General features: G+C 58.5%; 44 protein-coding genes and 1 tRNA gene (1 of these 45 only partly in view). 29 read left to right on the forward strand and 16 right to left on the reverse strand.

The window, feature by feature from the left end:
• The 3 genes in view from EII23_RS04600 to EII23_RS04610 are tightly spaced (at most 20 nt apart) and all read right to left on the reverse strand, a layout consistent with a single transcriptional unit that may run on beyond the window.
• Positions 1 to 198, reverse strand: the beginning of a protein-coding gene (locus EII23_RS04600) for a glycoside hydrolase family 57 protein (protein WP_124792213.1). Its footprint begins 1,107 nt before the window's first position; 198 of the gene's 1,305 nt are visible here — the first part of the coding sequence; the start codon lies at positions 196 to 198; its stop codon lies beyond the left edge, outside the window.
• A complete protein-coding gene (locus EII23_RS04605) occupies positions 198 to 1,532 on the reverse strand; it encodes a glycosyltransferase family 4 protein (RefSeq protein ID WP_124792256.1) in 1,335 nt (444 codons plus the stop codon). The genes EII23_RS04600 and EII23_RS04605 overlap by 1 nt, the downstream gene beginning before the upstream one ends.
• Before the next feature lie 20 nt (positions 1,533 to 1,552).
• Entirely contained in the window at positions 1,553 to 3,715 is a 2,163-nt protein-coding gene (locus EII23_RS04610) for an amylo-alpha-1,6-glucosidase (RefSeq protein WP_124792214.1), read from the reverse strand.
• Positions 3,716 to 4,040: 325 nt separating this feature from the next.
• On the opposite strand from EII23_RS04610, the gene EII23_RS04615 reads away from it, so the two are divergent.
• The 6 genes from EII23_RS04615 (at position 4,041) to EII23_RS04640 (ending at position 9,159) form a co-directional block, all read left to right on the forward strand.
• Positions 4,041 to 5,162, forward strand: coding sequence for a branched-chain amino acid ABC transporter substrate-binding protein (locus EII23_RS04615; RefSeq protein WP_124792215.1), 1,122 nt, complete (start codon positions 4,041 to 4,043; stop codon positions 5,160 to 5,162).
• A 116-nt stretch (positions 5,163 to 5,278) separates the two neighbouring features.
• Complete coding sequence (locus EII23_RS04620; protein WP_124792216.1) at positions 5,279 to 6,184, forward strand: branched-chain amino acid ABC transporter permease; 906 nt, start codon at positions 5,279 to 5,281, stop codon at positions 6,182 to 6,184.
• Positions 6,181 to 7,167, forward strand: a complete 987-nt coding sequence (locus EII23_RS04625) for a branched-chain amino acid ABC transporter permease (protein ID WP_124792217.1) — start codon at positions 6,181 to 6,183, stop codon at positions 7,165 to 7,167. Before EII23_RS04620 ends, EII23_RS04625 begins: the two co-directional genes overlap by 4 nt.
• Positions 7,164 to 7,934, forward strand: a complete 771-nt coding sequence (locus EII23_RS04630) for an ABC transporter ATP-binding protein (RefSeq protein WP_124792218.1) — start codon at positions 7,164 to 7,166, stop codon at positions 7,932 to 7,934. The genes EII23_RS04625 and EII23_RS04630 overlap by 4 nt, the downstream gene beginning before the upstream one ends.
• 2 nt (positions 7,935 to 7,936) lie before the next feature.
• A complete protein-coding gene (locus EII23_RS04635) occupies positions 7,937 to 8,647 on the forward strand; it encodes an ABC transporter ATP-binding protein (RefSeq protein ID WP_124792219.1) in 711 nt (236 codons plus the stop codon).
• Positions 8,648 to 8,676: 29 nt separating this feature from the next.
• Positions 8,677 to 9,159, forward strand: a complete 483-nt coding sequence (locus tag EII23_RS04640) for a pyridoxamine 5'-phosphate oxidase family protein (RefSeq protein ID WP_124792220.1) — start codon at positions 8,677 to 8,679, stop codon at positions 9,157 to 9,159.
• Positions 9,160 to 9,257: 98 nt separating this feature from the next.
• On the opposite strand, the gene EII23_RS04645 is transcribed toward EII23_RS04640, so the two are convergent.
• The 3 genes from EII23_RS04645 to EII23_RS04655 all read right to left on the reverse strand — a co-directional run bounded on the left by EII23_RS04645 (position 9,258) and on the right by EII23_RS04655 (position 12,115).
• Entirely contained in the window at positions 9,258 to 11,192 is a 1,935-nt protein-coding gene (locus EII23_RS04645; protein WP_221620363.1) for a cation-translocating P-type ATPase, read from the reverse strand.
• An 8-nt stretch (positions 11,193 to 11,200) separates the two neighbouring features.
• Positions 11,201 to 11,476 (reverse strand): metal-sensing transcriptional repressor, encoded by a 276-nt coding sequence (locus tag EII23_RS04650; RefSeq protein WP_124792221.1) that lies wholly within the window; start codon positions 11,474 to 11,476, stop codon positions 11,201 to 11,203.
• A 219-nt stretch (positions 11,477 to 11,695) separates the two neighbouring features.
• The gene (locus EII23_RS04655) at positions 11,696 to 12,115 is read right to left on the reverse strand and encodes a rhodanese-like domain-containing protein (RefSeq protein ID WP_124792222.1); all 420 of its coding nucleotides are present in this window, start codon (positions 12,113 to 12,115) and stop codon (positions 11,696 to 11,698) included.
• Positions 12,116 to 12,394: 279 nt separating this feature from the next.
• Here EII23_RS04655 and EII23_RS04660 point away from each other — a divergent pair, with 279 nt between their 5' ends.
• The 12 genes from EII23_RS04660 (at position 12,395) to EII23_RS04720 (ending at position 21,769) form a co-directional block, all read left to right on the forward strand.
• Positions 12,395 to 12,874: a thermonuclease family protein gene (locus tag EII23_RS04660; protein ID WP_260424594.1), complete on the forward strand. Its 480-nt coding sequence runs from the start codon at positions 12,395 to 12,397 to the stop codon at positions 12,872 to 12,874.
• Between the two features lie 49 nt (positions 12,875 to 12,923).
• Positions 12,924 to 13,352 carry a hypothetical protein gene (locus tag EII23_RS04665; RefSeq protein ID WP_124792223.1) on the forward strand — a complete coding sequence of 143 codons (429 nt, stop codon included), beginning with the start codon at positions 12,924 to 12,926 and terminating at the stop codon, positions 13,350 to 13,352.
• Positions 13,349 to 13,885, forward strand: coding sequence for an exonuclease domain-containing protein (locus tag EII23_RS04670; RefSeq protein ID WP_260424595.1), 537 nt, complete (start codon positions 13,349 to 13,351; stop codon positions 13,883 to 13,885). Before EII23_RS04665 ends, EII23_RS04670 begins: the two co-directional genes overlap by 4 nt.
• A 248-nt stretch (positions 13,886 to 14,133) precedes the next feature.
• The gene (gene flgB / locus EII23_RS04680; protein WP_124792225.1) at positions 14,134 to 14,547 is read left to right on the forward strand and encodes a flagellar basal body rod protein FlgB; all 414 of its coding nucleotides are present in this window, start codon (positions 14,134 to 14,136) and stop codon (positions 14,545 to 14,547) included.
• Between the two features lie 21 nt (positions 14,548 to 14,568).
• Positions 14,569 to 15,006 carry a flagellar basal body rod protein FlgC gene (gene flgC / locus EII23_RS04685; protein ID WP_124792226.1) on the forward strand — a complete coding sequence of 146 codons (438 nt, stop codon included), beginning with the start codon at positions 14,569 to 14,571 and terminating at the stop codon, positions 15,004 to 15,006.
• A gap of 31 nt (positions 15,007 to 15,037) precedes the next feature.
• The gene (gene fliE / locus EII23_RS04690) at positions 15,038 to 15,484 is read left to right on the forward strand and encodes a flagellar hook-basal body complex protein FliE (RefSeq protein WP_124792227.1); all 447 of its coding nucleotides are present in this window, start codon (positions 15,038 to 15,040) and stop codon (positions 15,482 to 15,484) included.
• Between the two features lie 178 nt (positions 15,485 to 15,662).
• A complete protein-coding gene (gene fliF, locus EII23_RS04695; RefSeq protein WP_124792228.1) occupies positions 15,663 to 17,300 on the forward strand; it encodes a flagellar basal-body MS-ring/collar protein FliF in 1,638 nt (545 codons plus the stop codon).
• Positions 17,281 to 17,484: a hypothetical protein gene (locus EII23_RS04700; RefSeq protein WP_124792229.1), complete on the forward strand. Its 204-nt coding sequence runs from the start codon at positions 17,281 to 17,283 to the stop codon at positions 17,482 to 17,484. Before fliF ends, EII23_RS04700 begins: the two co-directional genes overlap by 20 nt.
• Positions 17,485 to 17,591: 107 nt before the next feature.
• Positions 17,592 to 18,587 (forward strand): flagellar motor switch protein FliG, encoded by a 996-nt coding sequence (fliG, locus tag EII23_RS04705; protein ID WP_124792230.1) that lies wholly within the window; start codon positions 17,592 to 17,594, stop codon positions 18,585 to 18,587.
• A 43-nt stretch (positions 18,588 to 18,630) separates the two neighbouring features.
• On the forward strand, positions 18,631 to 20,010 hold the full coding sequence (locus tag EII23_RS04710; protein WP_124792231.1) for a FliH/SctL family protein: 1,380 nt from the start codon (positions 18,631 to 18,633) through the stop codon (positions 20,008 to 20,010).
• A gap of 33 nt (positions 20,011 to 20,043) precedes the next feature.
• Positions 20,044 to 21,528, forward strand: coding sequence for a FliI/YscN family ATPase (locus tag EII23_RS04715; RefSeq protein ID WP_124792232.1), 1,485 nt, complete (start codon positions 20,044 to 20,046; stop codon positions 21,526 to 21,528).
• 37 nt (positions 21,529 to 21,565) lie between these two features.
• The gene (locus EII23_RS04720) at positions 21,566 to 21,769 is read left to right on the forward strand and encodes a dual CXXC motif small (seleno)protein (RefSeq protein WP_124792233.1); all 204 of its coding nucleotides are present in this window, start codon (positions 21,566 to 21,568) and stop codon (positions 21,767 to 21,769) included.
• A gap of 3 nt (positions 21,770 to 21,772) precedes the next feature.
• Here the strand turns inward: EII23_RS04720 and EII23_RS04725 are convergent, their stop codons facing one another.
• A complete protein-coding gene (locus EII23_RS04725; RefSeq protein WP_260424596.1) occupies positions 21,773 to 23,179 on the reverse strand; it encodes an NAD(P)/FAD-dependent oxidoreductase in 1,407 nt (468 codons plus the stop codon).
• Between EII23_RS04725 and EII23_RS04730 the strand changes: the two genes are divergently transcribed.
• On the forward strand, positions 23,158 to 24,153 hold the full coding sequence (locus EII23_RS04730) for a YheT family hydrolase (RefSeq protein ID WP_124792235.1): 996 nt from the start codon (positions 23,158 to 23,160) through the stop codon (positions 24,151 to 24,153). The two genes, EII23_RS04725 and EII23_RS04730, sit on opposite strands and share 22 nt — an antisense overlap.
• A gap of 35 nt (positions 24,154 to 24,188) precedes the next feature.
• Here EII23_RS04730 and EII23_RS13360 read toward each other — a convergent pair whose 3' ends face one another.
• Both EII23_RS13360 and EII23_RS13365 read right to left on the reverse strand, forming a co-directional pair.
• Positions 24,189 to 25,778 carry an ATP-dependent helicase C-terminal domain-containing protein gene (locus EII23_RS13360; RefSeq protein ID WP_260424597.1) on the reverse strand — a complete coding sequence of 530 codons (1,590 nt, stop codon included), beginning with the start codon at positions 25,776 to 25,778 and terminating at the stop codon, positions 24,189 to 24,191.
• The gene (locus EII23_RS13365) at positions 25,712 to 26,881 is read right to left on the reverse strand and encodes a helicase-related protein (protein WP_260424598.1); all 1,170 of its coding nucleotides are present in this window, start codon (positions 26,879 to 26,881) and stop codon (positions 25,712 to 25,714) included. The genes EII23_RS13360 and EII23_RS13365 overlap by 67 nt, the downstream gene beginning before the upstream one ends.
• A gap of 56 nt (positions 26,882 to 26,937) precedes the next feature.
• Between EII23_RS13365 and EII23_RS04740 the strand changes: the two genes are divergently transcribed.
• The 7 genes from EII23_RS04740 (at position 26,938) to EII23_RS04770 (ending at position 36,757) form a co-directional block, all read left to right on the forward strand.
• Positions 26,938 to 28,038 (forward strand): sigma-54-dependent Fis family transcriptional regulator, encoded by a 1,101-nt coding sequence (locus EII23_RS04740; RefSeq protein WP_124792236.1) that lies wholly within the window; start codon positions 26,938 to 26,940, stop codon positions 28,036 to 28,038.
• 152 nt (positions 28,039 to 28,190) lie between these two features.
• Entirely contained in the window at positions 28,191 to 30,635 is a 2,445-nt protein-coding gene (locus EII23_RS04745; RefSeq protein ID WP_260424599.1) for a tetratricopeptide repeat protein, read from the forward strand.
• A gap of 99 nt (positions 30,636 to 30,734) precedes the next feature.
• Entirely contained in the window at positions 30,735 to 31,439 is a 705-nt protein-coding gene (locus EII23_RS04750) for a DUF4851 domain-containing protein (protein ID WP_124792238.1), read from the forward strand.
• Positions 31,440 to 31,863: 424 nt separating this feature from the next.
• Positions 31,864 to 32,262, forward strand: coding sequence for a MucR family transcriptional regulator (locus EII23_RS04755; RefSeq protein WP_124792239.1), 399 nt, complete (start codon positions 31,864 to 31,866; stop codon positions 32,260 to 32,262).
• 145 nt (positions 32,263 to 32,407) lie between these two features.
• Positions 32,408 to 33,358: a biotin synthase BioB gene (bioB, locus tag EII23_RS04760; protein WP_124792240.1), complete on the forward strand. Its 951-nt coding sequence runs from the start codon at positions 32,408 to 32,410 to the stop codon at positions 33,356 to 33,358.
• The gene (gene bioA / locus EII23_RS04765) at positions 33,342 to 35,417 is read left to right on the forward strand and encodes an adenosylmethionine--8-amino-7-oxononanoate transaminase (RefSeq protein WP_260424600.1); all 2,076 of its coding nucleotides are present in this window, start codon (positions 33,342 to 33,344) and stop codon (positions 35,415 to 35,417) included. Before bioB ends, bioA begins: the two co-directional genes overlap by 17 nt.
• Positions 35,414 to 36,757 carry a sodium:solute symporter gene (locus tag EII23_RS04770; protein WP_124792241.1) on the forward strand — a complete coding sequence of 448 codons (1,344 nt, stop codon included), beginning with the start codon at positions 35,414 to 35,416 and terminating at the stop codon, positions 36,755 to 36,757. Before bioA ends, EII23_RS04770 begins: the two co-directional genes overlap by 4 nt.
• Before the next feature lie 71 nt (positions 36,758 to 36,828).
• Here the strand turns inward: EII23_RS04770 and EII23_RS04775 are convergent, their stop codons facing one another.
• A complete protein-coding gene (locus EII23_RS04775) occupies positions 36,829 to 37,035 on the reverse strand; it encodes a hypothetical protein (RefSeq protein ID WP_124792242.1) in 207 nt (68 codons plus the stop codon).
• On the reverse strand, positions 37,029 to 37,385 hold the full coding sequence (locus tag EII23_RS04780) for a hypothetical protein (RefSeq protein WP_124792243.1): 357 nt from the start codon (positions 37,383 to 37,385) through the stop codon (positions 37,029 to 37,031). The genes EII23_RS04775 and EII23_RS04780 overlap by 7 nt, the downstream gene beginning before the upstream one ends.
• A 157-nt stretch (positions 37,386 to 37,542) precedes the next feature.
• Between EII23_RS04780 and EII23_RS04785 the strand changes: the two genes are divergently transcribed.
• Positions 37,543 to 39,321 carry a formate--tetrahydrofolate ligase gene (locus tag EII23_RS04785; protein WP_124792244.1) on the forward strand — a complete coding sequence of 593 codons (1,779 nt, stop codon included), beginning with the start codon at positions 37,543 to 37,545 and terminating at the stop codon, positions 39,319 to 39,321.
• Positions 39,322 to 39,359: 38 nt separating this feature from the next.
• On the opposite strand, the gene glmM is transcribed toward EII23_RS04785, so the two are convergent.
• From glmM to ftsH, 5 genes are all read right to left on the reverse strand, one after another.
• A complete protein-coding gene (gene glmM / locus EII23_RS04790) occupies positions 39,360 to 40,712 on the reverse strand; it encodes a phosphoglucosamine mutase (protein ID WP_124792245.1) in 1,353 nt (450 codons plus the stop codon).
• Positions 40,713 to 40,778: 66 nt separating this feature from the next.
• A complete protein-coding gene (locus tag EII23_RS04795) occupies positions 40,779 to 41,732 on the reverse strand; it encodes a YbbR-like domain-containing protein (RefSeq protein WP_124792246.1) in 954 nt (317 codons plus the stop codon).
• A complete protein-coding gene (gene cdaA, locus EII23_RS04800) occupies positions 41,719 to 42,462 on the reverse strand; it encodes a diadenylate cyclase CdaA (protein WP_185702294.1) in 744 nt (247 codons plus the stop codon). Before cdaA ends, EII23_RS04795 begins: the two co-directional genes overlap by 14 nt.
• Positions 42,463 to 42,494: 32 nt before the next feature.
• Positions 42,495 to 43,364: a dihydropteroate synthase gene (gene folP / locus EII23_RS04805; protein WP_260424601.1), complete on the reverse strand. Its 870-nt coding sequence runs from the start codon at positions 43,362 to 43,364 to the stop codon at positions 42,495 to 42,497.
• Positions 43,365 to 43,366: 2 nt separating this feature from the next.
• Positions 43,367 to 45,313, reverse strand: a complete 1,947-nt coding sequence (gene ftsH / locus EII23_RS04810; protein WP_311768153.1) for an ATP-dependent zinc metalloprotease FtsH — start codon at positions 45,311 to 45,313, stop codon at positions 43,367 to 43,369.
• Between the two features lie 416 nt (positions 45,314 to 45,729).
• On the opposite strand from ftsH, the gene EII23_RS04815 reads away from it, so the two are divergent.
• Together EII23_RS04815 and EII23_RS04820 are read left to right on the forward strand one after the other, a co-directional pair.
• Positions 45,730 to 45,823 (forward strand) — tRNA-Sec (locus EII23_RS04815).
• A gap of 139 nt (positions 45,824 to 45,962) precedes the next feature.
• Positions 45,963 to 46,817 (forward strand): 50S ribosomal protein L11 methyltransferase, encoded by an 855-nt coding sequence (locus EII23_RS04820; RefSeq protein ID WP_124792248.1) that lies wholly within the window; start codon positions 45,963 to 45,965, stop codon positions 46,815 to 46,817.
• Positions 46,818 to 47,174: the final 357 nt, after the last annotated feature.

Raw genomic sequence — 47,174 nt, forward strand, 5'->3', positions numbered from 1 at the left:
GAAATTTCCCTTGTGGCGGCGGATGAGGCGCATCATCATTTCGTTGGCGGGCAGATAGCACTGGCGTGCCGCCCGCAACATGGCATCGCAGTTGTGGTCGTCGTTTTCGTAGAAGGAGTTCTGCCCCATATCGAAAATCGTATAACGACGAAGCTGGTAGGCTTCATGCACTTCATAGCACAAGCAGATGGCTGGCATCACTGACCTCCCGCGCTGTGGTAAACGGCCATCAGTTGATCGGCGGCATTTTCCCAGCGGATATTTTTCATCTCTTCCTTGCAGTTTTTGACAAGCTCTGCAGCCAGACAGGGGTAACGCAGTACGGCGCAGATCTTGTCGGCCATGTCGCGCGTGTCCCAGAAGTCTGCCTTGAGGGCATGGTTCAGCACCTCAGAAACTCCCGACTGGCGGGAAAGCAGCACCGGAACATCGTACAATATGGCCTCCAGCGGCGTAATGCCGAAGGGTTCGGAAACAGAGGGCATGACATAGAGATCGCTCAGGGCGAACATGTGGTCCACATCATCGCCCCGCAAAAATCCGGAGAAATGAAAGCGGTGCCCTATGCGCAACTGCCCGGCCCGACGGATAAGCCCGGACAGCATGTCGCCGCTGCCGGCCATGCAGAAACGCGCACGGGGGATTTTTTCCAAAACCAGCCTGGCCGCCTCCATGAAGTATTCCGGCCCCTTCTGAAAGGTAATCCGCCCCAGAAAGAGCACGCGTTTTTCGTGGCGGATGCGGGGGGGCACGGGAAAGCGTTTTTCCGCTTCATGACGGGCCACGGCATTGTGAACCACCACCACCTTGTCGGGCGGCACACCGTAGCGTTCAATGACGGTTCTGCGGGTGAGGCGGCTCACGGCCACCACCACATCCGCAGCCAGCAGCCCGGCTTTTTCGATTCCGGCCACCTGCTCGTTGATATTGACGCCGCTGCGGTCATACTCGGTGGCGTGAATGTGAACCACCAAGGGTTTTCCTGTCAGGCTTCTGGCGAGCATTCCTGCCGGATAGGTCATCCAGTCGTGAGCGTGGATAATGTCAAAGCTTTCCTGCAGGGCGATGGCCGCAGCCAGTCTGCTGTAGCGCGTGACCTCACTCATGAGATCCGGGCCGTAGCCGCCGCACAGGCGGAAGGTAAACGCACTGCCCTGACCCGCACGCTCTTCCCCCGGCCGGGGAGAGAGCTTCTCGGACTCCTGACGCAGCCTTTCCAGCGTTTGCGCATAACCACGCGGAGTGAGATAGGGAACCAGAGGACTGTCCACGGGCAGATAGCGGATACTTTCATGCCATGCTTTTTGCCCTGCCCAAGCCATTTTTTCCGCCACTTCCTCCGTGATGGGCGTGCCTGAGGCCGAGCGCAGACGCAAGAAACTGTTGTGCTGGCTGCTGCCTTCAGCCCGTGGAAGAACAAAAATGATCTCTGCTCCCTTTTTGGCCAAAGCCTGCGTCATGCCGAAGCAGGCCGTGCCCAGACCGCCGCTGATATGCGGGGGAAATTCCCAGCCGAACATGAGCACTCGCATGAGGGATTCCTTTTTCTTTATCAGGATGTGTTGCCGTCGGCGCATCCCGCAGTTTCTGTCGTATCCTTTGCACCCGCGGGAATCAGAACCGCACGGCCAACCCCCGCGGTATCGCCCGACAGGGGATTGGCAAGGCGGTGTGCGATGCCTTTTTCCCATTCGCGGTAGACAGCGGGCGCGGCTTTGCGCGTACGCAGCAACAGCCGCAGGCATTCGGCCACGCTCCATGCCTGGCTGATGCAGCCACCGGGGCGATAGGGTGGCGAACCGTCAAAAATCTCGGAAATGCTTCCCAGTCCCGCCTCGACAAGATGGTCGCTGTAGAGGGGAGTGAGGGTTTCCAGCAGGGCGCGGGCGGCCCCTTCCACATCCCAGGCCACACGCATCAGGGCATCGGCAAAGTGCCCCAGCAGCCAAGGCCAGACAGTGCCCTGATGGTAGGCCGAATCACGGCTCTGGGGCGAGCCGCCGTAGTGCCCCTTGTAGGCCGGAGAGTCGGGCGCGAGAGTACGCAGGCCGTAGGGCGTCAGGAGTTTGTTGCGCACGCATTCCACAACCTGGGGCTGGCAGTCCTCCGACAGGACGGAATAGGGCAGGGATACGGCAAGAATCTGATTAGGCCGCACGCTCTGATCCAGCTCTCCGTTGCGCCAGACATCGCCCAGATACCCGCCGTCCCCACCTGTCCAGAAGCGGATGAAAAATGCCTGGCGCAAGGCCCGGAGAGCGGTATTTCCTGTGAGCGGCTCCTCCCCGAAGCTGGCGGCCAGAAAGTCTGCAAAAGCCAAGGTATTGTACCAGAGGGCATTGACTTCCACAGGACAGCCGTGGCGCGGGGTGACAGGCCTGCCGCCTGCCTGGGCATCCATCCACGTCAGTTGGGTATGGGCATCTCCTGCGTGCACCAGACCTTCTCCGTCAACATGAATGCCCTGTCCGGGGCCTGAACGATAGCCCTGAACAATGGCCTTGAGTGGCGGCCAGGCGTTTTCGCGCGCCCAGGCCAGCCCGTCCGGAGCAGTTTCAAGCCAGGCCTGCACGGCCACCGCATACCACAAGGCCGCGTCCACAGAATTGTAGGCGTGGTCCCCGGAGTGCGAAAACATGTTGGGCACAAGGCCGTCATGAACATTCCTGCCCACTTCGGCAAGAACCCTCAGGCCGAAATCCGCGCGGTTGGCGTGAAAGGTCAGGCCGGGCAGGCTGATGAGCGTATCACGACCCCATGCGTCAAACCAGGGATAGCCCGCCAGAATTGCCGGTCTTTTGTTGTGGGTTTCCATGCAGAAGTGCCGCCCGGTTTCGGCAAGATGCCCGGCCAACCCTCCGTTTTTTTTGTGGAGCATATCCCGGTTGCGGACTTCCTCTGCCCAGAGGGATTCCGGGTTTTCCTCGCACGGTTCAGTGCCCACCAGCACATACACGCTGCCGCCCTGGGGCAGGGGAGGCAGGGCAATATCGAGCAGGCCCGGCATGAAAAGGTCTTCGCTGGCGGCAAAACCCCGCTCGTATTCTTCCAGATATTCCACGTTCCTGTACCAATCAGGCGCGGGCAGGAAAGAACAGCCCTGCGGGCTGGATCCCGTGTTCTGCACTGCGCAGGCAGTATGCCCTTGTGCCTGGATATACAGGGGCGGCAGGTGTTGGTGGGGGCGGATGCAGAAGCCGTTTTCCAACGGAGCAGCAAAGATGTTCAGGTTTTCATCGGTCTGCGTCAGAGCGTGAAAACTCCTGAAGGCCAGCAGGGGCTTGAGGCGCAGGGTCAGGGGGGGGGTTGGCGACTGCCCTTGCACGCTCCAGCGCAGCAGCAGGCGGCTCTTGCCCCTGAGAAGGACAATCTCGCGCAGCAGGCGTACATCGCCCATGCGGTACACCGACACAGGCCATTGATCCAGCTGAAAGCTTTCGAGGTACTCGTGCCCGCGCGGGTGGAGCAGGCCAGGGTGCTGGCGGGTACAGAGAAAAAATTCCTTTCCGCCCCCCACAACAGAATCTTCGAGGGTCGAAAGCAGCACGTGCCTGCCGCCGGCAGTGTTGACCACAAGCAGGCCGTGATATTTGCGCGTATTGCAACAGAGAATGGTGCTGCTGGAATAATCTCCCAGCCCGTTGGTCAGCAGCCATTCCCTGCGCAATGCCCGCCGGGTATTCTGGCAGGCTGCCTTGTCGAAGAGAAAGCGCATACACAACCTCCTTGCGTACACGGAAACGGTACCGGGGAAAGTGCTGCGCGACAAATGGCAGGGTATGAAGCCCGGCAGAGATGCAAACAGCAGGATAAAAGACAACCTGCCGGGCCGTCGCGCAGCCGTATGCTGCGTTTGAACGCTACTCTATTTTGTGCTTGCAACATAGCACACTTTGGGGAGTCTGTCGAGACGGACAGATGTTTCCCGCTTGAGAAACGCATTCTGCGGCACAGCGCGCAAAGGGCTTTTATTTTCTTTCGTTTCAAGGTATGCAGTCTTTCCTGCCAGTCATGGCGCACCTCACAGCGGGAGAGATTCCATGAATGTTGTCGGCCGTTGGTTCGGAATTCTTACTTTAGCTCTTTTTGTGCCCGTTGCGGTTCAGGCCGGGGATGTCAAAATCGGTCTCATGTGCCCGCTTACAGGCAAGTGGGCATCGGAAGGGCAGGACATGAAAAATATCGTCAGCCTGCTGGTGGACGAAGCCAATGCCAGGGGCGGTGTCAACGGCCGCAAGCTGGCTCTGGTGGTTGCCGACGATGCGGGTGACCCGCGCACGGCGGCCCTTGCTGCGCAAAAGCTGGCTTCCTCCGGTGTGGTGGCCGTCATCGGCACCTATGGTTCCGCTGTCACCGAAGCCAGCCAGAATATTCTGGACGAAGCCGGTCTTGTCCAGATCGGCACGGGATCTACCAGTGTGCGCCTTACAGAAAAAAAGCTGCCGCTTTTCTTCCGCACCTGTCCGCGTGACGATGCGCAAGGCAAGGCTGCTGCCGAGGCCATTGCCCGTGGCGGATACAAGGCCGTTGCCCTTTTGCACGACAACTCCTCCTATGCCAGGGGGCTGGCCGAAGAAACCCGCGCCCTGCTGGACAAAGCGGGCATCCGGGTTGTTTTTTACGATGCCCTCACTCCCGGCGAGCGTGACTACACGGCCATCCTGACCAAACTCAAGGCGGCAACGCCGGATCTGGTATTTTTTACCGGCTACTATCCTGAAACCGGCATGCTTTTGCGCCAGAAAAAAGAAATGGGCTGGCCTGTGCCCATGATGGGCGGCGATGCCGCAAACCATCAGGATCTGGTCACCATTGCGGGTGCCGAGGCGGCCAGCGGGTATTTTTTCATCAGCCCTCCTTTGCCGCAGGACATGGATTCGCCTGAAGCTGCGGCTTTTCTGGACACCTATCGCGCGCGGCATCAGAGCGTGCCCGTGTCCGTCTGGGCGGTGCTGGCCGGTGATGCCTTCAAGGTCATTGAGGCCGCGCTGGCCGCTGGCAAGGACAAACCTGCGGATATGGCCGCCTGGCTCAAGCAGCTCAAGAACCTGCCCGGACTTTCCGGATCTTTGGGGTTTGACGCCAAAGGCGACCGGGTGGGGGAGTTTTACCGTACCTATACCGTCAATGAAAAAGGCGTTTTTGTTCTGCAGGCACGCTAGAAAATGTTGCGGGCAAGGGAGTGTTGCCCACGCGAAAGACTTTTTTCTTTGCCTGAAGCGTCCGCCGGGGCATTTGACATGTGCCCCGGCGGACACACCGCTTTTTTGACAGCACTATGGAACAGTTTCTCCAACAGCTTGTGAACGGTCTGGCCGTGGGCGGGATCTACGCCTTGGTAGCCTTGGGCTACACCATGGTCTATGGTGTGCTGAAACTCATCAACTTTGCCCACGGCGATTTGTTCACCATCGGAGCCTATCTGGGCTTGACGCTGCTGGTCAGTTGCAAACTGGCCGGCACGCTGCACCCTTTTGGGGCTGTCGGGCTTGTTTTTCTCATGGTTGCCCTGCTGGTGGCCCTCATCGGTTTTTTGCTGGAACGCACGGCCTACCGCCCCTTGCGTCAGGCAGGCCGACTTTCGGCTGTGGTTTCGGCGTTGGGGGCATCCATCTTTTTTCAGAATGCGGTCATGCTCATTTACGGAGCGCGTTTTTACGTCTACCCGGATTACCTGCGCCCCGATTTTACCGTCCGCATGTTGGGGCTGGACGTGCCCGGCGTACGCCTGCTGGTGATTGCTGCCAGCGTACTGCTCATGCTGGGGCTTTCGGCCTTTATCCAGCGCACGCGCACCGGAGCGGCCATCCGTGCGGTAGCCATTGACCCCGGCGCGGCACAGCTTATGGGCATCAATGTGGACCGCATCATTGCGCTGGTTTTTCTCATTGGTCCGGGCCTGGGAGGTGCGGCCGGCCTGATGGTGGGCATCTATTACGGGCAGATTGATTTCACCATGGGCTGGTCTTACGGCCTCAAGGCCTTTACCGCAGCAATTCTGGGAGGGATCGGCAACATTCCGGGAGCCATGCTGGGAGGCTTTCTGCTGGGCGTCATCGAGGCTCTGGCTGCGGGATATATCGCCATAGCCTGGAAGGACGCCATAGCCTTTCTGGTGCTCATTCTCATCCTGATTATCCGCCCCACAGGCATTTTGGGCGAGCGCACGGCGGACAAGCTATGATTCGCCTTTTGTCCCGTCCCTTTTTCAGTATCTGCGCTCTGGGTTTGGGGCTGTGCCTGTTGCCCCTGGTCTGCAACGCCTACTGGCTGGATGTTTGCGTCAGCATCGGCCTCTATGCCCTGCTGGCTCTTTCTCTCAACGTCATTCTGGGGCAGGCGGGCATCTTTCACATGGGGCATGCGGCCTTTTTTGCCGTGGGCGCGTATACCACAGCCATCCTCAACACGCTCTGCCAATGGCCCATTTTCTGGACCATGCCCCTGGCGGGCGCGGCAGCGGCTTTTTTTGCCCTGCTGGTGGCGCGCCCCATCATTCATCTGCGCGGGGACTATCTGCTCATTGTGACCATCGGCATTGTGGAGATCGTACGCATTGCCCTCATCAACGATGTTTTCGGGCTGACGGGCGGGGCCAACGGCATTTTTGGCATCAGCCGTCCGCAGTTTTTCGGCTTCCGGATTGTCAGAGGCGTCCATTTTTTCTATCTGGTCTGGGGCATGGTGGCCGTGAGCCTTTTGCTGTTCCACTGCCTCTGGCGTTCGCGCTTCGGGCGCGCCCTGAACTACATCAAGGAGGACGACGTGGCCGCTGAAGGCTGCGGAGTCAACGTCACGCAACACAAGCTCATGGCTTTTGTTCTGGGGGCATTCTGGGCAGGCATGGCAGGCACGCTGTATGCGGCAAAAATGGTGACCATTGCTCCGGAATCCTTCAATTTCATGGAGTCCGTCATTATTTTTGCCGTGGTGGTTCTTTCCGGCGGCAGCCAGTTGGGGGTTCTGGTCAGCGCTTTTTTGTTCATCGGCCTTCCGGAACTTCTGCGCGAATTTCATGACGCGCGCATGATGCTCTTTGGTCTGGCCATGATGGTCATGATGGTCTGGCGGCCGCAAGGGCTGCTGCCGCCCCGCATCCGCCGCTACCGCATTGCCCCGGAAGCGGAGAAAAGCGGGCGCGCGGACGCCTGCGGAGGGGCGGCATGAGCCTGTTGCGTCTGGAGGATGTGAGCAAGATATTCGGTGGGCTTATCGCGCTCAACGGCCTGAGCTTCAGTGTGGAAGAGGGCAGTATCGTAGGCCTTATCGGCCCCAACGGAGCGGGCAAGACAACGGTTTTCAACTGCATTACCGGAAATTATCGCCCTGAAAGCGGGCAGATATTTTTTGGCGGGCGCGATATTGTGGGGCTGCGCCCGCACCGCGTGGTGGAACTGGGCATTGCGCGTACTTTCCAGACCATCAGGCTCTTCAACCGCCTGCCCGTGCTGGAAAATGTTCTTGCCGGACGCCATTGCCGCATGCGGGCGGGGCTGCTTGCATGCATGCTGCACACCGCCAGCATGCGCCGGGAGGAGCAGGCGGCCGTGGCCCGTTGCATGGAAGAACTGCACTTTGTGGGGCTGGACGGCAGCCATGCCGAACCGGCGGGGAGTCTTTCCTACGGCAACCAGAGACTTCTGGAAATTGCGCGCGCTCTGGCTTCTGATCCGCGTCTGATCATTCTGGACGAACCTGCGGGCGGCATGAACGATCAGGAAACCGCTGCCCTTGTGCATACCATCCGCGCCATCCGGGACCGCGGGGTCACTGTGCTGCTCATTGAGCACGATATGCGCCTGGTGATGAAAATCTGCGAGAAACTTGTGGTCCTTGAACACGGCAATCTCATCGCCCAGGGAAGCCCGTCCGATGTGCGCAACAACCCTGCGGTCATTGAAGCCTATCTGGGCGCCGACAACGAGAAGTGGTGAGCATGGCTCTGCTGCAACTGTCAAACATCGTGGTGCGCTACGGCAATGTGGAAGTGCTGCACGGCATTGATCTGCGCGTGGAGGAAGGTGAAATTGTCACCATTCTGGGCGCCAACGGCGCGGGCAAAAGCACCACTCTTCTTTCCGTCAGCGGGCTGGTGCGCCCCTGCGCCGGATCCGTGCTTTTTGACGGGCAGGATCTTCTGCGCCTTCCCAGCCACAAGGTGGTAAGCTTGGGCATTGCCCAGTCACCCGAAGGGCGGCGGGTGTTCGGAACCATGAGCGTGCTGGAAAATCTGCGCCTGGGGGCCTTCTGTATTGCCGACAAAACCCGCAGTGCGCGCACGCTGCAATGGATATTTGATCTTTTTCCGCGCCTGGAGGAACGCAAATCCCAACTGGCGGGTACACTGTCCGGCGGAGAGCAGCAGATGCTGGCCATTGGCCGCGCGCTCATGGCCGAACCGCGTCTTCTGCTGCTGGACGAGCCTTCTCTGGGACTGGCGCCGTTGCTGGTGCGCTCCATTTTTGAAACAGTGCGCGCCATCAACCAGAAGGGCGTCACCGTGCTGCTGGTGGAGCAGAACGCCCGTGCTGCGCTCAGGCTGGCCAGCCGGGGCTATGTGCTGGAAGTGGGGCGCGTGGTGATGGAAGATCAGGCCCATCGCCTGTTGGCCGATGCCAGCATCCGGGAAGCCTATCTCGGCGGATAGGGCAACAGGGCGGCATTTGGAGAAAAATCATGCGTGAACATCCCGTGCGTCGCAAGGACCGCGCCATAGGGGCTGATGAATGTCTTGGACTTCTGGAGTCGGGACGCTACTGCGTTCTGGCGACGACAGACGATCAGGAGCAACCCTATGCAGTGCCGCTTTCCTACGTGTTTTGGGAAGGAAAAATCTGGTTCCACTGTGCCCACCAGGGACACAAGATCGAGAACCTGAAAGACAATCCCCGCTGCTCCCTGACGGTTGTGGGCGATAACCAGCCCGTCTATTACAAGGATTTCACCACATGGTATGAGAGCGTGGTGGTTTTCGGAACCGCAGAAGAAATTTGCAATGAAGCCATCAAGACCGAGGCTTTGCTGGCTCTGGCCCGCAAATATCTGCCGGAGCACATGGACAAGGCTCCCGGAAGCATTGCCGCCTCTCTGTCCCGCACGGCTGTCTACGCTGTCAGCATCAAGAAAATGACCGGCAAGGCCAAGCGCAGGCCCGCGTAGCAGCACTCGCCGTACTGCTGTGCCGTGCCGCGCACCCCCTTGACCGGCGAAAAACGCAGGCCATATGCGGGGCGGCGACATCGGCCAGCGGCTGGAGATCACTCTTGCCGTTCCGCCAGCAGGCGTTGCGGAGCACTGGCTTGCACGGCGTGCGTTTTTTCGCGGGGATTGTACTTCCAGCCCAGCAGGCGCGCCGAGTTCAGTGCGATAAGCAGAGCACCCGCGTTGTGCGCCAAAGCTCCGGAAACAGGTCCCATCATGCCCGCGGCGGCGAGCGCCACAGTTACGAAATTCAGAAACATGGACATGCAGATGTTGGTCTTGATGGTGGCCGCAGTTTTTCGCGCCAGCACGATCACCTGCGGCAGACGTTGTATGTCGTCGTGTACCAGAACGGCATCGGCGGCGTCCACGGCAATGTCGCTTCCCACGCCGCCCAGAGCAATGCCGACATGAGCCGCCTTGAGCGCCGGGGCGTCGTTGATGCCGTCGCCGACCATGCAGACTCTGTCGGAGGCTGAAGCCTGCAATTCGCTCGTGATGATGCGAACCTTGTCTTCCGGCAACAGTTCGGCCCTGACATGCCGTATACCCGCGGTTTTGGCGATATGACGGGCGGCCTGAGCGTTGTCTCCGGTGAGCAGGATGGTTTCCACCCCTTCCGCATGAAGCAGGTTGACGGTTTTACCGGCGTCCGGGCGCGGAGTGTCTGCAAGAGCTATGATTCCGGCAATGGCATTGTCCGTTCCGATATGGATCACTGTGCTGCCAACGGCCGCATACTGTTCCATAGCCGCTTCGATTTTTTCATCTGCCTCCATGCCGTTGTCCCGCATGAGTTGCAGGGTGCCGCCGTAAGCCCGCTTTCCGTTTGCTTCCAGAACCACGCCCCTGCCGGGGATGGCCGTGCACTGTCCCGCATCCTGCGGGATTATTCCCAGGCTTTTGGCATGGGCCACGATAGCGCGGCCCAACGGATGTTCGGAACGCTGCTCAATGGAGGCGGCGAGGGCAAGCACGCCGGTATCGGTCAGGGAGGGCGAGAAGGAGCGGACGGCCACGACCTCCGGTTTGCCGTGGGTCAGGGTGCCTGTTTTGTCAAAAGCCACATGGTTTATCTTGGCCAGCCGCTCCAGTGCATCGCCCGAAGCGATAAGAACGCCGAACCGTGTGGCGTTGCCGACGCCCGCCATAATGGCTGTGGGTGTTGATAGTACAAGGGCACAAGGGCAAAACACAACCAGAATTGTCACGGCTCTGATGATTTCCCCTGTACAGAGCCAGGTTCCAATGGCCGTCAGCAGGGCGGCAATGACAATCCATGTGGCCCACCGGTCCATGATGCGCACAATGGGTGTTTTGGAGGCATCGGCGGACTCCACAAGGCGGATCATGCGCTGGAGGGAGCTGTCGCCGCCCACCTTGACGGCCCGCATGTCAAAAGCGCCCAACTGGTTTACCGTTCCGCTGAAAACGGCATCATTGACATCCTTGTCCACAGGCAGGGATTCGCCGGTCATGAGCGACTGGTCAACGGCAGTTCGCCCCGAAATCACCACCCCGTCCACAGCAATGGCTTCACCGGGGAGCACCCGTAGTACGTCACCGACTCTGACGTCGTCTGCGGGGATGATTTTTTCTTCCCCTGCGCACAAAACACGGGCCGTACGGGGCGTCATGCCCGCCAGTTTTTCAATGCCTTCGCGGGCCTTGCGCACGGTGCGCTCTTCAAGCAGGGAACCGAGAGACATGATAAAGGCCACTTCGCCTGCGGCGAAAATTTCTCCAATGCAGACCGCCGCGACCAAGGCCAGGGCCACAAGCACGTCCGCCTTGATGTCAAAGCTGGTCACAAGGGCGGTGATGGCCCCCCTGAGGATGGGAAAGCCGCAAAGAATAACGGCTACCCAAGCCGGATCAAACATTCCCCGCAGATCGAAAAAACTGAAAACCAGAGAAATCCCGCCGATGCCTGTGAGTAGAAGATGCCTTTTTTCTTCATTGGCAAAAAAGGTTTTTATCGCATCCGTCATTGGTGCTCCTATGTCAGGCGTGAAAACTGTTCCAGCGCTCTGACCAGTTTTTTGATGGTTTTTCCGGAATCCCCACTGGCAATCCCATCCAGGACACAGTGGTGGAGATGCCCTTCCAGAATGACCTGCCCGGTTTTGTGCAAAGCAGATTTTGCCGCGCCTATTTGAACAAGAATGTCTTCACACGGTACATCGTTCTGCACCATATTCATGATTCCCCGGATTTGCCCTTCAATTTTTTTCAGGCGGGCGACCACCGCCTCCACATCCATACATTGGCGCATGTTATCTCCCCTTTGTACGATATACCCGTATAGGGTATTGCGAAAAAAAAATGAAATCAACCAAACACAACGAAATTTTTTCCGCTTTCTCAGAAAAAATTCTCTGCTCCGGCGGCGGATGGTTGCGCAGGAAAAGCACTGCCCGCGTCAACTATATGCATCTATAATTTACGGGCACTTCTCCATGCCGATCGGCAGAAAAGTTTTTCTGTGCGAGGGCTACGGCTTTCTGTTCCCCGTCCCTGTGGCTATTTCATAGGGCCAGTCGTTGATGCCGCCAAAATCATACACCTGCGTGTACCCCATGCGGACAAGCTCGTGGGCTGCTGCCGCGCTTCTGCGGCCGCTACGGCAGTAGAGAAGGATCAGGGCATTTTTGTCCGGCAGTTCTGTGGCGGCGCGTTCTTTCAATTCCGCATGAGGAAGAAGCATTGCCCCCGGTATATGCCGCTCCCGAAATTCCGCTTCTGTCCGTACATCAAGCAGCAGATATGGCTCGCCTCTGTCCATGACGGCTTTGGCCTGAGAGGCGGACAGTTTGGTGTATGTTGCCGGGGTGCTTTCCTGCCTGCCAAAACCTGTGCCCGGCAAAAGAAGTATCAGGCCGACAAGAATGACACTCAGTATTTTTTGCCACATGGCGGGACTCCTTTGGGAAATGAGTGAACAAAACAGTACGCCGGAGAAAGGGGGCCGTCAAACAGAAGCTTCCGCTACAGCCCGCATGCCTTTTGCGTGAGAGTTTCACGCTTTCAATGAAATCTATACTTCAACTATATGAAATTAAAAACAATTTTTTTGAAAAATCATCACAAAGATGAATGCCTCTTTTGGTGCCGTTCTTGACAAGGCATGACGGTGTGGGCACATTTGAAAAGCATTCGTCCCTTGTCGAATTTGTGTCGGGCAGGAGCTGGAATGGCTTTCAGCAAGTGTTTTGTCCTGTTGGTCTGTTGTTTTTTCTGCACCGAAGCTCTGGCTTGGGATGGAGTTGTGCAGCGGATCGAAGACGGCAATACCCTTACTGTGAGCAGAAAGGGTTGGGGCGGCGGATCGGGAGTTGTTCTTGTTTTTTATGGTATTCAGGTACCCGGCCTGCGGCAGCCCTATGGCCGCGAAGCCCGAGAGCGCCTGCTCCAGCTTATTCCGCCCGGCACGGAAATTGCCGTGGAGCCAGTGGGCAAAGCCATGTCGGGCTATGTCAGTGCCTTGGTGCAGCTCAAGGGAACTTCGCTCAACCACCTTCTGGTCATGGAGGGGTTGGCTTGGGTGGATCGTCAGACATGCAAGGCCATTTTCTGCCGCCGCTGGCATATTCAGGAGCACCAGGCCATTCGGGAAAGGCTGGGTATCTGGGGATTGAATATCGGTACGCCGCCGTGGCAGTGGGGCAAGTGAACCGCCTTTTTGCACAAACCTCAAATGCGCCGCAGGCGCTGGAGGAGACATGAATATTGTCGGCCTTGAAAAAATGCAGGACTTTCTCGCCAACTGGCGTGAGGATCCTTTGCAGGCCAAGGATGCCTTTACCGAGTTTCTGGCCTTTCTCTCGGCACAGGACAATGTGCATTTCAGTTTCAAGGCGCGGCCGAGAGTGAGCTACTCTTTGCGCGCCAGCCATTCCGCCCAGTCCCGCCGCGAGCTTTTTGCCTTGGTGGACGTTGTGGACGATGATCCGCAAAGCCGCTGGCTTTCCGTATGTTTTTACAACGATATGGTGACGGACCCTGAAGAACTGGGCGATTTTGTGCCCGAGGGGCTTTTGGGCGAGGACGCACGCTGTTTCAATCTGGACGGTGATGACGCTTCCATGCGCACATATATCGGCGCACGTCTGGCCGAGGCCGCGGCCAGCGCGGAAAGCGAAAAGGCGTGAGCCCTTCGCCCCCGGTGGCCCTCCGTTGCGTGGCCATTGATTTTGAAACTTCCGGTCACGCGGCCCACAGCGCCTGCGCGGTGGGGATGGCCCGCATTGACAAGGGGGGAGTGAGTGAAGTCTTTTACAGTCTGCTCCGCCCGCCTTCTTCCAAAGTGCTGTTTACAGAAGTTCACGGCCTGACCTGGGCCATGCTTCAGGATGCCCCTACCTTTGCTCAGGCATATCCGGCCATTGCCGGCTTTTTGCACGACACGGATGTTCTGCTGGCCCACAACGCCAGCTTTGACCGGCGAGTGCTCCGTGGTTGCTGCACCAGCTTCCGTAAGCCGCTGATTGACCTTCCCTTTCTCTGTACGCTTCGGGGCGCACGGCGCAGCCTTCCCCTGCCGTCCAAAAAACTCTCCGCAGTCTGCGGGCATTTTGGCATTGCCCTCAACCACCACCATGCCGGATCTGACGCCGCAGCCTGCGCCGAGGTATACCTGCGCCTGCGCTCTCTGGGGGTTTCTGACGCCCAGATGCGTATATGATCCTTTTTCGCGCTTCCTGTACCGGTTAAATCCAAATCCCCGCATACGGCACTTCCTTACGTGCGGGCGAAGATTGTTTCTCCGTCCCGCCGCCTTTTCCGACACTCTGCCTTTCTGTCAACAAACCGGCGGTCAGAAGAGCAGAGAATTTTTTTGTTTTTATTAAGCTGTTTTTATTGTGTATTTTTGCTTGGAACAAATTTTGCTTTCCATAAAAAAATTTCTCTGTGCAAATGCGGAGGTGGCCCATGAAAAGTATGTTCAACATGCAGATAGGCCTTGTGGGCAAGGTCATGGACATGCAGTTGCAGCGCCAGAATGTCATTTCCGGCAATATAGCCAACGTGGAAACACCGCACTACAAGCCGCGCGAACTGACCTTTGAGAAAGATCTTCAGGCTGCGCTTGGCTTGGACGCTCGTGGCGAGGTGAGCAGGACGGACAGGGCGCACATGCCCACGGTTTTTGATCCGGAAGGTTTTGGCCCTGACTGGTCAAAGGAACTGAAGCCGCGCATGATCCACGGGGAAGACAGGGTCAATATTGACAAGGAAATGGCCCGCCACGCCAAAAACCAGTTACAGTATACGGCCTTGACTCAGGTCATGACCAAATCCTTCGAAGGCTTGAACACGGTCATTCAGGAAGGAAAGCAGGCCTAGCGCCTGCCTGTGGAGGGCGTCATGGATTTCATGACAGCATTTGACATCAGCGCGTCCGGCCTTTCGGCGGACCGCACACGCATCAACACCATTTCCATGAACCTGGCCAATGCCAAGACCACGCGTACTCCGCAGGGGGGCCCGTACCGTCGGCGCAGCGTATTGCAGCAAACTGCGGATGTGGATGATCCTTTTTCCATCCACATGCGGTCGGAACTGGATCGGGCTGTGCAGGGTGTTCGGGTCATGGCAGTGACCATGGATACCCGTCCCTTCAAAAGGGTTTATGAGCCAGGCCATCCTGATGCCAATGAAGAAGGATACGTTCTCTATCCGGACATCAATGTGGTGGAGGAAATGGCCAATCTCATGACGGCCCAGCGCAATTATGAGGCCAACGTGACCACTGTGGAAGCTCTCAAGGGCATGTACGTCAAGGCGTTGGAAATCGGCAGATAGGCGGCTGGCAGCGGCCGGGAGAGGAGGCAGTATGAGCATTCAGGCAACGGGTATGCGGGCCTATACCGAAGCCCTGCAGCACTTCAAGAAGGTGCAGGGCTCCCTGCAGGAAGGAATGCCCGTCAGCGGCAAGACGCTGTTTGCCAAGACGCTGGATCAGAGCCTGTTGCGCGACACGGTGGATCGCGGAGAAAATTTCGGTGCGCAGGCCGATTTTATCACCTACCCTGATCATCGGCGCATTCCGGTCATGTCCGAAAACAGTTTTACCGACACCGTGAAAAATTCCCTGCACAAGGTCAATTCTCTTGACGCTGCAAAAAACAGGGCAGTGACCGATTTTGCCTCCGGCCGCAATCAGAATGTGCATGAACTCATGATCAGCATGCAAAAATCCAGTCTGGCCATGAAGCTTACCACAGCCGTGCGCGGCAAGGTTCTGGAAGCGTACAAGGAAATTTCTCGCCTCCAGTTCTGATACCGGTTTGTCTTCTTTTTCGTCGCACCATGCTTGGCGTGGTGCGTTTTTGTGCTGCCGGAAGCATGTACCATTGGCTGCGTACCTGTTTTTGCGGGAAGTTCGGGTGGCATGACAATTGCTATCCTTCAGCAGCATCATGTCGAAAAACCGCCACAAAGATATCAGGAGCGACCGTATGCCCGAATTTCTTGCACGCATCATCACTACTATCAAGGAACTTTGGGCCGGAATGAGCATTGTGCAGCGTGCTCTGGCCGCAGGTGGGGCAGTGGCATTGCTGGCAACGGTTATCGGTCTTTCGCTTTGGCTCAACAAACCGGAATACAGGGTACTGTACTCCAACCTGGGGCCGGAAGACGCCAGCGTCGTCATCAAGGCGCTGCAGGCGGACAAGGTGCAGTACCGGCTGGTGGACGGCGGAGCCACGATCATGGTTCCCCACGAGGTCGTGTACGATCAGCGCATCAAGATCGCGGGCGAAGGTGCCCTTGTGGGTCAGGGCATAGGTTTTGAGATTTTTGACAAGGTAAAGGTGGGCCAGACGGACTTTGTGCAAAAAATCAACTACACGCGCGCTCTTCAGGGAGAGCTGGCCCGCACCATCAGCGAATTTCCCAGCGTGGATAGCGCCCGTGTACATCTGGTCATTCCGCGCCGCAGCCTGTTTGTGGAGGAGCGTCTTTCCCCTTCGGCCTCTGTTGTGCTCAAGCTCAAGCGCCCCAGCGTCAAGCCGGATCAGAAAGAAATCACTGCCGTCCTGAACATGATGCTCATGTCGGTGGAAGGGCTGGACAAGAAGCATATTTCCATCACCGACAACGGCGGCAAGGTGCTGTACCAGCCGGAGGAAGACAGCCTTGCCGGCATCAGCACCACCCAGATGGAGTACCGCAGCCAGGTTCAGCGCAATCTCGAGCGCCGCATCGAAGAAATGCTCCAGCCCATTTTTGGGCCTGGCCGTGTCATTGCCAAGGTCAATGCGGACATGGACTTCAGCCAGAAGACCATCAGGCGCGAATTTTTTGACCCGGAAAAAACCGTGGTGCGCAGTGAGCAGCGCAGCGAGGAAACCCAGCAGGGGCGCGCCAATCTCGAAGCCGGGTCGCCCGACGTGAACTACCGTGGCGACGGCATCACCGGCTCTGTGTCGGATCAGAACGGCAGCCGGGAAACGCGCACCACCAACTATGAAATCAACAAGGAAGAGCAGCAGATCGTTTCCAATGTGGGAGATTTGCGCCGGCTGACAGTTGCAGTTCTCATTGATGGCACGTATGAAAAGGCCGAGGGCATCTGGACTTTCGTGCCCCGCAAGGACGAAGAGCTGGAGCGTGTGCGTCAGTTGGTGAGCAACGCCGTTGGTCTGGACAAGGAGCGCGGCGATGCTCTGGAGGTCAGTTCCGCTCCCTTTGCGGATTCGGAGCCGCCCCAGGATCCCAACTTCGCCGGCATGCTGGCCGATTACGCGGAGCGTCTGGGCAAGCCCCTGCTCAATGCGCTGCTGGCCTTCCTGTTCCTGATGCTTGTGGTGCGGCCCGTGGTTCTGGCACTTATCCGCCCCAAGGTCGAAGCCGGAGAAATGGTGGAGGGTCTTGAGGGGCTTCCCGCAGCGGAAGAGCAGATTGCCCTGTATGAAGCCCTGGAAGAAGCGGCCAAGGGCGAAGAAGAAACGCAGGAAGAAGACGACGAAATGCTGTTCAAGGATATTGAAGCTCTGAAAGCGCACATTTTCAGCCTTTCCGACAATCATATGGAACAGGTTGTCATGGTGGTGCGCGGCTGGATGAAAGGCGATGAAACTGCCAAGGCGTAGCCCTCCTGGGATTTCTGACGGTGAGGACACCTCTTTTGCGGCGCAGCGCCGGGCAGCGCGCCTTGCCCAAAAGGAAACCAACCAGAGGATAGAAGACCTCAAGGTGCGCCTGTTTCGCATAACAGAAGTCCATATGGATCGCGCCGTGCGCCTGATCAAACGCTGGCTGACCGAAAAAGAGTAGGGGCAGCAGAACGTTATCGTGTATGGGATCGCTGCCCGGAGCAGGGCTGTGCAGGATGTCCGGAGCGCAGAAAACGCAGTCCGGAAGATATGTGAAGGAGTGGACAAATGGCGTTGACCGGCAAACAGCGCATAGCCGTACTCTTGCTCGCCATGGGCGACAGATTTACAGCGGACGTGTTCAAGCGCATGAACAGGCAGGAAATCGCCGAAATTTCCAGAACTATTGTGGAGTTGGAATCCGTTCCTCGCGAAACGGTGGAAGAAGTGCTGCGCGAGTTTCATGAATCCCTTGTGGAAGGGGTGGACATGATTTCCGGCGGCAGCGACATTCTGAAACGCCTGCTGGTCAAGAATGTGGATCCGGAAACCGCCAAATATATCATGGATTCCTTGAGCCTGGAGACAGGGTCCGCGCCTTTTCGTGAACTGGATCAGGTCAGTCCGCGCGTGTTGTCACAGGTATTGCGCAACGAGCATCCCCAGACCTTGGCGCTCATTCTTGGGCATCTGCATCCTGATCAGGCTGCCAGCCTTTTGACAAGCCTGCCTGCGGGCGTACGCGCAGAAGTGATCATGCGTCTGGCGCGTCTGGAGGCTGTGCCCGAAGACATGCTGCTGGAGGTGGACCGGGTGCTCACCAGTCAGCTCATTGCCATGGGCGGCAAGGAAGGCAAGAAGGTGGGGGGCGTGCAGTCTGTAGCCGAAATTTTGAATGCCGTGGATCGCGCCACGGAAGAAGAAGTCCTGTCGGAAATCGAGGAAGATTCCGCGCAGCTTGCCGAAGATATCCGCAACCTCATGTTTGTGTTTGAAGACTGCAAGAATATTGATGACCGCGGCGTGCGCGAAATGCTCAAGGAAATCTCCAATGAAGACCTTACGCTGGCCCTGCGGGGAGCCAGTGACGAGCTCAAGGAAAAGTTTTTCAAGAACATGTCGGAACGCGCAGGCAACATGGTTCGCGAAGAACTGGAATTCATGGGGCCGACAAAGCTTGCGGATGTGGAAGAGGCTCAGCAGAATATCGTCAAGATCGTGCGCCGTCTGGAAGGCGAGGGGAAGCTGGCAATCAGCCGCGGCACAGGCGATGTTTTTGTGTAGCGAAAAGCGCGGCGCGGATGCCCTGTGATGTGGGGATGCGGTCATGGCTGAAGAGCAGAGAAAGTGGAGCACTGTTTTCATGGGGGAGCGCGAGGCCACCGCGCAAGAGCTTGAAGCCATGCAGGAACCCCTGTTGCGCGAGCGTATGCGCCACAGGCAACAGGAAGATTATCTGGCGCGGGTACGCGCCAAGGCCGAGGAACGCGCTCGCGAAATCCTGGGCGCAGCCTATGCCGAACGGCAACGGGTACTGGATGAAGCCGCGAAGGAGGCGCGTGTCCTTTGCCGGAATATGACTGTCGAGTCCGAAGCCATGAAAGCCCGGAGCCAGGATGCTCTGGAGAGCGCCCAGGCAGAGCTTGCCCGTGCCGAGGCCCTGCGGGAAGAGGCGTGCAGCGTTCGCAATGCCGCCCACGATGAAGGGTTTGCGGTCGGCATGGAAAAAGCTGCCGTGGAACTGAAGGCTTTGCGCACGGAGATGGGCATATCTCTGGGGGAGGTGTTGCGCGGTTTGGAGGCGCAGCGTGAATCCCTGGCCGCCACATGGCGTGAAGAACTGGCGGATTTGACGCGCGCCGCAGTGGAGGCGGGCACAGGCTGGACTCTGGAAGCAGAGCACGAGCGCATTCTGCGCCATCTGGTGCTTGACTCCCTGAAGCGTTTGGAAGACCGGGCTGTGGTCACAGTTCGCGTGCATCCCGAAGACGAAGCCTTTGTGGGCGAGCTTTTTTTGATCGCCCGTGAAAGCGCTCCCGATCTCAGGCAGTGGGTCGTCACGGGCGACGCATCGCTGGAGCGGGGCAGCATACTGGCCGAGAGCGGCAGCGGCAGCGTGGACTGCCGCAGAAAAAACTACCGGGAGATGGTAGACAATATTTTGAATTTTCTGACTCTTCCTCCGCGCGATGAAGACGGGAGGCGTGCTGAAGAGGTGAGCGTCATTGTGGAGCGCGAAGCGCGGCGCATGGCGGAGATGTTGCCCCCTCTCTCTGTGCCGGAACAGGAAGCTGAGAAAAAAGAGGTTCTTGAAGCGGAGCTTGATGCCCTGCCTGAAGAAAAAAGTCATGAAGATGCCGCCTTGCCCGCAACAAATGCGGGGGAGGAGCAGGCTGGGCCTTTGGACGAGGCCTTTTTGTCGCCGGAAGACGGGCCGGGCACGGAAGATGCGGAGCCGGAACTTGCGGAAGCGGAGCGTGAAATGCCGGAAGCTGCCTGTCCGGAAGACGCCACGCCCGAATTGCGGCTGCCACGCGAAGAGCGGAGCGCGGACGCGCCGGACAATGCCAATCCCAGTTTGGCCGAACTTGAAGAAGAGCTTTTTCCCGTGACAGGCAATGATGTCCATACATCAGAGGAAAAGGCAAAACAGGTGTTCAGTCGCGGAGGATTTCTGGACGATGCGGACGAAAAAAACCGCAACTGAGCCCCGGGCTATCCCCTTTTGGCAGGTTGCCCCATGAAGCTGGATCCCCAGGCATGCGCGGCACTCTTGCGAAGCGGAAATCCTGTCCGTCTTTATGGCAAGGTAAACAAGGTGGTGGGCCTTGTGGCCGAAGGCAGCGGCATGCGCGCGCCTCTGGGGGCTGTCTGCCACCTGTTGCCCGATGAAGATGAGGAGGCCATTGCAGCCGAGGTGGTGGGCTTTCGCGAAGGGAACCTGCTGTTCATGCCCTATGGTGATATGCGGGGTATCTGCCCCGGCAGCCGCATCCGCAATACCAGCCTCCCGCCGGTTTTTCCCGTGGGGCCGGAGCTTCTTGGACGGGCCCTTGACGCCTTCGGCGCGCCGCTGGACGGCGGCCCGCCGGTGAGTGCGGATCTCTGCCTTGCTCCTCTCGCGTCCCAAACTTCCGGGGAGGGTTTCCGGGAGATTGATGCCCACCGGGAGCATGAGCCTTCCTGGGTTTCCGAGGCGCGTACGCATTGGCCCGCAGAACTGGCCCCTCTCTATACGTCTCCTCCCACGCCCCTGCAACGTCCCCGCATCAAAGATATTCTGGATGTGGGCGTACGTTCCGTCAACAGTCTCCTGACCCTAGGCAAGGGGCAGCGCGTGGGCATCATGGCTGGATCGGGTGTGGGCAAGTCCACGCTGATGGGCATGATGGCCAGATACACCTGCGCCGATGTCAACGTCATTGCGCTTATCGGCGAGCGGGGGCGCGAGGTGCTGGAATTTATGGAGCGGGATCTGGGGCCGGAAGGTATGGCGCGTTCCGTGCTGGTTATCGCCACTTCGGATCAGTCGCCGCTGGTGCGGATGCGCGCGGCCTATGCCGCCACATCGGTGGCAGAATATTTCCGGGACAAGGGGCTGGACGTCCTCCTGATGATGGACTCTGTTACCCGTTTTGCCATGGCATCCCGTGAAGTCGGGCTGGCAGTGGGCGAGCCTCCCACCACCAAGGGGTATACGCCTTCTGTTTTCGCCCAGCTGCCCAAGCTTCTGGAAAGGGCGGGGCGCTCTTCCCGTGGGACGATCACAGGCATCTATACTGTGCTGGTGGACGGCGACGACTTCAACGAGCCGGTGGCCGATGCCGTGCGCTCCATTCTGGACGGGCACATTGTGCTCACACGCGAACTGGCTGACCAGGGGCACTTTCCGGCCATTGACGTGCTGCGCTCCATCAGCCGCTTGCGCACCGATATTTGCGAGCGACAGGATGTTCTGGCGGGGCGTGTGCTCACCAGGCACATGAGCGTTTTCCGGCGGGTGGAAGACATGGTCAATATCGGGGCCTATGCCAGAGGCTCCAATCCGGAGATTGATGCAGCCATTGCCGCCATGCCTGCCATCAACGCCTTTTTGCAGCAGGATGTAGGAGACAGGCAGCCTGTGGCGCAGTGCATGGCCCAGATGCGCGCCTTGGCCGGGGAAGACACTGCGGGAGCACCGCCTGATCCGGCTGCCGGAGAGATGCCATCGCCGGATTTTTGACGCGCGCTGGCCTGTTTTGCAGCACAAAGGAGGTTGTATGGCTTTTTTTGCAGCCAGGGATGTTGAAACGACTCTGTCTTGTCCGTCGTGTGCGCAGGCTTTGCATATTGCCCGTTCCTGCCACGAGGTTTTTCTGCGTTGTCCGGCCTGCCGGGCCAAGTATCCTCTGCAGCAGTTTATCCACAAGGCCGATGCCGCCATGGAAAATTTTCTGGAAAATGTGTACTGCGACAGAATTTGACGACTATTCGTGCGTATCTTTTTGGAGCAGGCTCCTGCCCGCCATCACTCCACTGGCCCATGCCCAGTGCAGATTGTAGCCTCCCAGCAAACCGGTCACGTCAAGCAATTCGCCAATGACAAAGAGTCTGGGACAGATCAGGCTGCCCATACTGTGGGGGTCGATTTCATCTGTTGTGACGCCTCCTGTACAAACTTCGGCTTTTTTGAATCCGGCCGTGCCCACAGGGCGCAGCCGATGGCAGTGTATGCTTTCTGCCAGGGCCTGCCGCATGCTGCGCGCAAGCTCTGCAATTTTGCGTCGCGCCGTATCCGGTGGCAGCAGGCTGTCCACGAGACGTTGCGGCAAATGGCGCGCCAGCAGGGAGCGGGGAGTCTGTCCGCCTGCCTGTGGTGCAGCAAACAGGCTGCGTACGTCCCGTCCCGGAAGAAAATCCATCGTAATCTCCTTGTCTTTTTGCCAATACAGGGAAGCCTTGAGGGCAAGAGGCCCACTCAAACCGCAGTGGGTCAGAAGCAGAGAATCTTCCCAGAAGCGGTTGCCGATACTGATGCGTGCCGGAAGGCTGATGCCGGTCAGGGCAGGCAACGGGGAGTCCGGAGCCAGCAGCAGAGGGGTCAGGGCGGGACGCGGGGGAACAATGCCGTGCCCCAGGCTCTGGGCAAGGCGGTAGCCAGCAGCGCTGCCACCTGCCTGAGGGCAGGCGGGGCTGCCCAGGGCCAGCACCAGAGCCTGTGCCCGCCACTGACCCGCTTGGCCTGTAGCGAGAAAAGTTCCGTCCGCCATTACCTGCACGGTATCAACCACCGCCCTGCAAACAATGCGCGCGCCATATCGGCGGCAGTCATTGCTCAGGGCTCCCGCCAGCCTTTGTGCGGGAACTGTCAAAAAAAGCTGGCCGTGGGTTCGCTCTTCAAAGGGCAGGTTCCATTGCCGTAGCAGACGCAGCATATGCTCTGGGGTAAAGGCCCGCAGGGCTGGTACACAAAACGCTGCCCCGCGCGCACCGTCAGAGCGAAAATGATCCTCCGAAATCTCGCGGTTGCTGAAGTTGGCTCTGCCGCCGCCGCTGATTGCCAGCTTGCGGCCAGGGGAAGCTCCGGCCTCCAGAACAACCACGCTCAGGCCCTGCCCGGCGGCTTCGCGCGCACACATCAGCCCCGATGCACCCGCGCCCAGCACCAACACATCGGTGTTGCTGCATGCTCCGGGCGCAGTATGGAGCCTCCTGTTTGACAGGCGGGCGGCTGTGGGGAAATATCGTTCCGGTTTGTGCATGAGGGCAGGGTATACGAGGTCATGGCCTCTGCCAACAGCGTTCTTGAAGCAACGAATGGATGACGGGCGTCTGCCGCCGCAGGCTTGTCCCCAGCATACCCGGAGGCGATATGCCTGTTCTTTCTTCTTCATACCGTGCGCCCTGGTTTGTCGCCAATGGCCATGCCAATACTCTGTGGCCGGTTCTGTTTCGTCCCCACCCCGTACTCCCGGCAAATGCGCAAAGGGTGCGCATAGATACGCCGGACGGCGATTTTCTGGATATGGACCTTCATGCCGCCGGGGCTTTTGGGGGGCAAGGTTTCGGGCAAGGCCGTGCCATTGCCGTGATTTCGCACGGTCTGGAAGGCAACAGCCGCCGCAAGTATGTGCTGGGCATGGCCCGCGTCCTGCTGGAGGAAGGTTTTGACGTTCTGGCCTGGAACATGCGCTTCTGCTCGGGGGAAGCCAACCGCACGCCGCGACTCTACCATATGGGTGAAACGGAAGATCTGGATACAGTACTACGCTACGCGCAAGGTTTTGACCGCCCCTTGCTGCTGGTGGGATTCAGCATGGGCGGCAACCAGATCCTTTGCCGACTGGGGCGGGAGCCTGTTCCCGGCTTGGTCAAAGCCGCAGTGGCCGTGTCTGTTCCGTGCGATCTGGCGGCTTCGGCTCCGGTCATGGACGGCCCCTCCTGCCGTGTGTACATGTGGTATTTCTTGCGTACCCTGCGGGCCAAGATACGGTCAAAGGCGGCCATATTCCCGGATTTTCCTCCGGCGGCGGGACTGGAAGACATACGGACATTTGCGGAGTTTGACGGACGCTTTACAGCGCCGCTGCACGGTTTTTCTTCGGCCCGCGATTATTGGGAGCAATGCGGCTCCTTGAAATATCTTGATCAGATGCCTGTGCCCGTCTATCTGCTTATGGCAGAGGACGATCCTTTTTGCGCGCCGTCCTGCTTTCCTTGGGAAGCCGCTCAAAAATCGCCGTCCCTGTTTCTGGAGGTACCCCCGCAGGGCGGACATGTGGGGTTTGTGCACGGGAGCGGCATGTACTACAGCGAGCGGCGTGCGCGGGATTTCGTGCGTATGCTGTCCGGGCAGGGCGTTTTTTGAAGTGCAGGGGGGCCTTCGCAGATTCGTTCTGCACCTCAGTTTTTGTTTTTGCGCCCCGCTTGGCTGTGCCCGATCCGGCAGGACTGTGTTTGCGCCGGGCTGTGCGCTGCAAGCTTTTTTTGTGTCAGGCCCGTGGGCAAAGCCGACAAGGGATCTTCCGGCCAGGGATGTTTGGGGTAGCGTCCGCGCATTTCCGCGCGGACAGCAGGGTAACCAACGCGCCAGAAGTGGGCGAGGTCTCTGGTAATCTGAAGGGGGCGGCCTGCCGGGGACAAAAGGCGCACCGCCAGTGCCACGCGCCCGTTGGCGATACGGGGTGTTTCCCGGCAGCCGAACATTTCTTGCAGCTTTACGGCCAGCCAGGGGCCGCCGTCTTCTCCGTACACAATGGGGCGCATGCTCCCTGAAGGGACGCGCCAGTGGGAAGGAGCCTGCTCTTCCAGTCGGAGGCGGAGAGGATGGGGAAGGCGCATCTGCATGCAGGCCAAGACGCGTTCCGGCGTGATCTCGTCAAGGCGCAGACAGCCATGAAGTTCCGGGCCAAGCCACTCTTCCAGACTTTCCAGCAATGCCGCGTCACTGATATCGGGCCAGATACCGGGATCCAGCTGGTGCAGCAGCATCGCCCGCGCCCTCCATTGGATACAGGCATCGCTCCAGGGCAGACAGCCCAGGCCGTGCGTGCGCACATGCGCGCAGAGCACTGCGGCGCATTGTTCCGGGGCGGGAGCGGGCAGGGGAGAGTCTTCCAGAAGCAGGGCGCCCAGACGGCGCGTACGCCGGGCAGTGATCCGGCCTGTATCTGTTGTTTCCAGAGTGTCCAGTATCTGCATGTCTTGCGCGAAAATGTCTTCAAGGCATTCTGCGTCCAGCGCGGCGGCAAGGCGGATGCGGCTGCGCGCTCCCGCGCCGTCGGGCAGGGCCACGGCCAGAAACTCTTCCCTCGCCAGCGAGTCGCTGACGGGCAAAAAGGCGGCACGCCCCGAGCGCAGAAGAAAATGGGCATGCGTACCGGCCGTATTCTGGCGCACTGCCACATGTTCGGGCCAGGCCAGAGCCAACAGTGAACCCGTGTGGGCAGCGCTTTGCGCAGCAGCGCGAAAGATATCGCCGTGTATCTCCATACGCCGCGCCAGCCGCGCTGCCTGGCGCCGCAGGCGCTGCCGCAGGGCAGGATGCAGATTTTCGGGCTGTTCCGGCTCGCGGCAGAGCCAGTCTGTGCGGAGGCGCATGTCGCAGTCCGGCGGAAAACATCCCTCCGGGCAGCTGCTGTCACTTCCGGCAAAGGGGTCGCGGTCTTCCAGCAGGGCTGCCAGGCAGCAGCCCAGAGCGGCATGCCCGTTTTTCCGGGCCTGGAGAACAAGGCGTGCTGTACGGGCATTCATGGGCAGGGCCGCCATTTCATGTCCCGCAGCTGTCAGGCGCGACTGTCCGTCCAGGGCTCCCAGCATCTGGAGGGTCCGGCGGGCTGCGGACAACCGTGCTGCGGCAGGAGGGTCTGCCCAAGCCAGATTTTCCGGGGCGGTGCCCCAGGCGGCCAGTTGCAGCACCAGATCCGTCAGGTCGGCATCCAGAATTTCCGGTCGGATATGGGGGGCATGCTGCTCTCTTCTTCCTGTGCCCACAAGCGACAGCAAAGGCCGGGCATGGTGCGTCCCGCGCGTCCAGAGCGTTGTGTCGCTCCGGCCAGGGAGATGCGCTGGGTAGTCAGTCTGGTTTGGCCGCTGTCCGGATCAAAACGGGGCAGGCGTGTCAGGCCGCAGTCCACCACCAGCCTGATGCCTTCAATGGTCAGGGAGGTTTCGGCAATGGATGTAGCCAGGACAATCTTGCGATGCCCTGTGGGGGCGGGGGCGATGGCGGCGTCCTGATCTGCGGCGGGAAGGCTGCCGTGGAGGGAGTGGAGTGTCACATTGTCCGGCAGGCGGGGGCGGAGCAGGGTTTCTGTTTGCCTGATTTCACTCACACCGGGGCAAAAGGCCAGAAGATTGCCGCCTTCCGTGCGCACAAGTTCGGCGATCACATCCGCCATATGTCGCCAGAGAGCCGGGTTGGCTCCGTGCCCCGGAACGATGTTTTTTGTCGGCGGCAAGGGCCGGTAACGCAGTTCCACAGGAAAGCTTTTTCCGCTGGCCTCAAGCACCGGGCAGCCCCCCAACAAGCTGCTCACATTGCCCATGTCCAGAGTGGCGGACATGACCACAAGGCGCAAATCGGGGCGAAAAACGTCCTGACTTTCCAGACAGAGCGCCAGCCCCATATCTGCAACAAGGGAACGTTCGTGAAACTCGTCAAAGAGCACGCAGGCAGCATGGGGCAGTTCCGGATTTTCCTGAAGCATCTGGGTCAGAACGCCCTCGGTGACAACCTCTACGCATGTTTGCCTGCTGACGCGGCTCTCGTCGCGGGTACGAAAACCCACGGTTTCGCCCGCCTGTTCCCCCAAAAGAGCCGCCATGTGGCGGGCGAGAGCGCGGGCGACCACGCGACGGGGTTCGAGCAGCAGGATTTTGCGCTGCCTGCGCCAGGGAGCTGCGAGCAACCACAGGGGCAGGCGACTGCTTTTTCCCGCGCCCGGAGGCGCGCTGAGCACAAGATTTTTTTGTTGGCACAGGGAAGTCTGCACTGCACGGCGCACTGCGTCCAAGGGGCAGGGCGGCAGAGGAGGAAGAAAATCGTGTGGCTTCATGGCAGAAGAGGGCAGGTATGCCCGTTTTTTTTCTGGCAATCCGGCGCGTGTCAGTGTATTGACATGGGAAAGGTCATGGAGGTGAAGAAAGCGCCATGCAGTTGGATACCAGCGGCATCATTGGTCAGAGCACCACGCTGGCCGATGTTTTTCGTATTCTCGGAAAGGTGGCTCCCACAGACAGCACGGTTCTTGTAACCGGCGAATCGGGAACAGGCAAGGAATTGCTGGTGCGTGCGCTCCACGCCAACAGTTCCCGGGCGGGCAAACCTTTTGTGCCCATCAACTGCGGAGCCATTCCCAAGGAATTGCTGGAAAGCGAGCTGTTTGGGCACGAGAAAGGCGCTTTTACCCATGCCATCCGCTCCCGCCCCGGACGTTTTGAACTGGCTGACGGCGGCACAATTTTTCTGGACGAAATCGGCGAAATGGACTTGAGCCTGCAAGTCAAGATATTGCGCGTTCTGCAGGAAAAAGAGATAGAGCGCGTGGGCGGCAGTGGCTGCAAAAAGGTGGACGTACGCATTGTAGCCGCAACCAACAGGAATCTGGAAGAAGAGGTGGCTGCCGGGCGTTTTCGGGAAGACCTCTATTACCGTCTCAACGTCATCCCCCTGCACTTGCCGCCTCTGCGCCAGAGAGGGGGCGATGTCCTTTTGCTGGCCAAGCACTTTCTCGGCGCTTTTTGCGCCAAAAAACGCCGCGCTCCCCTCACGTTGAGCACAGACGCCAGTCGTGTTCTGATTGCCTACGACTGGCCGGGAAATGTGCGTGAACTGGAAAACTTCATGGAGCGCTTGAGCATTCTGGTGGACGGAAATACCGTACGCCCGGAAGATTTGCCGCCAAAAATCCTTGAACGCGTGGGCACCATAGAGTTTTTGCCGGCAGTGAAGGAAGATTTGGCGCCGCTTGCTGCGGCGATCCCCGTGTCTCCGTCTGCTACCGCTCCGGCGCCTTCCTCGCCGCAGGACATACCTGCACCCGGTACAGGAGGCTTCGCCTGGCCGACTTTGGATCTTCTGGCAGAGCGGCAGACAAATCTCAAAGATTTTCTGGATGCGGTGGAAGCGCGTCTCATTGACGAGGCCATGCTCAGGGCGGGGGGAGTAAAAAACCAGGCGGCCGAATTGCTGGGTATCAAACGCACCACCCTTATTGAAAAGCTCAAAAAGCGCACAGTGGACGGCATGTAGGCTTTTTTCAAAAACTGTTTTTTTGCGGGCGTATGAATACAAAAATCTTGTCCATTGGATCATTTCTTCCACCTTTCTGCGCGAAAGGACGCCCCTTCAGCCAGCTTCGGCGCTTGCTCCCGCTCGCGTTCTGCGGGGTACTTTTCGTTTTTTTGCTCCTGCCGTGTGCCCACGCCGCGCAAAACGCAGGATCGTCCCCTGCCTCCGGGGCAAGAGGCGAGATTGTCAACAAACAGACACTGCGAAGCCGGGTAAACCCCGGAGGCCCGGAAGATTGGCCGGAAGACAAGGGCCTTTCCACCGCCGCTGAAAGCGCACCCTTGGCGCAGGAAAAAGGAAAATCTCCGGCTTCGGGAAGCGCCTCTGACGGTCAGGTCTCTGCGGATGCCAAGACCGGAGATGGCGCTGGCGGTACAGTGGAGGGCAAGGTTTCGGGGAGAGTTGAAGGTTTGCCCGCGCCGCCGCCGGAAAAGGAGGAGCAGCCTTCCGGGGAGCAAGGGGAAAGGCCTGTGGTCTATGTGGACGAACACGGCAATCCCGTGCCCAAACCCGTTGACCCTGCGGCCCTGCTCGAGGATGCAGAACGCCTCATGCGGGAGCGCAAATATGCAGAGGCATTGGCCAGCCTGAGAGAGATCAGGGAACTGCCGTCCATTACGCCCGAGCAGCGTGAAAAAATCCTGTACCACATCAGTGACTGCGTCTGGTTTCAGTATGCGGACAATCCCTTGGCCGGTTTCGAGCCTGTGGTTTCGGCCACCAGCGAAGCCATGAACGCCAACCTGCGTTCGCCGCGTGTGCCCGACGCTTTGCTGCGGCTGGGGCTGGCCAACCTCAGTGTGGGCAATCTGACCGATGCCGGAGGCTACATTGTTGCCCTTTACCGGCGGTATCCGGAATATCCTGGCGTGGCCCAGGGGTTCACCGCACTGGGCAAGGCCCAGTTGGAACACAAGCTGGATGCCCTGGCGGAGCAGTCTTTTTCCATCGTGCTGGACAAATTTCCCGAATCCTCTTCCCTGCAGGAGGCATCCGTCGGGCTGGCCTATGCGCTCAGTAACCAGAAAAAGCATGCCAATGCTCAGATCATTCTCGGCTTTATCAGCAAGCGGTGGCCGCGCTACTACATTGACCAACCATCCTTTCTTTTTTTGCAGGCAGACAATGATCTGGCTTTGGGCAACAACGCAGCGGCTCTTGCCCACTACTGGCTCTATTACAATTTGATCCCCACCCAAAAAGGCAATGACGCCCTGCTGTTCAAAATGGGCGATATGTATTTTCAGCAGGGCAACAAGGTTGCAGCGGATTTTTTGTACGAGCATATCCGGCGTCTTTTCCCCGGAGAACTGCCAGCGGCGCTTGCCGAACTGCGGTTGGCGGAGCAGGGCATATATGTCGCGCCCATCAACTATGACAGCATGAGTCAGGTTTTTGCCCGCGCCGGAACTGTCAACCTGGAAAAGTTGTATACGGATCTTGGCGCCCTGCCCTTTGAGTCTCCAGAACTTGTTCTGACCGGACTCAAAAAAGCCATGTGGCTGTATTGGAACAGAGAATATGCGCAGGCTATGGGCAAGGCTGCGGATTTTATCGACGCCTGGCCGGAAAATTCTCAGGTTCCCCAAGCGCGTGACCTGATCTGGGCAGCCTTTCAGAAAGAGCTGACCAACTCTCTGTCGGAAAAAAATTACGGGCGTATCCTTCTTCTCTGGAACGGCTTTCCCCTTGTCAGAGAAAGATACGGCGCAGTTGATCCGCAGATGCGTTTTGCTCTGTCCAAGGGGATGCTGGAAGCCGGTCAGACTGAAAATGCTCTGGAGATGCTGGCGGAATTTCTGAAGTCGCCCATGGATCCGCAGTACGGCGAAGCGGCATTCACCGAGTTTTTCTTTCGTTACCTTCAGGCCGGAGCTTGGGACAAAATTCTGGACCTGGCCGATATGGTGTCCTCCTGGCCCCTCGCAACTCCGTTGCGTACCCAGTTGGACTACGCCATGGCGCTTTCCGCGCAAAATCTCAATCTTGCCGGGCCTGCCCTGGACATGTGGCGAAAGCTGTCCCAAAAGGATGACATTCCGCTGTATCAGAGGGCGTACGCCACCTATTTTCTGGCGCAGGATGCCGAGCAACGCAAGGACATCAGCGCCGCTTACGACCTGAACCGTGGCGTTGTGGACCTTTTCAGCCGCCTGCGCGACGAACGTTCGGACAAATCTGATCCGCAGCGCATACAGGATGCCGTGCTTTCGCTCATGGACATTTGCGAGGTGGGCAACCGCATCCCGGAAGCCTTGGAGTGGCTGGAAAAATATAGTGCCTTTGTGTCGCGAGAATCGCAGGAATATCCCGGACTGCGTTTTCGTGAGGCTCGCCTGTACCGCAAGCTGGGCGATGCCGTGCGGGCGCAGGCCCTGCTTGAGGATATTGTGCGCAATTACGGGGATTCTCCCTTTGCGGGAGCCGCTGCCGCTGAACTGCGCACTTTTGAAGTTTCGCGCGATTTGCGGGATTTTTTGCCCGGTGGAGCGCGGCAGGGTGCTCAGGGGGCACCGCCGTCCGCCGCGCCGCAGGAGCCGCAGCCGTCGGCTCCGTAAAGCGTATTTCTGACGGTGTGGAATTGCCGGAGATGTGCCGTATTTTCGACAGGGGGGCGACAGGTGTTTCTTGCAAAGATCAGACTTTTGGGAGCAGTGATGATTCTGACCGTATGCGCGTCCGGCTGCTCTGCTTCCCTGCAACGGGGCCTGCTTGACGGGGGGTGTCTTTCCTCCGCCAGGCCTGCCATCTACATGAAAGCCTCTCTGCCCCTGCTCAGCGGCGGCAAGGGAAGGGCAAGTTTGTCACAGACGGGAGTCATGGGGGGGCTGCCTGTGGATGTCTGGCTGGCGGTTTACGGAGTGGACGGAGAGAAAAAAAACTTGGCTGTGGCGGCGTTGGCGGAACTTCCCGAACCTTGGTACTGGGATAGTGACGGGCGGCGAAGCGGCTGTCTGGACGAAGGAGTGGAGATTTTTGGTGATGTGGCCTATCAGGCATGCACTTTCCTTGTGGAAAACGCCAAAGATCCTTTTGCGGCCCTGGTTAGATCTGCAGAAGATGGCAGCAGGCCTCTGCGGTGGATCGCGCGCGGCTTTGTTGCCCGCTTCAACCACAATGCCAGCAAGGTGCTGCTGGAATATCGCGAAGCCTTGCCATTGGCTGCCAAGGACGATTCCGTCCCGGACAGGGAGTACCTCCGCGCCTTTGCGGCGCGGGCACGCGAAATTTTTCTTGTGACATCGCCCCCGGCCTCTGCTGGAAAGGTTATGGAAACTCCGGCACGGAACATCCGGTGGCAGTATCTGGACTCTTCGTTTTTGGGCACAGTGTCCCGCTACGACATTTTGCCGGGCAGGTAACGCATTGCAGTTCTGGAGATACCTGCCACAGTATTTTTGAAAAATTCTGTTCTGTGCATTGACGCAGCAGTACGGGCTGTGTATATTTTTCCTTGTGAACCGAACTGCGCTTCTCGCCGTCATTTTCAGGTGTCGGTATTTTGTTGCAGTCGGGCAGCACCTTCTGCATGATTCGGAACATGTTGCCGGTGTCCCGTACAGGAGCACCCTTGCAACAGATTTTCTGCAAACGTGCAGCGGAGTTCTTGGTTTCCGGGCCTGTGGTTCCGGGATGCTTTTATGTATTTAGCGGTTTTTCACGCCGTGCGCCTCAGCGCAGGCACGTTCGGAGATGATGCTGTCAGGCTATTTTTCCGAAACGGATTGTTCCGGGTTTCTCCGGAGTGTTTGCAGCACTTTGTACAGCCAATAATTGAGGTCAGGTATGGACGATTATTTGAAAGAAGCACTGGAAATCACCAAGGCGCAGGCTGGAGTCCGCGTCATGAGTGAAGAGGAAATCGCCTCCTTTATTCAAAAGGTATCCGTGAGCATTCGCACCATTGCCGAGGACGATGGGCCTGTGGAAATGGACAGCGTTGAAATAGTTCAGGAGGCCCGCCGTTCCGTCAAAGAGAAATCCGTCACCTGTTTGGAATGCGGCAAAAGCTTCAAAATTCTGACAAAGCGGCACTTGGCCAGCCACGGCATGAGCACGGCGGCGTATCGTGAAAAGTGGGGATTCAAAAAGGATGCCCCCCTGGTGTGCAAAGCCCTGCAACGTGAGCGGCGCAAAAAAATGAAAGACATGAAGCTTTGGGAAAAACGTCGTAAAGCCCAGTAACGCATTTTTCAGGCCCCTTCCGGAGACGTTTTTTCGGAGAGGCCTGAAAAATTTTCCGCATACGGAAAGCATGTGTGCTGTTGCCCCATGACGCATAAAGCGGAGCCACCGACATTTTTCTGCAAACTCCGCTTTCGGACTATTCATGTCGCCTTTTTCTCCTGTCCGTACGCCGCATGAGGCGGCTTTTCTGCTGGAATTGTCGCAGGAAGAGCTTTTCGCCCGCGCCGAGGTGCTGCGCGAAGCCGCTTTTGGGCGCAAGGTCACGCTTTGCTCCATCATCAATGCTCGCAGCGGCAACTGCTCCATGGACTGCCGTTTCTGCTCCCAAAGCGGGCACAACCGGACAAATATAGAAACCTTTGTCCTGTTGCCCGATGCAGAGTTGCGGGCGCGCATCCTGCATCTGGCAACGCTGCCTGTGTCCCGTATCGGTATTGTGACCAGCGGGGCGGCCCTGAACACGGACGAGCAAGAGCGCCTGCGTACCCTTGTTGCCGGGTTGCCGCAAAACGTGCGCAGCCGGATTTGCGCCTCACTGGGCAGACTGACGGCGGACAGTCTGAGGCAGATGGGGGCATCGGGTCTGACGCGATACCATCACAATCTGGAAAGCTCCCGGGGCTTTTACCCCTCTGTCTGCACCACGCAAACCTGGGACCAGCGAAAAAAAACTGTTGAGCGCGCGCAGCAGGCCGGTTTGGAAGTTTGTTGTGGCGGTCTGTTTGGTCTTGGCGAAACGTGGGAACACCGCATTGACTTTGCCTTTGCGCTGAAAAAAATGGATATTGCCCAGGTTCCCCTGAATTTTTTGTATCCCCACCCGGAAACACCTCTGGCAGATATGCCTCCGCTGGATGCCGGGGAAGCATTGCGCATCATTGCTGTGTTCCGTCATATTTTGCCCCGTGCCACGTTGCGTGTCTGCGGAGGGCGGCCACTGGTTCTGAGGGGAAGGCAGCAGGAAATTTTTCGCGCTGGTGCCAATGCCCTGATGACCGGAGATTATCTCACGACCCAAGGGCAGAGTCTGGTCCATGATCTGGAAATGATCGCCTCGCTGGGGTTGGAGGTTGAAAGTGGTCTTCCGTTCTGATCAGCTTGTCGTCCGGGGAATTTTTGTGGCCGGATCCGGGACGGGAGTGGGAAAGACTGTGTGTACGGCGGCTCTGTTGCGTGCCCTGCGTCTGGTGGGCATGGCTGCGCAGGCTGTGAAACCGGTGCAGACCGGGGTTATCCCCGGAGATGGGGCGGTGTTGGCCGATACGGCAGTCTGTGATGCGGCAGTGGCAGACCTGCCGCCCCACGATTTACCCACGGCAGCTATGCTGCACTGTTTTGCTCTGCCTGCATCGCCGCATCTGGCGGCGGAACGGGAAGGGGTGAGTCTTGGTTGTGACAGGCTCTGTGCTGACGTGCGCGCGCATTGTCACGGCAGCAGGGCGGATTTTCTGTTGCTGGAAGGAGCAGGGGGAGTGCGTGTTCCCCTCAACCAGCATGAGGATATGCTGGATTTCATGGCTCGGCTGGGCCTGCCTGTATTGCTGGTGGGCGACAATTGCCTGGGAGGGTTGAACCACATCCTGCTTTCGTTGGATGCCCTGCGCGGACGCGGCCTTTTTTTGTGTGGGCTTGCCCTTGTTCCCACAGCCGACCCCTCTGCAGGCTGCCCCGGCGTGGACGTTCCTGCACTGCTTGCGGACAATGCCGCCGTACTGCGCTGCCGTTTGCAGCAGGAAGGATGGAATGCACCTCTGGTAGAAGTTCCACGTGTGCCTGCCCTGAATGCGGCTGCCTGGCAACGCCTGGCGGAGGTGTTCGCCCCGCTGGCGCACCGTATGGTGTCCGGTGCCGGGGAAAGTCGTTCGGAACAGCAGAAATTGCTGCCGCGTGACCGTCGCGTGCTGTGGCATCCTTACGCCTCGGTTACCGAGCCGCCTCCACTCCATGTTGCGGAAAGGACGTTTTCCAACCGTATCCGGCTTGCGGACGGGCGGGATCTGGTGGACGGCATGTCATCCTGGTGGGCCGCTGTGCACGGATATAACCATCCCCGCCTGCTGGCAGCCCTGCGGGAGCAGGCCGGACGCATGCCCCATGTGATGTTTGGCGGCCTGACACACGAGCCTGCGGTATGTCTGGCCGAACGCCTGCTTGCACTCATGCCGGCGGGTCTGGAGCGGATTTTTTTTGCCGACTCCGGCTCTGTGGCTGTGGAAATTGCCCTCAAAATGGCCCTGCAATACCAGCACGCACAGGGTGAAAAGCGGCGTACGCGCTTTCTCGCTCCGCTGGGAGGCTACCACGGGGATACGTTTGGGGCCATGTCCGTCTGCGATCCGATAACGGGCATGCACAGCCTGTTTTCGGGCATGCTGCCCCGGCAGATTTTTGTGGAACGCCCCTCCTGCCGGTTTGATCATCCCTTTGATCCAGGCAGTCTGGATGCGGTGCGCACGGTTCTGCGTGAACGCAGAGAGGAAATCGCGGCGGTCATTCTGGAACCGGTGGTGCAGGGCGCGGGCGGCATGTGGTTTTATCATCCCGGTTATGTGCGGGAATTGTCCCGTCTTTGCCGCGAAACCGGAGTCTTGCTCATCCTTGATGAAATTGCCACCGGCTTCGGGCGCACGGGCAAGATGTTTGCCGCCTTCTGGGCCGATGTACAGCCGGACATTCTTTGCTGTGGCAAGGCACTCACGGGCGGCATGCTGACGCTTGCGGCAACCGCCTGCACGGAGCGGGTTGCCAACGGAATCTGCTCTGAAGGTGGGGTATTCATGCACGGCCCCACATATATGGCCAATGCTCTGGCCTGTGCTGTGGCCGGAGCCAGCCTGGATATTCTGGAAAAAGAAGACTGGTGCGGACGCGTGGCCACTTTGGAACAAGGGCTGCGTGGAGGGCTTGCAGCATGTGCGAATTTGCCCGGCGTGCGGGATGTACGCGTTCTGGGGGGCATCGGCGTTGTGGAAATGAGTGAGCCCGTCAATACCGCCTCCCTGCAAAAATTTTTTGTCAGCAGGGGGGTCTGGCTGCGTCCCTTCCAGCGGCTTGTCTATCTGATGCCGCCCTATATCACGCCAGCCTCCGATGTAGAGCGGCTTTGTAAAGCTGTCCATGATGCCGTGTTGTCCGGAGCACATCTGCCATGATATTTTTTTTCGTTTGCCTGGGATTTTTGTTTCTGGCCTGGAGGGTTGCCCGCAAGGGCATCGGGCCGGAGGAGTATTTCGTCAATGGCCGTCGCGGTTCGGCATGTGCCACCGCCCTGTCTGTCATGGCGTCCTGTGTGGGAGGGTCAGCAACGCTGGGCATGGCGGGTCTGGCATGGCAGGTGGGAACTCCGGCATTCTGGTGGCTGGGGTCCGGTGCTGCGGGGCTGCTTGTGTTGAGCTTTTTTCTGGCCCGCAAGGTGAGAGAGAGCGGGGCCATGACCATGCCGGAAATGCTGGACACCTGTCTGGGCGCTCCCTGCCGTCCGTTGGCCTCCATTATTATTGTGGTTGCCTGGATGGCTATCTTGGCCGCACAGTTCAGCGCCCTGGCCGCCATTATTTCCCCATTGACGGGCCTGAGCCACACCGCTTCGCTGTTTGTGGGGGCTGTGATCCTGGTTGCCTATACCCTGATTGGCGGACAGGCCGCCGTGATGCGGAGTGATGTCTGGCAGTTCGCTGTTCTGTCTCTGGCTCTGGCGGTGGCGTTGGCATTTGCGGTTGGCGCGGGCGGAGGAGAAGCTCTGGCGCAGGTGCGCCTGGAAGTGGTTAATGCAGATTTTCCCGCTTCACGGCTGGCCTATTATTTGTGCATTCTGGGGGGAAGCTATGTTGTCTGCCCCATGCTTTTCGGGCGCTTTTTGAGCAGCCGCGATGCTGATACCGCTATGCGCGGCGGACTTTGGGCTGTGGTGGGGCTGGTATGCACTGCGGTGGTCATTGTTGCTTTGGGTATCGCCTGCCGCGGCCTTGTTTCCCCCGATACGCCGCCGGAACAGGTATTGAGCACGGCCTTTCTGACGCATCTGCCTCCCTGGGCCTCCACACTGCTTTTGCTGGGCATTTTTTGTGCTGTCATTTCTTCCGCCGACTCCTGCCTGATCACTGCCGCCTCGGTATGCAGCAACGATATTCTGCGCCGACCTTCGGTTGCCGTCTGCCGCTGGTGCATGGTTTTTTTCGGGGGGGCCGCGCTGCTTTTGTCTCTGTCCGGCAAGGGCATTTTATCCCTTCTGCTTCTGGCCAACGATATTTATGTGTGCGGTGTGGTGGTGCCGGTTTTTGTGGGCATGCTGTTTGCCGGGAGGGCGCATTTTGCGCCGTGGGGCATGGCGGCGGTCATGGCGGCAGGCGGTACAACAGGCTTTTTCGCCGGGTTGATGGAAAATCCTTCTTTGAGTTTTGTCGGCCTGGGCTTTTCTCTTTTGGGAAGCATGGTTGCGGCCCGGCCTGTCCACCACAAAATTTTTTCCTGTCTCTTCTTTTCCCGGCGGTGACGGCTCCTCTCTTGTTGGACTCCCGAAAAAGAGCTGTGTTTGCTTTGGGAAGCGGTCTTGCTTGGGGGGAGCTATGCCGAAGGAGGCGGGGGTAGCGGCAGGCCGCGAAAAATGAGGCGTGTGGCTGCTGCGTCAGCCATTTCAGCCATATCCATAATCTTTTCCAGCAAGGCCAGCAGATAGTGACGGTCATTTTCGCATCCGTCACGAAAGTCTTTTTCCAGATCACCGGAAAGGATGTATCGTTCCAGTTCTTCCAAGTCTTGCAGTGTCAGCATGCGGTGTCCTTTGTCAGGGCTTTCAGGCAGCGTTCTGTAAGGAGGCGGGCCATGTTTTCAATGTCGGCAATTTCCTGCCTGCCGATGCGGTCATAGTGGATCCCAACACTCACGCAGACCGCACAGCCAAGAACATTGGCCATGCGGCTGGCCATGCCCTGGGCCAGGGCATCTTCCCTGTGCCCCGGCAGGAGGAGCAAGCGTGTCCGGGAAGCATCTTCCCCCGGAATACCCAGGGCCACAGCGCCAATATGCGCATCCCCCCCGGAAAGAAGCACCTGTATGTCGCGGCCCTGACGCAACACACGCAGGGCAAGGGTGAGGCGGCCATGAGTCTGTGTCCAGCGCACGCAACAGTCCTTTTCTTTGGGGCAGTGGGTTCTTCTTTCAAAAATATCCCATGCTGTTGCGGGGTGCAAGGCACATGCTTGACTGTTATGCGCACAGGCGCATAAGCTTGCGTCCTGCACCTTTTTCTGAAGAATTATCCACGTACGCGGAGAAAACATGAGCCTTGACCCCACACGTCATCCCGACTGGCAGATTGCCTTGGACGCGGAAACGCGCATGAAACCCTTTGCGGCACTGGCTGAGGAAATGGGGCTTGAGCCGGATGAGGTGCTGCCCTACGGGCGGCATATGGGCAAAATTGAGCAGCAGAATGTTTTGCGCCGCCTGTCCAACCGCCCTGGCGGGAAATATGTGGATGTGACCGCCATCACGCCCACTCCGCTGGGAGAAGGCAAATCCACAACAACTATTGGTCTGGTGCAGGGGCTGGCACGCCGGGGGCAGCGTTCTTCGGCGGCCATACGCCAGCCTTCGGGCGGCCCGACCATGGGCATGAAAGGGTCCGCAGCCGGCGGCGGACTTTCGCAGTGTATTCCCCTGACTCCCTATTCTCTCAACTTTACAGGGGATATCCATGCCGTGGGCGCGGCCCATAACCTGGCCATGACTGCCCTGACGGCCCGTATGCAACACGAGCGCAATTATGACGATGCCACGCTGCAAAGGCTCTCGGGAATGCGCCGTCTGCACATTGACCCCACCCAAGTGCGCACGGGCTGGGTTCTGGATTTCTGCGCCCAGACCTTGCGCAATGTGCTCATAGGCATCGAAGGGGACGGACGCCGCAATGACGGCTTCATGATGCGCTCACATTTTCATATCACGGTGGCCTCGGAGGTCATGTCCATCCTTTCGGTGGCCCGTGACCTGCGCGATTTGCGGCAGCGTATGGGGCGCATGGTGCTGGCCATGGATCGCGACGGAAAGCCCGTGACAACCGCTGACCTTGAAGTGGACGGAGCCATGACCGCCTGGCTTGTGGAAGCGCTCAAGCCCAATCTTATCCAGACCATCGAAGGCCAGCCTGTGCTGGTGCATACCGGGCCGTTTGGCAACATCGCCCTGGGGCAGAGTTCTGTCATTGCCGACAGGGTGGGGCTGAAGCTCAGCGATATTCATGTGACGGAGTCGGGTTTCGCCGCAGAAATGGGGTACGAAAAATTCTGGAATCTCAAGTGCCGGTACAGCGGGCTTGCGCCGGATGCCGCAGTCATCGTGGCTACCGTGCGCGCGCTCAAGCACCACGGGGGCGCACCCCAACCCCGTCCGGGCCAACCTTTGCCCGAAGCCTATTTGTGCGAAGATGTGGGCCTGGTGGAAGCAGGCTGCGTCAACCTTTTGCATCATATCGGCATTGTGCGTCGCTCTGGTGTGCCGTCAGTGGTTTGCATCAACAGGTTCCATACGGACAAACCTGCGGAAATAGCAGCCATCCGACATATTTGCGAAAAGGCCGGGGCCAGGGTGGCTGTATCTGAACACTGGGAAAAGGGCGGTGAAGGCGCTCTGGAACTGGCGGACGCTGTGTTGGACGCCTGCGCTGACGACAGAAGAAAGTTCCGCCCTCTGTACGACTGGAGCTTGCCCCTTGCCGAGCGCATTGTTTGCATTGCCCGTGAGGTTTATGGTGCCGACGGCGTGGATTTTGAGCCTCTGGCTGCCCAACGCCTGAAAACATTTCAGGAAAGGCCGGATGCGGACGAACTGGGGGTATGCATGGTCAAAACGCAATACTCCCTGTCTGATGACCCCGGACGCAAAGGGGTTCCCTCGTCTTGGCGGTTGCATGTGCGCGATGTCCTGCTTTTTGGCGGGGCAGGTCTGGTGGCCCCGGTGGCCGGGGACATCAGCCTCATGCCAGGAACCGGCTCCCGCCCGTCCTTCCGGAACATTGATGTGGACGTGGAAAGCGGACGGGTCACAGGACTGTTCTGACCCCAGCGGGCCTTTTCCCGCTTCCCGTCTCTCTTTTTTCAGGCCAGTTCGCGTGCGACGATGGCCGCCAGTTCTTCTGCGTATTCCTGAACCTTGTCCGGGTGTTCGCCTTCAACCATCACGCGGCAAAGGGATTCTGTGCCGGAATAACGCAGCAGGACGCGCCCACGACCGGCCAGTGCGGCTTCCACTTTCTGCACTGCATCGCCGATGGCCGGACGCTCTTCAAAGGGAAGACGATTTTTGATGCGAACATTGATGAGCTTTTGTGGAAAGGGTATGAGAAGGCCTGCCAGTTCGGAAAGAGGTTTTTCTTTTTCACACATGATCTTCAGTACCTGCAAGGCCGCAAGCAGGCCATCGCCTGTGGTGCTGTACTGGTGAAAAACGAGATGCCCGGACTGCTCGCCTCCCAGCATGGCCCCTTCGCGCCGCATGGCCTCCATGACGTATCTGTCGCCCACCTTGGTGCGCAAAAGAACGCCACCGTGCTCCTGCATGAAAATTTCCAGCGCCATATTGCTCATGGCTGTTGCTACCAATATGTTTCCCGGCAGTTCTCCCCGTGCCATCAAGGCTTGCGCACACATGGCCATGAGCTGGTCGCCGTCCAGAATTGTTCCGCGTTCGTCCACCATGACGAGCCTGTCGGCATCTCCGTCCAGAGCCAGTCCCACATCCGCGCGAACTTCACGCACTTTGGCGGCAACAACCTCCGGATACAGTGAGCCGCAGTGCTCATTGATATTGGTTCCGTCGGGGGATGTGCCTATACGAAAGACCTCCGCCCCCAACTCCTCAAGAGCCAGAGGCGCGACCTTGTAGCTGGCTCCGTTGCCGCAGTCCACAACGATGCGCAGGCCCGCCAGCGTCAGGTGGGCGGGGAAAGAGCTTTTTGTATAGACAATATAGCGGCCGCCAGCGTCTTCGATCTTGGTGGCGCGCCCCACATGCCGTGCGTCGGGATAGGGCCAGGAAAAGTCCCTGTCCAGAACCATGGCGGATATTTCGTCTTCCGTTTCATCGGGCAACTTGTAGCCGTTGGCATCAAAAAATTTGATTCCGTTGTCATCAAAGGGGTTGTGAGAGGCCGAAATGACCACCCCGAGATCGGCGCGCATGTTGCGCGTCAGAAAGGAGATGGCGGGCGTTGGCAGAGGTCCGGTCATGATGACGTGCATGCCTGCAGCGCACAGGCCTGCGGTCAGGGCTGATTCGAACATGTATCCGGAAAGGCGGGTGTCCTTGCCGATGACCACACGGTGCTGGTGCTGCCCGCGCCGAAAACGGACGCCCGCCGCCAGCCCGAGACGCAAGACCATGCCGGCGGTCATGGGCGAGTTGTTGACTTTGCCGCGCAGTCCGTCTGTGCCGAAAAGACGATCAGCCATGAGAAGCTCCTTGCCAGTGCGTTGCCGATACGGGGAAAACCCCGGGTCGGAGCTGAAAAAAGAGAGTCAGTCCGCCTTCCCCTGCGGCAGGGGAGTTTTTTGTGTCACCTTTACTTCTTTCAGCGTCGGGTTAAGAAGAGTCATGCCTTCCGGCAGCCTGAAGCGGAGGGGGGCGTTCCGGCTTTCACCCGGCTGAAGAGGCGGAGGCACAATGCTGATTTCCAACTGCCCAAGATAGCGGGCGTTGGTGGCCAGAGCATCGGGCACTTCCACCAGGACAGTGATCTCTTCGGGAGTGACCGCATAGAGACGGCGTTCTTCTGTGGAAATTTCAATTTTGCAGCGCCGTGACACAACAGTCCGTCCGCTGGTGATGGTGTACTGCACCTTGACCGATGCAGGGATGGGAGTGACCAGACTGGGAGTGTCCAGGGGAATCGTCTGGTTCATGATTGTTCCGGCAGACTTGGGATCCAGCATGATGGTCAGGGGAATACTGGAAATTTCCGCTATGGCGGATTCCGGCCCGCGCAGCAATACCGTGTCCGGTGTTACGCTGACGTTTTCCACGGCAAGGGCTCCGGTGCGCAGGGGAGACTCCACCTTGGCGCGTACGGGAACCGTGCGCTCCAGCAGAGTATCCGCCTTGATGACAAGGCGGGGCGGCTGCACATCAACGAGCTCGAAAGCGCGGAGGGCAGGTCCCAGCGCTTCGCCCGTAAGGGGCACGGATGTTGTGCCCTTTTTGATATGGGAGAGGTTGACAGCCTGGATCAGCTTGCGTTGCGTCATGGAGCGCAACAGTGTTTCCGGCCCTCGCAGCCGGATGACGACCTTGTTGACAAGGCCGTCAGTGATAACGAGATCTCCGGGGATACCATAGTAGTCGAGACTGACATCAAGCTGCGCTTCCAGCCTGTCCCGCACACTGACCACGTACCACATGCCAACGGCAATGCATACGGACAGGAGCAGGGAGAACAGGTGCGGAGCCTTGGAGGAAAAATCAGAGGATTTCATTGAGAACCTGCTGCAGGCGCGCCGCATCAAGCGATCGCATGAGTTCACCTTTGATGGCCAGGGAGATTTCTCCTCTTTCTTCGGAGACGACAACAGCGACCGCATCGGATTCCTTGGTGATTCCGAGAGCGGCACGGTGGCGTGTTCCGAAGCTTTGCCCTTTTGCCACAGCCAGAGGCAGGATACAGGCCGCAGCTGTGATCTTGCCGCGACTGATAACCACGGCGCCATCGTGCAGAGGCGCCTTAGGATAAAAAATGTTCATCAGCAGTTGTTGGGAGAGGCGGGCATCAATCTGAACTCCCTCCCGTTTTATCATGTCGCCAAGGCGGATGCTCCGCTCCATGACAATGATGGCGCCAATGCGCAGACGCGCCATCTCCACACAGGCATTCACGACTTCTTCCACGCCTCCCTGGGTCAGCCCCCTTTTTCGGAACAGGCGCTTTGCGCCCATATTGCCCAGTGCCTGCCGGATATCGGACTGAAAGATCACCACAATGACCAGAAATAGGGAACTGAAGATATGCTGCAAGAGCCAGGAAAGGGTATACAGGCCCATGCCGCGCGCGAAAAAATAGAGCAGGGTCAGCAGGCCAAGGCCCGTCAACACAGCCAGCGCACGTGACCCCCGCAACAGCTGGATAACCTGGTAGAGGAGGACGCTGACAATGGCGATATCCAGAGCGTCCCGCCAGTCCAGAAAAATATGGTCAAACACAGTGAGCATCCTTGATATGCACCTGTAACAGGTTCAAGAAATCATCGTTGCAAAGTGCAATGCAGATTTTGGGCCAATAGCAGGGATTGCATGGCTTCCGCCACATGGTGCACACGATGCCAGAAAACGCCCTTTGCCCACAACAGTGCTGTGGCCACTGCGGTGGGGAGCGCCCGCGCGGCAGGCGGGAGGCCCAGCAAACCGCCAAAAACGGACTTCATGGAGAGTGCCATGAGCACAGGCCGCCCGAAACCTTTCCAGTCCTCCGGGTGTTGCAGCAGTTCAAGGTTGTGTTCCAGCGTTTTGCCAAAGCCGATGCCGGGATCCAGAACAATGCGGTTTTCCGGGAGTCCTGCCCGAACAAGCCGGGCCATTTCGCGCTCAAAAAATGCTGTTACCTCTCTGCGGATATTGGCATAGCGAGGAGCGTCCTGCATGGTTGCAGGCCGTCCCCGACTGTGCATGAGCACATAACCCGGCTTGTACTGGATGAGAACATCCAGGAGGCCAGGATCAAAAGAGCATGCGGAAATATCGTTGACAATGTCAGCACCGGCCTCCAGAGCCGCAGCCGCAGTCTCTGCATGATAGGTATCCACGGAGATCGTTGCGCCCGGTGCCTGCCGCCGGACGCACAAAAGCACGGGCAAAAGACGGGACAACTCTTGGGAAGGGGCAAGCTCTGTGGCTCCCGGACGCGAGGATTCCGCGCCCAGGTCAAGAATGTCCGCCCCCTGATCCAGCAGGCGCCGGGCATGCGCAAGAGCGTGGGCGGCATCGGCATGGATGCCGCCGTCAAAAAACGAGTCCGGCGTAATGTTGACAATGCCCATCACACCAAAGGCGCGGGGCGGCGTTAGCCGCCGCCCTCCTTTTGCATGCCAGGCTGCGCTTTCATGCGTATCCCGCATATTCAGCTTTGATCTTTCGTGTTGTCGGTGTGCGGGGCGTTTTCAGTAGGCCTCTGGGCGGTATCATCCTGTCGCATATCAGGCTCCAGAGCAAATTCATTGTCTCCGTGCCTGGGCACGGGAACCTTCACGGGCTTTCCGTTCTGGTCCAGAGGCGGCAATTCCTTGTTTTGCATGAGCAAGTCAAGGTCTTCGCCCGTAATGGTTTCACGGTCAAGCAGAGCATTGGCAATGCGGTGCAGGATTTCTTCATTGTCCTTCAGCAGGGTACGGCAGCGCTCATGGGCTTCTTCAACAATACGCTTTACTTCGCTGTCCACCAGGCGGGCAGTGTCTTCACTGTAGTTTTTGTTCTGAATCCACTCTCTTCCGATGAACACTTCTTCGCCCGTCTCGCCGATGGCCAGTGTGCCTACGGCCTCACTCATGCCCCACTCACAGACCATTTTGCGGGCCATGCGGGTAACACGCTCAATGTCGTTGGAAGCGCCTGTTGTGATATCCTGAAAAATCAGTTCCTCGGCAACGCGGCCGCCCAACAGAACCACCAGATTGTTGCGCAAATATGTTCGGGAATATCCGTGGCGGTCTTCCTCCGGCAGCTGCATGGTAACACCCAGAGCGCGGCCTCGGGGAATGATGGTCACTTTGTGCACAGGGTCCGTGCCCGGCAAAAGCCGTGTCGCCAGCGCGTGCCCGGCTTCGTGGTATGCGGTGATGCGCTTTTCCTCTTCAGAGAGGATCAGGCTGCGCCGCTCGCGGCCCATGAGCACCTTGTCCTTGGCGTACTCAAAGTCATGCATGTCCAGGCGTTCCTGATTCATTTTGGCGGCCTGCAGGGCAGCTTCATTGACCAGGTTTTCCAGGTCGGCTCCGGAAAATCCGGGAGTTCCACGCGCCAGCACGTCAAGGTCGACATCCCGGGCAAGCGGAGTGCGCTTGGTATGGACTTCAAGAATGCGTTTGCGCCCGCGCAGATCCGGGGTCGGAACCACGACCTGCCGGTCAAAACGGCCTGGCCGCAGCAGGGCGGGATCAAGCACATCAGGGCGGTTGGTGGCGGCAATGAGGATGACGCCTTCATTGCTTTCAAAACCGTCCATTTCCACCAGCAGCTGGTTCAGGGTCTGCTCCCGCTCATCGTGGCCTCCGCCAAGGCCCGCGCCACGCTGGCGGCCAACGGCGTCAATTTCATCAATAAAGATGAGGCAGGGGGCATTTTTTTTTCCTTGAATGAAGAGGTCTCGCACACGGGAGGCACCAACGCCCACAAACATTTCCACAAAATCCGAACCGGAGATGGAAAAAAAGGGGACGCCCGCCTCGCCAGCCACCGCGCGCGCCAGAAGAGTTTTTCCCGTTCCGGGAGGGCCGACAAGCAAAACCCCCTTGGGGATGCGCCCGCCAAGACGGGTAAATTTTTTGGGATTGGACAGAAACTCCACGACTTCCGAAAGTTCATCCTTGGCTTCGTCCACGCCGGCCACGTCTGCAAAGGTCACGCGCGCATTATCCTGATTCAGCATGCGGGCACGCGAGCGGCCGAAGTTCATGGCCTTTCCCCCACCGCTTTGCATCTGGCGCATGAAAAAAATCCAGACGCCCACCAGCAGGAGCATGGGGAACCAGGAAATGAGAAGCGTCATATACCAAGGTTGCTCTTCGGGAGGATCAACCTTGATTTCGACCTTTTTCTCGATGAGTCTCTTGACGAGGTTGATATCTTGGGGGGCATAGGTATGGATATTTTTTCCATCGGCCGATCTCCCCGTCAATGTGTGCCCCTGGATGGTGACGGACATGATTTGCCCGCTGTCCACCTGGGTCAGAAAGTCGGAGTAGGGTACCCGCTGCACGGAGCTTTGCGGCTGCTGGAACGTATTAAAAAGCATCACCATTGCCAGGACAATGACTGCCCACAGCATCAGGTTGCGGCTCATCTGGTTCAACACGGCCTCCGTATTTTTGGTATTCAGAAAGCTGCGCCAACCCTGCGGCAAAAAGCCGGTTCGGTCAGGTGCAGCCAGCGTTTGTATCAGAAATTTCTGTGGATACGGATACTATTTGCAGCCAGCCGCTGTCAAATGACCCGCGGCTGCATCAGCCGCAAAATGCCGACCAAATACACGGCAGGCAAAAGATCGGGGCTGTGTTTTTTCTCCTATGGCGTCAAGGCCGGAGGGGTACGGGGTTGGTCAGGTGCTGCTGGTGCGAAAGGCCGTATCCATTTTGCCAAAATATTTCAGAAATAAGCTCTCGTGCAAAATAGGCAATCCGCGTTCTGCTCTTTTTCCGCCCTGCTTGAAAAGCATCAGCATGCCGCAGGGCTTGCGGACAAGGTATTTTTTGCCTATGTTCTTGTAACGGAGGCGTTTCGTCACCGGTGTGGCGCCCGGTCTTCAAAACCGGTGGCAGGTTTCATCGCCTGCGGTAGGTTCGACCCCTATACGTCTCCGCCAGAGCCCCCCGGATGACTGAAAAAAGCCGCCGAAAAGCGGATTTTTCTGTTTGCCCGCCTGTTATGTTGTTGATATCCGGCATGCGCGAGGACAGAGCAAGCCCTGTATCCCTGAACCACCCACAAGCCCAGTGCACACAATGAAAAAGATTTATCGTTTGGACATCATTGTTGCGGAAGCTGACTTTGATGTGGCGTCAGGTATGCTGGCCTTGAGTGTGCCTTTTGGGTGGGAAGAAGAATCGCTACCCACAGGAGAAACCTGTTTTCATATTCACTGCGAAAACAGGGACTTCCTTCAGGAAATACAGAGCGCGATCCTGAAAAAATTGCCGGAGGTTGTGTGCCGTGAATCCTCACTGTACGAGCAGGACTGGACAGCCGCCTGGAAACAGTTTTTCACCCCGGTATCCTGTGGGCGGCGTTTTGTGGTTTTGCCGCCCTGGTTGGCGGACACACAGGACTTTCCTGACCGCACCTCCATTCTGATTGAACCGAAAAGCGCGTTTGGCACAGGACATCACGCGACCACAGAACTCTGCCTGACGGTCTTGAGCGACCTTCTGGATGCGGGGTGTCTGCACGCGGGGCAGCGCTTTCTGGATGTGGGGACAGGATCGGGGATATTGGGAATCGCCTGCTGCAAAAGCGGCCTGTCCGGAGATGGATGTGATATTGATGCGCTGGCCGTGGAAAATGCCAGAGAAAATTGCCGGTTGAACGGTCTTTCGGATTTTTGCGTTCACAGCGGCAGCATTGAGGCTGTTTCCGGAAAAATGTACGATCTGGTGTTGGCCAACATCCTTTCCCGTCCGCTTGTTGAACTTGCGCAAAGCATCGTGCAAGCCTGCAAGCCCGGAGCCTGCCTGGTGCTTTCCGGACTGCTGGACATACAGGCCGATAAGGTGGAAGCTGCGTATCTGGACCAATGCCTGCCCAAAGCCAGGCGTGTTTTTCTGGGAGAATGGTGCGCTCTGGTCTGGGATGCCCGGTAGCCGTGGCATCGTCTTCTTTTTTGCCCCATAGCACCATATGGATTGCCCCGGATCCGGGGGATCTGTGGTTCTTTCCTGTCCTCTTTGTCACAGGGGCGCTCTTGCAGGTCGCGGCCATACGGCAAAAAAAGAAGGCAGCGCTGATTGCCGGTGCCGCTCTGGTTCTTGGTGCGGCCCTTGTTGACCGCGACCCCGTGCTGGGCATAGGGCAAATTTTTGTTGCTGCCCTATTTTTTGCCGAGATGACATAAAACTGCCGATGTAATCTCCCCATTTGTGGTAGTGCTCAAAAGTAGAGCCTATGCCGCCCGTTTCAGTTTCATGGCCGGGGTGATACCACCGATGCCCATATGGGGC

This window comes from Desulfovibrio sp. OH1186_COT-070 (genome assembly GCF_003860215.1).
In the GTDB taxonomy this organism is placed as follows: Bacteria; Desulfobacterota; Desulfovibrionia; order Desulfovibrionales; family Desulfovibrionaceae; genus Desulfovibrio.

Bases quoted from the DNA above. Each gene is read 5' to 3' on its own strand.
- EII23_RS04605 (WP_124792256.1), bottom strand. From the start codon at position 1,532: ATGCGAGTGCTCATGTTCGGCTGGGAATTTCCCCCGCATATCAGCGGC.
- EII23_RS04610 (WP_124792214.1), bottom strand. From the start codon at position 3,715: ATGCGCTTTCTCTTCGACAAGGCAGCCTGCCAGAATACCCGGCGGGCA.
- EII23_RS04615 (WP_124792215.1), top strand. From the start codon at position 4,041: ATGAATGTTGTCGGCCGTTGGTTCGGAATTCTTACTTTAGCTCTTTTT.
- EII23_RS04620 (WP_124792216.1), top strand. From the start codon at position 5,279: ATGGAACAGTTTCTCCAACAGCTTGTGAACGGTCTGGCCGTGGGCGGG.
- EII23_RS04625 (WP_124792217.1), top strand. From the start codon at position 6,181: ATGATTCGCCTTTTGTCCCGTCCCTTTTTCAGTATCTGCGCTCTGGGT.
- EII23_RS04630 (WP_124792218.1), top strand. From the start codon at position 7,164: ATGAGCCTGTTGCGTCTGGAGGATGTGAGCAAGATATTCGGTGGGCTT.
- EII23_RS04635 (WP_124792219.1), top strand. From the start codon at position 7,937: ATGGCTCTGCTGCAACTGTCAAACATCGTGGTGCGCTACGGCAATGTG.
- EII23_RS04640 (WP_124792220.1), top strand. From the start codon at position 8,677: ATGCGTGAACATCCCGTGCGTCGCAAGGACCGCGCCATAGGGGCTGAT.
- EII23_RS04645 (WP_221620363.1), bottom strand. From the start codon at position 11,192: ATGACGGATGCGATAAAAACCTTTTTTGCCAATGAAGAAAAAAGGCAT.
- EII23_RS04650 (WP_124792221.1), bottom strand. From the start codon at position 11,476: ATGCGCCAATGTATGGATGTGGAGGCGGTGGTCGCCCGCCTGAAAAAA.
- EII23_RS04655 (WP_124792222.1), bottom strand. From the start codon at position 12,115: ATGTGGCAAAAAATACTGAGTGTCATTCTTGTCGGCCTGATACTTCTT.
- EII23_RS04660 (WP_260424594.1), top strand. From the start codon at position 12,395: ATGGCTTTCAGCAAGTGTTTTGTCCTGTTGGTCTGTTGTTTTTTCTGC.
- EII23_RS04665 (WP_124792223.1), top strand. From the start codon at position 12,924: ATGAATATTGTCGGCCTTGAAAAAATGCAGGACTTTCTCGCCAACTGG.
- flgB (WP_124792225.1), top strand. From the start codon at position 14,134: ATGAAAAGTATGTTCAACATGCAGATAGGCCTTGTGGGCAAGGTCATG.
- flgC (WP_124792226.1), top strand. From the start codon at position 14,569: ATGGATTTCATGACAGCATTTGACATCAGCGCGTCCGGCCTTTCGGCG.
- fliE (WP_124792227.1), top strand. From the start codon at position 15,038: ATGAGCATTCAGGCAACGGGTATGCGGGCCTATACCGAAGCCCTGCAG.
- fliF (WP_124792228.1), top strand. From the start codon at position 15,663: ATGCCCGAATTTCTTGCACGCATCATCACTACTATCAAGGAACTTTGG.
- EII23_RS04700 (WP_124792229.1), top strand. From the start codon at position 17,281: ATGAAACTGCCAAGGCGTAGCCCTCCTGGGATTTCTGACGGTGAGGAC.
- fliG (WP_124792230.1), top strand. From the start codon at position 17,592: ATGGCGTTGACCGGCAAACAGCGCATAGCCGTACTCTTGCTCGCCATG.
- EII23_RS04710 (WP_124792231.1), top strand. From the start codon at position 18,631: ATGGCTGAAGAGCAGAGAAAGTGGAGCACTGTTTTCATGGGGGAGCGC.
- EII23_RS04715 (WP_124792232.1), top strand. From the start codon at position 20,044: ATGAAGCTGGATCCCCAGGCATGCGCGGCACTCTTGCGAAGCGGAAAT.
- EII23_RS04720 (WP_124792233.1), top strand. From the start codon at position 21,566: ATGGCTTTTTTTGCAGCCAGGGATGTTGAAACGACTCTGTCTTGTCCG.
- EII23_RS04730 (WP_124792235.1), top strand. From the start codon at position 23,158: ATGCCTGTTCTTTCTTCTTCATACCGTGCGCCCTGGTTTGTCGCCAAT.
- EII23_RS04725 (WP_260424596.1), bottom strand. From the start codon at position 23,179: ATGAAGAAGAAAGAACAGGCATATCGCCTCCGGGTATGCTGGGGACAA.
- EII23_RS04740 (WP_124792236.1), top strand. From the start codon at position 26,938: ATGCAGTTGGATACCAGCGGCATCATTGGTCAGAGCACCACGCTGGCC.
- EII23_RS04750 (WP_124792238.1), top strand. From the start codon at position 30,735: ATGATTCTGACCGTATGCGCGTCCGGCTGCTCTGCTTCCCTGCAACGG.
- EII23_RS04755 (WP_124792239.1), top strand. From the start codon at position 31,864: ATGGACGATTATTTGAAAGAAGCACTGGAAATCACCAAGGCGCAGGCT.
- bioB (WP_124792240.1), top strand. From the start codon at position 32,408: ATGTCGCCTTTTTCTCCTGTCCGTACGCCGCATGAGGCGGCTTTTCTG.
- EII23_RS04770 (WP_124792241.1), top strand. From the start codon at position 35,414: ATGATATTTTTTTTCGTTTGCCTGGGATTTTTGTTTCTGGCCTGGAGG.
- EII23_RS04775 (WP_124792242.1), bottom strand. From the start codon at position 37,035: ATGCTGACACTGCAAGACTTGGAAGAACTGGAACGATACATCCTTTCC.
- EII23_RS04785 (WP_124792244.1), top strand. From the start codon at position 37,543: ATGAGCCTTGACCCCACACGTCATCCCGACTGGCAGATTGCCTTGGAC.
- glmM (WP_124792245.1), bottom strand. From the start codon at position 40,712: ATGGCTGATCGTCTTTTCGGCACAGACGGACTGCGCGGCAAAGTCAAC.
- EII23_RS04795 (WP_124792246.1), bottom strand. From the start codon at position 41,732: ATGAAATCCTCTGATTTTTCCTCCAAGGCTCCGCACCTGTTCTCCCTG.
- cdaA (WP_185702294.1), bottom strand. From the start codon at position 42,462: ATGCTCACTGTGTTTGACCATATTTTTCTGGACTGGCGGGACGCTCTG.
- folP (WP_260424601.1), bottom strand. From the start codon at position 43,364: ATGCGGGATACGCATGAAAGCGCAGCCTGGCATGCAAAAGGAGGGCGG.
- EII23_RS04820 (WP_124792248.1), top strand. From the start codon at position 45,963: ATGAAAAAGATTTATCGTTTGGACATCATTGTTGCGGAAGCTGACTTT.